Origin of the sequence: Polymorphospora sp. NPDC050346 (assembly GCF_040655695.1) — a bacterium.
Classification (GTDB): domain Bacteria; phylum Actinomycetota; class Actinomycetes; order Mycobacteriales; family Micromonosporaceae; genus Polymorphospora; species Polymorphospora lycopeni.
Genome location: NZ_JBFAKM010000022.1, coordinates 1 through 56,598 on the forward strand (window position 1 = coordinate 1; position 56,598 = coordinate 56,598).

The window sequence follows — 56,598 nt, forward strand, 5'->3', positions numbered from 1 at the left end:
CTCGAAGCACCACAGACCCACGACGTCACCGGACCGCCCGCACACCCATTTTCAGCCCATCAAGGGCGGCCCACCAGGGGCAACTCCCGCTGTCAAACACGAACGGCCCTGTCTCAAATTCGGTGGTGACGGAGAGTTGTGAGGGCTGTTGACACTCGCTTGATGGATGTCGACGTGCTCGTGCGGACGGTGTTCTCGGGTCTTTCTCCGCTGCTCATAGAGGATGTGGCCGACGACGGCGAGCGGATCGTGGTGTGGGCACGGACTCCACAAGGGACCGCGGTCTGTCCGGTGTGCGAGGCGTCGTCGGCGCGGGTGCACGGATTCCACCTGCGGACGGTGGCCGACGTGCCGGTCGACGGACGGAAGGTGGTGGTCCGTGTGCGGGTGCGGCGCCTGGTGTGCCCCACGCGCGGCTGCCGGCGGACGTTCCGCGAGCAGATGCCCGGAGTGCTGGAGCGTTACCAGCGACGCACGGCCCGCCTGTCCAGGCACGTCGCGGCGGTGGTCAAGGAGCTGGCGGGCCGGGCGGGGGCACGTCTGCTGGCGGGATCGCGGTAGGCATGTCCCGTCACGCGGCCCTGCGTGCCCTGCTGCGTATCCCGTTGCCCACCGGGCGGACGCCCCGTGTGATCGGTGTCGACGATTTCGCTCTGCGCCGACGGCACCGCTATGCCACCGTGGTGATCGACGCGCAGACACATGAACGGATCGACGTGCTGCCCGACCGCACCACCGACACCCTGCAAGCGTGCCTGCGCGTCGCCCGCCTCGCCACCGCGATCACCCAACGCTGCAGAACCATCACCGAAGAGATCAACCGAGCCGAAACCGAGATCCGCGACCTCGCTGAGAAACTGGCGCCAGCCCTCATCGCCATCCCCGGCTGTGCCGCCCTGACCGCCGCGAAGACCCTCGGCGAAACCGCCGACATCACCCGATTTCGCTCTGCCGCCGCCTACGCCCGACACAACGGCACCGCACCATTACCGGTCTGGTCATCCAACCGGGCCCGCCACCGACTCAGCCGCACCGGCAACCGCCAGCTCAACGCCGCCCTGCACCGAATCGCGATGCCCCAGACCCGCTGCCACCAGCCCGCCAAAGACCTCATCACCCGCCGCCGAAACTCCGGCGACGGCGGCCTCGAAGCCCTCCGCATACTCAAACGGCGCCTATCCGACGTCGTCTACCGGGCCTACGCACCGACCGTGTGCCCGAGGCTTGACAGAGGAGCTATTTACAGTCCCCCGCCTAGTCGGCGACGACGTCCCAGGCGAGGTTCGACGGCCGGCCGCCGCCGCTGGCCAGGAATTCGTGGGCGGCGGCCCGCGCGCCCGCCGGCGTGACCCGGGTGCGCTCGGGCCAGGCGTCGGTCGGGGTGCCGGCGTAGTCGAAGGTGAAGGCGGGGCCGTCGCCGAGTTCGGGTTCGTGGGCCCAGCCGCTGCTGCCGTCGGCGGCCACGTGGTAGGCGAAGGACCGTTCGGGGTGGCCGACGCAGATCTGCAGCATGGGTGGGAAGTCCGACCCGTCGGAGACGATGAGACTGACGCAGTACGGCAGCCCGTCGCCGGTGGTGGGGGTGATGGAGTCCAGCACCGTGTCGAGGGCGGTGACGCTGTCGACGGTGGCGCTGCCGGCGCCGCGTCCCCAGCTGATCTGGATGGTCATCGTCGAATTCCTTCCCCGGTTCCTCTGTAGACCCGGTGGAGCCAGGTCCGGTCGCTGTTCGTGAGGTAAACGGTAAGCCGGCTGCCGGCGGGCAGGATCTTGGCCAGCGACGAATCTGACGACGGTCATGCGGACCGCCTATGGAGGGCCACGTTTTCTCCTTGATCGCGCCTGGCAGCGATCGCGCGCGCCTGGCAGCGGGTGGGTCAGACGGCGGCCAGCAGCGCGTCGAGCGGCCGGGGCAGGGCGTCCCGGCCGGCCGCCGCATCGACGAGCAGCCGGGCATAGCGCAGCTTGCGGTGCGCGCCGCTGCCCAGGAACCGCCGCATCTGCGCCTCCGGCGGCCGGCCGCGCCAGGCGGGCTGGCTCTGCAACGAGCGGAACGACCCGAGGTCGCCGTGGGCGGCGAAGAGCGCTTCGACGTCCGCGACGCCCACCGCACGGATCAGCTCGTCTTCCAGATCGTCGACGCAGACGTAGAAGCCGAGGTTTTCCATGTCGGTGCGGGTGGCGGCCGGGCCGATCTGGGCGGCGACGCCGCGCCGGAACAGCTCCTCCTCCCGCAGGTCGCACAGACCGGCGACGCGTAGCCGGCCGGCCGGCGGGCCCAGTCTCGTCAGGACGCGGCGGATCGCGTGTGCGCCGCCGATCGGCACGACCACGACCCGCTCCGCTTCGAGGTCGCGGCCACGGCACACGGCGGCCGTCTCCAGCGCGATCTGGTCGCTGATGCCCTCGACGAGCACCACCGCCACGGCGTCGTCGACCTTCGCCAGGGCGCGGGCCGTCGCCAGGACCGGGGCGTCGGGGCCGCTGAGGTATCCGTCGGGCGGCCGGCGGCCGGGATCCCGACGATCGGTGACATCCATGGTGGTAGCAATCATCGGCGATACACGTGCCCGCCGACCAGGGATTTACCGACGTGCGTCGACGTCGGCCGGGTCACTGAGCGCCGACGCGAGTTCGGCGGCGTCCCGGAACGCCGGGGCCGCCCGTTCCGACTCGTCGGCGTCCAGCACGACGTGTTCGACCCGGGCCAGTATCTCGGCCGCGGTGTCGGGATCGCGCAGCACCATCGCGAGTTCGGCGCGGTAGACGAGGACCTCGATCCGGGCGACGGGATCGTCTCCGGGCCGGGTACGGGCCAGCGCGCTGTCGAGGATCCGGACGGCCTGCCGGACATCGCCCCTGGAGTCGGCCTGCACGACGGCGTCCGCCAGGGCCTTGGCCAGCCGCCCTACCGGCCCGGACTCGGCGACGGCGGCCGGCTGGGCAACGCGGATCCAGTTGCCGCCGGGGTCGATGACGCTGAACCCGGTCATCCCGTCGGCGTTCTTCCGCGCCCGCGGCCGGGTCATCCGCGGCGTCCCGGACACCAGGACCTTCCCGTACGCGGCGCGCATGCCTGCGGCGAACGCCCGGTGCAGTCCTTCGATGTCGGACGTGAGGACGAGGCAGGAGCCGTACGACTGCTCCGGGTCGAAGCCCGCCATCTCGAAGAAGTGCAGGTGCAGGTCCTCACGCCGCATCGCCACGTACGGGTGGGGCCGGCGCTGCCGGTATGTCGTGGCGAAGCCAAGGACCTCGTAGAAGCCGACCATGTCATCGATGGAGGCGCAGGGCAGGAGCGGAACGGTCACCTCGTTGGCCATGCCTTCCTTCCTAGGGAATCAGGGATGCCCATCGCACATGGAAATAGCCGTTCGTCTCTGCCCACCAGCCGATCGGGCGAGGCGCCGAAGCGACGCCTGGCCCTGCCCGGATAGGCGGCGGTACGGTTCGGGCGTGTCCGGCACCGCCAACCACCCCTTGATCTTTCTCGACGTGGACGGGCCGCTGATCCCGTTCAGGTCCCGGCCGGTCGGCCGCGGGCGTTCGGCTGCCGGCACCCCCGCGCGGCCGCCGGACGGTCCCGGCAACCCACTGCTGGACCGGCTCGACCCGGATGACGGCCGCCGCCTGCTGGCGCTGGGCGGCCGGTTGGTCTGGGCGACGACCTGGATGGCGGAGGCGAACGAGGTCGTCTCACCCCGGCTCGGGCTGCCGGACCTGCCCGTCATCGAATGGCCGGACGATGACGAGGACCCGGGGCCCGGTCTGCACTGGAAGACGGCGTTGCTCACCCGCTGGGCGGCCGGATGCCCATTCGTCTGGCTCGACGACGAGACGACCGACGCCGACCGGGAGTGGGTCGCCGCCCACCACCCGGGGCGGGCGCTGCTGCACCGTGTCGATCCACACGTCGGCCTGACCGACGCGGACTTCGCGACGGTCCGTCAATGGCTCACGCCGGGTGCTGGCAGCCGGGGATGACACACCGCGCGGGGCGGGGTCAGGTGCGGCGGATGGACGTACGGGGTGGCTGCTCGCGCAGCCGGCCACGGGCGAACGCGTCAACCCTCCCCCACCGCCCCGGCAGGTCGAACAGTTCGATGCGCCCCATCCCCTCCGGCAGCGCCGGTTCGACGACCAGGTGCTCGCCGTACGGCTCCAGGCCCATCATGGTGCGTAGCAGCAGCAACGGGGTCCCGGCCGACCAGGCCTGCGGGCTGCACGCGGTCGGGTACTCGACCGGATACTTCGTCAGGCTGCGGTGATAGCCGGCGAACGCCTCCGGCAACCGGCCCTCGAAGTACTGCGACGCGTCGATCATGGCCAGGGCGATCCGTCCCGCCTCCTCGCGGAAGCCGTAGCGGGCCAGCCCCGCCGCGATCAGGGAGTTGTCGAACGGCCAGACCGTGCCGACGTGATAGCCGACGGGGTTGTAGGCGCCCTGGTCCTCGGCCAGGGTCCGCACTCCCCAGCCGGAGAACATCCGGGGACCGATCAGGTGGGCGGCGAGGTGCGGGGCGCGGTCCGGTTCGACGATGCCGCTCCACAGCAGGTGGCCGATGTTCGACGACAGCGAGTCGACGCGCCGGCCGTCCTGGTCCAGGGCCAGCGCGTAGTACTCGCCGTCCTCGACCCAGAAGTCCCGGTTGAAGCGCCGCCGTAGCGCCCCCGCCTCGGTTTCGAGCTGGTCGGCGTAGCCGGGGTCGTTCCAGAACTCGCGGGCCAGCCGCGCCCCGCGCATCTTCGCGTCGTACGCGTATCCCTGCAGTTCGCAGGTGGCGCGGGGGAAGCCGGGCAGGGTGCCGTCGCGGAAGGTGATGGCGTCCCAGGAGTCCTTCCAGCACTGGTTCTCCAGGCCGTTGACGTTGTTGCGCCGCTTGTAGGAGATGTAGCCGTTGCCCATCAGGTCGCCGTACTCGTCGATCCAGCGCAGCGCCGCGCGGGTGTCGTCCTCGAGTTCGCGGACGAGTTCGGCGTCGCCGGTCCAGCGTTCGTACTCGTCGAGCAGCACCACGAACAGCGGGGTGGCGTCGGCGGTGCCGTAGTACGGCGAGTGTGGCTGCTCCTCGAACGCGGCGGACTCGCCGAACCGGTTCTCGTGCAGGATCTTGCCCGGTTCCTCGTCCCGGAAGTCGTCGAGCTTGGCGCCGCGCAGCAGCGCCAGGATGCGCAGGGTCGTGTTGGCCAGCTCCGGGGTGAACGGTAGGGCCTGGTAGCTGGTGATGATGCTGTCGCGGCCGAACAGCGCCATGAACCACGGCAGGCCGGCGGCCGGCACCGCGACGCCGGGGGTCGTCAGGATCGGGAAGCGCAGCGCCGCCAGGTCGACCATGGTGCGGCCGTACGCCATGTCCAACTGCTCGGAGTCGCACCGCAGGATCGGTGCCCGGCTCAGCCAGCGTTCGACCTCGGCCTCCATGCCGTGCTGGATCTCGCCGGGCATGTGGTGCACGTTCGGGCGTACGTCCTTCGCGCCGCCGGACCGGGCGATGGTCTCCACGTGTACCTCGGCGACCCAGTCGCCGTGCGGCTCGACGTGTGCGGTGAGGGTCAGCCCGCCCTCGTCGAACTGGGCCGGCCGGTCGACGCTGATCACGGTCTCCCGGCGGAAGGTCTGCCGTTCGTAGATCAGTCGCAGCTGGTCCTCGTTGACGATGGTGGTGATGTGTCCCTTCTTGTGTTGGACGTCCTTGATTTCGAAGATGTCGGCGAAGTCGCAGCCGGCGTCGATGCGGATGGTGAGGTCGACCGGCTCCTCCTGGTGGTTGAGCACGGTCAGCCGCTCGTCGAAGCTGCCGCCGATGGTCCGCTGCCGGATGACCGAGATCTTGGCGTCGACGTAGTGCGTCGGCTCGCCGGGCACCAGGAAGAACCGCGCCTCGAAGTAGTGCAGGTCGTCGACGGAGAGCGCGTGCAGGCGCTGTCCGTCGACACTGAGCCGCCACAGCGACAGGAAGCGGGTGTCGAGGGAGAACAGCCCGGTCGGCACCGACGGTGAGGGGTCGACGTCGCCCCGCCGGTCGCTGACGATGAAGTTGTTGCCGTCCAGGATCTTCACGATGTCTTCGTTCATCGGTTCGGCCTTCCGGCGGCGGCCGTCCGCAGCTCCGCGACCGCGGGCGGGCGCAGCTCGCGGACCCTGGGCGGGCGCGGGTCGTGGCTGCCGGGCGGGCCGGGCAGCAGCCGTTGGAAATAGAGGAACAGGGTGAGCTGCCCGGTGAAGACGATTTCGTTGCGGAGTACGGCGCCCGCGGCGTTGATCTGCCCGGTGGTCATCCCCTCGAAGGTTCCCCGGTCGGTGATCACCACGCAGTCCGGCTCGCCGCAGACGTGGCGCGAGACGAACACGATGCCGCGCTTGAACGTGACGTTCCAGGCATCCACCTCTTCGTCGTGGTGCAGGTCGAACCGGATCGTGCCGGTGACGTACGACGGCACCTCCCCGGTTTCCCGCTGGCCGAGTTCCTCGAAGAACGCCTCGGTCGCCCCCAACAGTCCGCCTCCCGTACGCTCCGGCGCCACCGACGGCCGCCCACTGCCTACCCGCCGCAGTGTCGCCGCCGCTGCGGTGGCCCGGCATCACCCCGGCCGGGTGAACCGTCGCCGGCGACGGGCCGTACCGGGGCGGCCCGGCGTCAGGTGAGCCAGCCGGGCCGGACCAGCCCCGCCTCGTACGCGAACACGACCAGCTGCGCCCGGTCCCGCGCACCGAGCTTGATCATCGCCCGGCTGACGTGTGTCTTCGCCGTCGCCGGGCTGACCATCAGGCGGCCGGCGATGCCGTCGTTCGACAGCCCCTCGCCGACCAGGGCGACGACCTCCCGCTCCCGGTCGGTGAGCTGGTCGAGGGCGGGCGACGGGACCGCCGGTCGTCGCTGCCGGCCGGCGAACTCGGCGATCACCCGCCGGGTCACCCGCGGCGAGAGCAGCCCGTCGCCGGCCGCGACCGCCCGTACGCCGCGCAGCAGTTCGACCGGCTCGGTGTCCTTGACCAGGAAGCCGGACGCCCCGACCCGCAGCGCCTCGAAGAGGTACTCGTCCAGCTCGAACGTGGTGAGGATGACGATGCGGGTGGCGCCGAGGCCGGGGTCGGCCACGATCCGGCCGGTCGCCTCCAGCCCGTCGACGCCCGGCATCCGGATGTCCATCAGCACCACGTCGGGCCGGGTCTGCGCGGCGAGCCGGACCGCCTCGGCGCCGTCGGCGGCCTCACCCACGACGGTGATGTCCGGCTCGGCGTCGAGCAGCGCCCGGAATCCGGCCCGGACCAGGGCCTGGTCGTCGGCGAGCAACACCTTGATCACGACATCCACCTACTCACGACTCGTCGCCCGTCGGCAGCCGGGCGTCGACCCGGAACCCGCCCCCGTCCAGCGGCCCGGCGGTCAGCGTGCCGCCCAGGGCCGCCGCCCGGGCCCACATCCCGGCGATGCCGTTGCCGGCCTCGTCGACCGGTGCCGCGGCACCCCGCCCGTCGTCGTCGACCCGTACGGCGAGGGCGTCGTCGTCGTACCCGATGGTCACCAGGGCGGTCGCGGCCGGGCCGGCGTGCCGGCGCACGTTGGTCAGCGCCTCCTGCACGATCCGGTAGCCGGCCCGGTCCACCTCGGCCGGCAGCGGCCGGGCGATGCCCCGGACCCGGGTCCGTACGGGGATGCCGGCGTCGGCGGTCAGTTCGGCGAGCCGGTCGAGGGTCGGCGCCGGTGCCCGGGGCGCCGCCTCCTGCTCCGGCCGCAGCACGCCGAGGACGCCGCGTACCTCGCGAAGGGCCTCGGCGCTGGCGGTCCGGATCGCGGTGAGCGCCTCGCGGGCCTGCTCGGGCCGGCTGTCCATCAGGTGCAGACCGACCCCGGCCTGCACGTTGATCAGTGACAGGTGGTGGCCGAGCACGTCGTGCAGTTCCCGGGCGATCCGCAGCCGTTCCTCGCTGGCCTGCCGGCGTTCCTGCTCGGCCCGGGCGCGGGCCTGCTCGACGCGGGTCCGGGTGATCTCGGCGTAGTGCTGGCCCCGGATGCGGGCCGCCTCGGCGAGCACGAACACCACCAGGATCCACAGTGCGACCACGACCGCCTCGTGCACCTCCGGGCGGGCGCTCGCCGGCAGCCCGAGCCGGTTCGCGCAGAACCATCCGATGCCGAGATAGGCGAGGTAGGCGACCTGCACCAGCACCCAGGCGGCGGTGCGGCGGCCGGCCACCACGGCGGTGAACAGGGCGACGGTCGCGGCGAGGAAGAACGGTGCCCGGGGATAGCCGGCCAGTGGGTAGGCGACCGCCACCGCCAGGTTGACGGCGAGTACGGCGGCCGGGAAGCGGTGCCGGGCGATCAGGGCGGCCGGTCCGGCGACCAGCAGCAGGACCCCGGCGACGTCGAGCGGGCGGGCGGCGGGCGGCTCGGCCTTGGCGGCGACGGCGCCGATGACCTGGATCGCCGCGAGCACGCCGGCGAGGATCACGTGCCGGCGCCAGCGCCCGGGAGCAGGCTTCCACGGCGCCTCCTCCACCAGCCAGGGCAGCCACCCGGCACCGTCGTCCCGCACCTGTCGACGGTATGCCACCGGGGCCGGCACCGGCGTCGGCGCCCCGGCGCGGCGGACGTACGACGCCGGGCGTAGGTCCGCCGCCGGCTACCCCGACGGGCGTACGCGACACGCGCAGCAGCGGTGCCGCCGGGCGCCGTACGGCCGGCGGCGGGGGGTGGCGGCCGCGGGCCCACCCGACCTGAGCTGCCGCTGCCCCGGGCCGGCCGGGCCGCGCCGCCCCGGCACCGCACCCTTTGAATCTACTGTAGACGGACAGGTGTTTGAACGGTGATCTCGCGTTTGACACAGTGGGGCGCTCGCAGACCAACCCTGGGGAGGGTGCACGACCATGATGGGGCCATCGCACGCGCTTTCGGGCGCCACCGTCTGGCTGGCGGGTTCCTGGGCCCTGCACCAGTTCGCCGACTACGAACAGTCACCGCTGGCCATTGCCGTCGGTACCGCGGTCTGCGCCGGTGCGGCACTCTTCCCCGACCTGGACCTGTCCGGCAAGGTCACCCGCAACCAGGGCGGCGCCACCGTGGCCAAGACCTTCGGGGTGGTCTCGCTCTTCATCGCCGAGGTGGTCGAGAAGATCTCACTCGGCGTCTACCACGCCACCAAGCTCAGCAAGGACCCGCACCGCAACAACGGCCACCGGACCCTGACCCACACCATCCCGTTCACCGTGCTGGTCGGCTGGGGAACGACGGCGCTGTGCGCCGCGTACGGCAAGTGGGCCGTCATCGGCATCCTCTTCTTCATGATCGGCCTGGCGCTGCGCGGCCTGTTCGACGAGTGGGCCAAGCGCGCCGGCTGGGTCATCGTCACCCTCGTCTCGGCCGCCGCCGCCTACTTCACCTTCCTCAACCTGCCCGGCGACCGCGGCTATCCGATGATCGGCCTGGCCGTCGGGGTGGGCTGTTTCGTCCACATCCTCGGCGACATGATCACCCGCAGCGGGGTACCGATCCTGTGGCCGATCCCGATCAAGCGGCGGATGTGGCGCATGATCAGCCTGCCTGACAAGATCGCCATCAAGGCCGGCAGCAAGGTCGAGACCGTGGTGCTGCGCGGCGTCTTCACCGTCATCTCCCTGCTCGCCGCCGCCGGCCTGATCGCCCCGGCCGTGCTGCGCAGGTTCGACATCGAGATCTGACGATCGAATAGCCGGGGGCCCGGGCCACGCGCACGCGACCCGGGCCCCCGGCGTCAGTCCCCCTCGCGCTGGGCCGGCACCGTCAACCCCCACGCCTCGACCAGTTCCGGCGAGTCGACCCGCGCCCCGTCGGCGATCCCGTCACAGGAGATCTCGACGATGTCGTCCTTGTGCGCCAGCAGGTAGGCCCGCGCGCCGACGTCCGCGTTGGTCAGCGACGCGATGCCCGGCCAGTGCCGGCGCCCGAACAGCATCGGATAGCTGCGCAGGCCCTCGTACGTGGCACAGACCAGCACGTCCGGGTACGGCAGCGCCGCCACCCGCCGTACCGCGTCGGCGGTGACGCCCGGCATGTCCACCGGCACCACCACGACCGCCTCGACGTCGTCGTCGGCCAGCGCGTCCAGCCCCGCCCGCATCGACGAGCCGACCCCGGTCCCCCACTTGCGGTTCACGACCACCTTGGCGCCGGTCAGCCCGGCGGTCTTGCGTACCCGGTGCGCCGCCGCGCCGAGCACCACGACCACCGGCGCACACCCGCCGTCACGTACGGTCTCCAACATCTGGTCCACCAGCGACTTGTCGCCCTGGTGCAACAACGCCTCCGGGCCGCCGATCCGGCGCCCCCCGCCCGCGGCGATTATCAGTCCTGCGGTGCGATTCAGCTACGTCACCTCCACCATCGGTGACCGACCACCCCGCCCGGGACAGCCGGCCGCGCCCGGGAGGTGTATCTGTTCGATCGGGACCGGCTCCGCCGGTCCGGGGACGGCCGCGGCGCTCCACGCCGGGCGACCACCCCCGTGGAACGCACAACGGACCAACGATCCGCCGCGCCCACGGTGTCGCCGCCCGGGCGTGCCGACTTCCGGGCGTACGCGGCGTCGCTACTTCGCGTCGGCGTAGCACTCCACGACGGACAGGTCGAGCGGGAACCGGACCGGGGTGTCGCCGAAGAGCAGCCGGGTGGCCCGGACCCCGGCCGCCCGGACCAGCGCGGCGACCCGGTCGGCGTCCCCCGCCGGGCAGTGCACCAGCACCTCGTCGTGCTGGAAGAACACCAGCCGGGCCGGGGTCGCGGCCAACTCGCCGCGCAGCGTGGCCAGCATCGTCAGCGCCCACTCGGCGGCCGTCGCCTGGATGACGAAGTTGCGGGTGAACCGGCCCCGGGCCCGGTCCGCCGACCGGGGCCGGACCGGGTCGGCCGGTGCGTCGAACGCGTCGAACCCGTCCTCGTCGCGGATCACCACCGACGCCGGCGGGCAGGTACGCCCCAGCCACGACCGGACCAGCCCGCCGGCCTCCCCGGTCCGGGCCGCCGACTCGACGTGGTCGTAGGCCAGCGGATAACTGCGCCGCAGGACGGCGAGCGCCGGAGCCGCCATGCCGCCGGTCTGGCCGTACATGGCGCCGAGCAGGGCCAGCTTCGCCTTCGCCCGGTCGCCGCCGAACGAGTCGTGGGCCAGGGCCGCGTAGAGGTCGGCGGCCTGCCCGGCGGCGGCCAGCCGGGCGTCGCCGGAGACCGCGGCGAGCACCCTCGGTTCCAACTGGCCGGCGTCGGCGACCACGAGGCGCCAGCCGGGATCGGCGCGCACGGCCCGCCGGACCACCTTCGGGATCTGCAGGGCGCCGCCGCCCCGGGTCGCCCACCGGCCGGAGACGACCCCGCCCGGCACGTATTCGGGCCGGAACCGGCCGTCGCGCACCCAGGTGTCGCACCACGCCCAGCCGTGCGCGGTCCAGATCCGGTACAGCTCCTTGAACTCCAGCAGCAGCGGCACGGCCGGGTGGTCGACGCCGCGCAGCACCCAGGCCCGGGTGTTCGGCAGGTCGATGCCGGCGCGGGCGAAGGCGCGCAGCACCTCGGCCGGCGACTCGGCGTGCAACTGCCGTACGCCGAACGCCTCCGCGATCCGCGCGTTCAGCTCGACCAGCCGGCGGGGTGGCCCACCGACCCGCGACGGTTCGCCGAGCAGTTCGACCAGCAGTTCGTCGTGTACGTCGGCCCGCCACGGCAGGCCGTCGGCGCCCATCTCGGCGGCGATCAGGGCACCGGCCGACTCGGCGGCGACCAGCAGCCGGAACCGGCCGGGCGAGTCGGTGCCGGCGATCCGGCGCCGCTGGTCGGCGTACACGTCGGTCAGGGCCCGGAGCTGGTCGGAGCCGGGCGTGGCCGGCGGTGCGGCGGCGGTCTCGAACAGGGTGCCCTGCAGGTCGCCGGGCGGTGCGGCGGGCCGGGGCGGCGGGTCGGGCGGCACCGGCGCCCCGGTGAGCCGGGCCAGGGCGGCGGGCAGGGCGCGCGGCTCGCCCCAGCGGCCGGCGTGGCCGAGCAGCAGCGCCTCGGTCAGCTCGACGTCGTGGCAGCGGTCGACGCGGATGCCGGCGTGCAGCAGCGGCGGGTAGGCGGTCGCGGTCGACGGCCACAGCCACCGGGGCCGGTGCCGTTTCTCCAGGTCGGCGACTGCGGCGGCGAGGTCGGTGACGGTTTCCGGCGCCCCGTCGGGCCGCCCGGCGTCATCGAGCCGGAGCAGCCGACCGCCGGCCGCGGCCCCGACGCCGGGTCCGGCGTCGGGGCCGTCGGGTACGACCGCCACCAGCATGGCCTCATTGTGCCGGCCACCTGCGACAACTCTCGCCGCCCCGGGCTCTCGCGATCTTGCGGTCATCTCCCCTGTTCGCCGGATTTGTCGGGCGACAAGTGCAAGATCGCGGGGAACTACTTGACGGCGCCGGCGGTGAGGCCGGACTGGATCTGGCGTTGGAAGATGGCGTAGATGATGATCATCGGCAGGATCGCCATGGTCAGCGCGGCGAACAGGCCGCCCCAGTCGGCGTTGAAACCGGCCGAGGTGTTGATGTTGGCGATGCCCTGGGTCAGCACCCACTTGTCCTCGACATCGGTGCCGGGGATGATCGCCAGCGGCAGGATGTACTGGTTCCACTGCCCGATGATGTTGAAGATGGTGATGCTGATCAGGCCCGGCTTCGCCATCGGCATCATCACCCGGAAGAACAGCCGGGTGTGCGAGCAGCCGTCGATCATCGCCGCCTCGGCCACCGAGTTCGGCAACGTCTTGAAGAACGCCGCCAGGAAGAACACCGTGAACGGCAGCGAATACGAGATGTAGACCAGGATCAGGCCGGTGTGGGTGTTGAACAGGCCCAGGTTGCGGACCACGAAGAACAGCGGCACCAGGGCCAGGAACACCGGGAACGCCAACCCCGAGACGAACAGGTAGTAGATCGCCCGGTTGCCGAAGAACTTGTAACGGGCCAGGACGTACGCGGCCATCGAACCGAGCAGCATCGTGCCGAAGGTGCTCACCCCGACCACGAAGACGCTGTTCAGGAAGTACTGGCCGACGTGCGCCTCTTCCCAGGCGCGGGCCCAGTTCTCGAACCGCAGCGCACCCGGCAGCGACCAGGCGTTGCCGAAGATCTCTTCGTTGTTCTTGAACGACGCGAGGAAGGTCCACAGCAGCGGCAGGATCACCAGCGCCGCCCACACCACCAGGAAGATGTGTCCGAACGAGGACAGCAGGCCGACCTCGCGCTTGATGCCCTCCCGGCCGTGCCGCCGCGCCCCCCGGGACGGAGGCGGGGCGGGCTGGACCGGGGCGGGTTTGTCAGTACCGATGGTCATCGTCCGACCTCCCTCACATCTCGACGGATTCGCGCCGGCTGACCCGCAGGCTCAGCGCGGCGAAGGTGAGCGTCAGGAAGAACAGCGCGACGCCCATCGCCGAGGCGTAGCCGTACTTCGAGAAGACGAACGCGTTGCGGTAGATCTCGGCGCCGAGCACCGTGGTCGACCCGTCCGGGCCGCCCTGGTCGACCGAGAGCGTCCAGACGATCGCGAACGCGTCGAACGCCATGATGCCCAGATAGACCCAGGCGACCTGGAGCGTGTCCCACAGCAGCGGGATGGTGACCCGGAAGAACAGGCCGACCCGGGAGGCGCCGTCGAGCATCGCCGCCTCGTAGATGTCCTTCGGGATCGACGCCATCCCGGCAGAGAAGAGTACGACGTAGAAGCCGACGGCCTGCCAGACCAGCACCCCGATGATCGACCACAGGGCGATGTCGGGATTGATCAGGAAGCCGAGCGGTTCCATGCCGAGGCCGCCGAGCAGACCGTTGATCAGACCCGACTCATCGGCGCGGTACACCGCCTGGAACAGCACACCGAGGATGGCCACGGCCAGGACCTGGGGGAGGAAGAACACCACCCGGTAGAACTTCGACCCCCGGACCCCGACCATGACCCCCTGCTTCGCCCCGCCGCCGACGTTCAGCATGAACGCCAGGAACAGGGCGATCGCGATCGTGAGCAGCGGCAGGGCAAGCAGCAGAACGCCGTGGTGCTGCAACGCCTTCCAGAAAACGTCGTCCTGGAACAGACGCTCGAAGTTTTCGAACCCGACGAACTGTCCCGGCGACAGGCCGCGCCAGTTGGTCGCCGCCATGTAGAACGCCTGCGCGTACGGCGCGATGACGAAAACGACGTACAGCGTCACGGGTGCCAGAAGGAACCCTATGACGAACGGGTACTTGCCGTGCCGCATGACCCTGGTACTCCGATCAGCGCGAGAACTTCGTGATGGACGAGTCGGACTTGATGGCGTCCGCCTTCTTCTGCATCCGCTCGACGAACTGCGTGGCGTTCTCCCGCCCGAACATCAGGGCGTTGGTCGCGGTACGCAGCTCGGTGTCCAGCTCCTTGTACCAGTCCGGGAACCGGTAGTTGAAGGCGTCCTGCGCGGACGCGGACAGCGTGGCGCTGGCGCTGGTCAGGCCCGGCGTCAGCGGGATGCCGTCGGACGAGCCCGCGACCGCGGTCAGCGACTTGTTGAGCTCGATGAAGCCCTTGGTGCCGGCCTTCGACAGCATCTGACGCATGTACTCCATGCCGCCGCGCGGGTTCTTGCCCTTGGCGGCGACGAAGTAGCCCTCACCGGGGGCCGCGTACACCGCGGTCCCCGGCAGCTTGTCCGCCGAGGTCGCCGACGGGATCGGCATCACCGCGTAGTTGAAGCCGTCCGGCGTCGACTGGGTCTGCTCGGCCTCCAGCCACGAACCGCTGGGGTAGAACGCCACCTTGCCCTGGTTCTGCTGGAGCTGCACCTCGGTGTGGATCAGACCCTCGTGGCTCTTGTCCATGTACTTGGCGCCGATCTCGGCCCACAGCTCGGCGGCCTGCTTGACCGGCTCGGCCGTCCACGCGCCGTCCTGCAGGTTGTCGATGTTCTTCAGGACGTCCGGTCCACCGATCTTCGCGGCGGTCGACAGGATCACCAGGTACTGGTAGTACGGGGCGTTCTTGCCGGCGTACGAGTACGGCGTGATGCCGGCGGCCTTGATGGTGTCCAGCAGCGCAGTGAACTCCGCCCAGGTCTTCGGCGGCGCCCAGCCCTTCTCCTTGAACAGCTTGTCGGAGTACCACAGGCCGTACACGGTGAAGACGTAGAAGAGCACGAACGGCTTGCCGTTGTAGACGCCCTGCTCGACGGTGCCGGCGATCAGGGTGTCGCGGACCTTCTTGGCCGGGTCGTCGACCGACGGGGCGTCGAACAGTTCGGTCAGGTCCTGCATCTGGCCGTCCTGCACCAGCGCGCCGAAGTCCATGAACTTGGTGCCGGAGTTGTTCACGAAGTCCGGCGGGTTGCCGCCGGCGAACCGCGGCTGGAGCGTGGTCGCGATCTCCTGCGTCGCCGAGTGCTTGATCTCGGCCTCGGGGAACTTCGTCTTGTACAGCGGCTGGTGCACGTCGGTGGCGTACTTCTCGCCGTAGCCACCGTTGAAGATCACGATCTCCAGCGGCGCCTTCGGGTCGACACCGAGCGGGTTCTCGGCGGTCTTCTCGCCCTCCGCCTGCTCCTGGGGCTCGTCGCCACCGCTGCCGACGCAGGCGCTGAGCAGGCCGGCGGCCGGCGTGGCGAGCAGGCCGACCGTGGCGGCCCGGCGCAGAACCGTGCGCCGGGTGAGGTCCGACGTGTTGTCGGGGGTTGCGGACATGTCTCGCTCCTCGGATCGGTTACATCGCGTCGAATTCGAGTTATCGGATGGCACGGGTCAGGCGGTGCGCCGGATACGTCCGGCGTACCGCGACTCGAGCGCGGTGTTGTGTTCGTCCCCGCCGGGGACGTTCGCGGAGAGGTAGATCGGGGGTACCTCACCGGCTACTTGGAACCGTCGTACGATCTCTGCGGTCAGCAGCTGCGCGAGCAGCGCCGCGGTGACCGAGGAGACCGCACAGACCGCGCCGCCGCTGGTCAGCGGCAGCAGTGCGTCGCCGTACGGCGCGCCGTTGTCCAGCACGACGTCGGCGATGTCGGCGAGCCGTTGGCCGGACGGGTGCCGTGGTGCGACCCGCGCGGTGTGCTCGACGGAGGTGACCGCAACCAGGTGGTGGCCGCGGGCCTTGACCAGCGTCGCCAGCTCGACGACCGAGCCGTTGATGCCGGACTGGGACGCCACCACGAACACGTCGCGCGGCTGTGGCGCCGCGAGCGCGTAGATCTGGTGGGCGATTGCGGGGTCGCGTTCGAGCTTGGGGTCGCCGAGCACGTCCCGGGAGGCGTCACCGTGCAACACCAGGTCGCGTAGCGACAGCTGGTTGGTGGGCACCAGCCCGCCGGCCCGGGCGACGAGTTCGGCGGCGAACGCCTCGGAGTGGCCGGCGCCGAACGCCTGGAGCACACCGCCTTCGCGCAGGCTCCCGGCGATCAGGTCGGCGGCCCGGGCGATGCCGGCGGCCTCGGAGTCGAGCAGCCGGTCGAGAACCGGCCGTACGGCGTCCGCGTACCCCTGCATGCTGACCACGTGGCCCCTCTCGCAGCGCTCGTCAAGCCCGGTCACGCCGCACCGTCCTTGGCGGCCTTGTGACCGTCGACGGCCTGGGCGGTGCGCTGGAACGCCGCGTGCGCCACGTCGTGGGTACGCTGTGCCACCGCGATGTAGAGCAGGTCGAGCACCACAAGTTGCGGGTGCCGGGCAGAGAGCGCGTCGGGCCGGAAGGTGGTCGCCTGGGTGGCGGTCACCAGCACGATGTCGGCCAGCTCGGCGAGCGGCGAGCGCGGGAAGCTGGTCAGCGCGACCGTGGTGGCGCCGTGGCTGCCGGCCTCGGCGAGCATCTCGATCGTCTCCCGCGTCTGTCCACTGTGGGAGATCCCGACGGCGACGTCGCCGGCCCGCTGGAGGGCGGCGCTGGCCAGTCCGTTGTGCACGTCGGTCCAGGCCCAGGCCGCCACGCCGATGCGGTGCAGGCTGAACTGCAGTTCCTCGCCGACCAGCGCGCTACCGCTGGCGCCGAAGATGTTGACCCGCTGCGCGCCGGCGATGGCGTCGGCGGCGCGCTCGACCTCGGCCAGGTCGAGCAGCGCGGCGGTGTCGTGCATGGCCCGGGTGTCGGCCGCCATGATCTGGTCGAGCACCCGGTCGAGCGGGTCGCCGGGCTGGATCTCCCGGCCGATGTCGATGCTCCAGCCGGCGGAGCGGGCCCGGCCGGTCTCGGCGGCGATGCCGAGCCGCAGTTCGGCGTACCCCTCGTAGCCCAGCGCGCGGCAGAAGCGGGTGACCGTGGCGGGCGAGGTGCCACTGCGTTCGGCCAGTTCGACGATGGTCGCCCGGGCGGCGGCGTCGGGGTCGCTGAGCACCTGGTCGGCGACCCGCAGCAGGGCGCCGGTGAACTCGGGCAACCGGGCCCGTACGCGCAGCAGGGCACCGTCGTCGGCGACCGACAGCGACGGGGGTGCGGCGGGCCGGCGGCTGCCCGCGGAGGAGTCGACCACGGCGGTCACCGCGGCGACGTCCACCTCGCGTTCAGCCATGCCTTCGCCTTTCGGAAAGGAGTGTTAACTGTTAGTGGTAAAAGTTCTTACTAAAGGCCCCTCTCTGTCAAGGCCATGGGTGAAGTTTTCAAACTGTTACCTCGGCCCGGCACTGATTGCCGGCCCCCGGGGTTGCCCGCGACCGCCGCGCCGCGCAGCATGGACGCCGGCAGATCCGACGACTCCATCGACTTCATCGGCAGAGGCGGCCAGGGTTCATGAGCGAATCCCTCGTGGTGGGGCTCGACATCGGCGGCACCTCCACCCGCGCGCTGGTCGCGACCACCACCGGCACCGTCCTCGGCCGGGGCCGCGCCGGCGGCGGCAACCCCACCACGCACGGCGCCGACGCCGCCGCCGACGAGCTGCGACTCGCCCTCACCGCCGCCCTCGCCCCGGTCGACCCCGGCCGGGTCAGCGCCGCCGCCATGGGTCTCGCCGGCGCCGGCCGACTGCTCGCCGACCCGGTCGCCCGCGCCGCCTTCGACCGGGTCTGGGACCAGGTCGGCCTGCGCTGCGGGTACGACGTCACCGGCGACGCCCTCGCCGCCTACGCCTCCGGCACCCCGCACCCCGACGGCAGCATCGTCATCGCCGGCACCGGGGCCATCGCCGGCGAGATCCGCGACCTCACCCTGCACCGAGTCGCCGACGGCCACGGCTGGCTGCTCGGCGACGCCGGCTCCGGATTCTGGCTCGGCCGGGAAGCCGTACGGCGCACCCTCGCGGCGATCGAAACCGGTCAGCCACGGTCGGGCCTACCCGACCTGGTGATGACCGAACTGCTCGGCGACCCGGCCACCGGCGGCGGCCCCCCCGCCGGACCCGCCCGGCGCACCGTCGACGCCCTCGTCCAGGCCGTCACCGCCCGCCCGCCGATCGCCCTGGCCGCCCTCGCCCCGCTCGTCGTCCGCGCCGCACGCGACGGCGACCCCGTCGCCACCGACGTCATCGCCACGGCCGCCCGCCTGCTGGCCGGCAGCGTCGGCCGGATCCGCGGCGACGGCGACCGCGGCCCCATCGTGCTCGGCGGCGGGCTGCTGACCGGGGACACGCCGCTCTCGGCCGCGCTCAGCGACGCGCTGCGCGAACGGTGGCCGGCCGCTCCCCTGGTGACCGCCGGGGACGGCGCGGCCGGCGCGGCATGGCTGGCCGCCCGGACCCTGCCCGACGTCACCGACCCGGCCGCCCTGCACCACCGCCTGCTCGGAGCTGGCGCTCTGCCGTGATCGTCTGCTGTTCCGCCGTCCCCGCACGGCGTGTCGACCGCCTGATCAGCAGACGATCACGGACTACTTCAGCTGGCCGGCCGTCAGTCCGCTCTGAATCTGACGCTGGAAGGCGATGTAGACGACCAGGACCGGCAGCATCGCGAGGGTGAGCCCGGCGAACAGGCCGCTGTAGTCGCCCTCGTAGCCCTGGTTGATCGCGAGCGCCGCCAGCCCCTGCGCCAGCACCCACTTCGACTCGTCGCCCTGCATCAGCACCTGGGGCAGGATGAACTGGTTCCAGTGACTGAGGAAGTTGAAGATCGCGATGCTGATCAGCCCCGGCCGCGCCATCGGCAGCATCACCCGGAAGAACAGCCGGAAGTGGCCGCAGCCGTCGATCAGCGCGGCCTCGGCGACCGAGGTCGGCAGCGTACGGAAGAACGCGGTCAGGAAGAACACGGTGAACGGCAGCGAGTACGCGGCGTACACCAGGACCAGGCCGGTCCAGGTGCCGAACAGCCCGGCGTTGCGGACGACGAAGAACAACGGCACCAGGGCCAGGAACACCGGGAACATCATCCCGCCGACGAACAGGTAGTAGGCGAGCTGCCGGCCGCGGAACTCGTAGCGGGCGAAGACGTACGCGGCGGTGGCGCCGAAGAACATGGTCAGGGTCAGCGAGCCGGCGACGACGATCGCGCTGTTGAGGAAGTACTGGCCGATGTTCGCCTCGGTCCAGGCCCGGGCCCAGTTCTCCAGGCGCAGCGAGGACGGCAGCCCCCACGGGTCGCCGAGGATCTCTGCGTCGCTCTTGAACGAGCTGACCAGCACCCACAGCAGCGGAAACGCGGTCAGCAGTCCCCACAGCAGCAGGAAGCCGTGCGAGAAGGCGTTGGCGACGCCGGTCTCGCGGCGCGGGGCCGGATCGCTCTTGCGGACCTTCGCCACATCGGAGGTAGACCGATCAAGAACGGTCACCGGGTCGCCTCGCAACGCTCGCTCATGAGTATTCGATCCGATCACGCCGGGCGGCGCGCAGGGCCAGCACCGCCACCGAGAGGGTCAGGAAGAACATGACGACACCGATCGCGGAGGCATACCCGAACTTGGTCTCGCTGCCGAAGGCGGTGTCGTACATCCGCAGGCCGATCACGTCGGACGAGAAGTTCGGTCCGCCGTTGGTCATCAACTGCACCAGGATGAACCCGTCGAGGGCGGCGATGGCCAGATAGATCCAGGCGACCTGGACGGTGTCCCACAGCAACGGAATGGTGACCTTGAACAGGGTCACGAACCGCGACGCCCCGTCGAGCATGACCGCCTCGTAGATGTCGCGCGGGATGGCCTGCATGGCGGCGCCGAACAGCACCACGTAGAAGCCGACGTTGCTCCAGATCAGCACGGCGAGCACGCACCAGAACGCGAAGCGCGGGTCGCCGAGCCAGGTCGGCCCGGTGATGCCGAAGGTCCCGAGGGTGGCGTTCAGCAGGCCGTTGTTGGGGTGGTAGACCTCCCGCCAGATGATCGCGATGATCACCACGGACAACACCTGCGGGAAGAAGTAGACCAGCCGGTAGGCGGCCGTGCCGGTCACCCCGACCACACCGGCCCGGCCGCGCCGGCCACCCATGTTGAGCATGGTGGCGAAGAATAGGCCCAGCCCGATCGTCACCAGCGGCAGCACCAGGAGCAGGACCGCGTTGTTCTTGATCGCGTTCCAGACGTAGCCGTCGCGCAGCAGCGTGGCGAAGTTCTCCAGCCCGACGAAGTCGGCCTCCGCGGAGTAGCCGAGCCAGTTGGTGGTGGAGATCTGGAACGCCTGCAGGTACGGCGACAGCACGAAGATGCCGTAAAGCAGCAGCGGCGGCACCAGGAAGGTGACGATCAGCGGATACTTGCCATGTCTCACGGAGATTCTTCCTGCCCACGGAGGCCGACGCGGGACCGGCGGACGGTCCCGCGTCGGCGTGGCTGCTAGGCCCGCTTGTACTTGGTGATCGAACTGTCGGCGGCGATCTCGTCCGCGCCCTTCTGGCACTGGTCGAGGAACTCCGCCGGGCCGATCCGTCCACTGAAGAACTCGCCGCAGGCGGCGTCGACGAGGTTGCGCTCCAGCTTGCGGTAGTACGAGGGGTAGACCCAGTTGAAGCCGTTGGTCGCGGACGCGTCGAGCGCCTTGACGACGCTGGTCAGCCCGGGCGGCAGCTCGACGCCCTCGGTGCTGCCGGCCACGACGGTCAGGCTGGAGACCTTGCGGGTGAAGTCCTGGGCACCCTTCATCGACAGCATGACCCGCAGGTACTCCAGGCCGCCGGCGACATTCTTGCCCTTGGCCGGCACCACGAACGGCTCGCCGGCGGTGCCGCGGATCGCCTCGTACGGCAGCTTGTCCCCGGCGCCGAGACTCGGCGTCGGGGCGACGGCCATGTCGAAGCCTTCCGGGGTGACCTTCTTCTGCTCGCTCTCCAGCCAGGAGCCGCAGGAGATGAAGGCGGCCTGCCCCTGGCACCAGGCGGTCTGCGACTGCACGTGGTCCAGGCCGGGTGAGCCGGCGAGGATGTAGCCGTCCTTGACGATCTGGTGCCAGGCGTCGGCGGCGGTCCGCATCGCGTCGGACTTCCACGCGTTGGGTTCGAGGTTGTCGATCGCGGTGGCGACCTCGGGTCCGCCGAACTTGATGGCCGTGGAGATCACCGGCCAGCTCATGTAGCGGGGGTGCTTGCCGGCGTACGTCCACGGGGCGATGCCGGCGGCCTTGATCTGCCGGCAGAGCGCGATGTGGTCGTCCCAGGTCTTCGCGTCGGTCCAGCCCCGGTCGGCGAACAGCTTGGCGGAGTGCCAGATGCCGTACACGGTGTAGGTGTAGTTCATGACCAGGAACCGGCCGTCGTAGGAGCCGACCTCGACGGCGCCGGGCAGCAGGGTGTCGCGGACGGTCTTGCCCGGGATGTCGAGGCTGGGCGCGTCGAGCACCTCGCCGAGGTCGGCGAGCGCGTCCTGCGAGACCAGACCGTTGAAGTCGATCTGGCCGGCGCCGGAGTTGTTCACCACGTCCGGCGGGGTGCCGTCGACGAAGCGGGGTTGCAGGGTCTTGCTGATCTCCGGGGTGGCGGAGTGGGTGATCTTCGCCTGGGGGTGCTTCTCGTTGTACATCGCCTGGTGGGCCTTGGCGTACTCCTCGCCGAAGCCGCCGTTGAAGATGACGACCTCGAGCGGGGCGTCCGTCTTGACGCCGAGCGGGTTGTCGGCCGTCTTCTCGGCCCGGTTGGCGTCGCCGCCGTCACCGTCGTCACCGCCGCCGCCGAGTGCGCAGCCGCCGAGCAGGGCGGCGGCGGGGGTGGCGAGTACGCCGGCGGCGGCGACGCGACCCAAAATGTCACGCCTTTTCATGGTCTCTCCTCTATTGACGGAGGGGCGTTGCAGACCTTCGACCGTTGCTGTTGCATCACTGGTGCTTGTCTTCAGTTAACCACCAATTATTGAAGGATTCTTACGACATCAAGGCTCGGACGGCAAGCCCTCGGCCCCGAACCGTTACGATCCTCGACCATCCCGCCCTGGCGTTCCCCCACAGCCGACGGTCCCCGAAGACGGACCGGGCGGGAGGACGCGACCCGTCGCCGGTTGACCGACGTCGATACGCTGCAGGACACCGCTGTCGGACGCCGCGCCCGTCGAGGAGGACGAATGGCCGCCGGACCGTACAAGACGGAAACCACCACCGCTGACTGGCTCAACGAACTGCGCACCCGGGGCGACGATCTCACCCGGGCCCGCGACTGGGCGGGCATCCACGCCTACCGCGGCGAACTGCGGCGCGACGTCGTTTTCTGGACCCACATGTGGGGGCCGTGGTGCGCCGTCGCCGCCCACCGGATCGGCGACCCGGGCGCGTACGCCCTGCTCGACGAGGTGATCGACGGCGGCTTCCGGCAACCGGAGGTGCTCTTCGGCGAGCTCGAAGCCGCGTTCGGCGGCGACCCAGACTGGCCCCGGCTGCGGGAAAGGCTCGCCGCCCCCGCGCCGCCACCGTCGCTGGAACTGCTCACCTGGCCCGTCCTGCCGACGGCCCCGCCGCCGGCACTGTTCCGGTTGCCGCCGGAGCGCGAGCCGGCGCTGCGGGCGCGGATTCCCGCCCCGGCGACCGACGCGTGGGAGACGGCCACCGGCCTGGCCGAGTGGGTCGGCCGGCGGTGGGCGCACGCGAACGGCCACCTGGACGTCGACGACGCGGTGACCTGTCTGGAGCGGGTGGACGCCGGCGAACGGTTCGCCTGCGTCGAATACGCGCTCGTGCTGACCCAGGCGCTCAACGCGGTCGGGATTCCGGCCCGCCGCCTCGACCTGCGGCAGCCGGACCATCACGTCGGCCTGTCCCGGGGGCACATGGCGACCGAGGCGTGGATCGACGGCCTCGACCGGTGGATCGTCCTCGACGGACAGAACCGGTGCCACTGGGTCGACTCCGACGGCACCCCGCAGGGGGCGGCACAGCTTCAGGCGGCGGTCCGGGCGGGCCTGCCGGTACGGGCGGTCCGCCGCGGCGCCGCCCTCTCCGCTGAGGAGACCGACGTCTGGCGGTCGCATTTCGCGGCGGTGGCGACGACCGGCGGCACCTGGGCGGCCGGCGCGTTCGTGCCCGTACACCAGGAACGTGGCCTGGTGTGCACGCCACGGCTGGAGCGCGACCCGGCCGTCCTCTACCCCGACCTGTCCGGTGTCGGGATCGGCCTCGACCTGGTCGACGGGTGGGCCGCGATACGTCCCGTCACGAACCACCCGTTCGCCGACGGGTTCCGGATCGAGACGGACACCGGCACCGGGACGCTGCCGGTCGGCGGGGCGTGGGTGCTGGCCACCGACCCGGGTGAGCACCGGGCGACCGTGGCGGTGCGGACCCGCTACGGCAGCCTGACGCCGCACGAGCTGACCTACCGGGCGCGGTGAGAGCGGCCCGGGCGACAACCCTTCGCCCCGTGGTCACCCGATGGCCACCACCGATCACCTAAATTGATTGCCATTTATTGATTTGGTGATTGGGGCGTACATGATCGACAGTGGCCGGACCATCCGGCGATCGTGGACGGCAGCCGCCCTGGTGCTGGCGCTGGCCGCGGTCACGCTCACCGTGGCCGCGCCGGCCCGGGCCGCGGTCAGCCGGGCCGACCTGGCGCTGCGCTGGGCACCGATCCACTACCAGGACGTCGACGTGACCGGCAGCCACGCGCTGGCCGGCCGGTCCGACTACATCACCCGCGTCGACTTCGACGGCGACCTCGCCGGACGCAACAACTGGGACCGGGCCGCCGCCCCGGACGTGTCGTTCGCCGCCCACGTCTACTACTCGGTGCTGGAGACGGCCAGCCACTGGTACCTCACCTACTTCTTCTTCCACCCCCGCGACTGGACCGACCATCCGTTCTTCGAGACCGAGCACGAGAACGACGGTGAGGGCGTGTTGTTCGTCGTGGAACGCGACGGCTCCACGTACGGCACCCTGCGGGCGGCGGTGACCGTGGCGCACGGCGACTTCTTCTCGTACACGCCGGCCGGCAGCACCTGGACCGGTGGCCGGGAGACCGTGGACGGCACGGTGCGGTTCCAGTCCTCGCCGCACGACCCGCACCAGCACCCGGTGACCGCCCAGGAGGCGAAGGGGCACGGTCTCAAGGCCCACCCGCAGTACGACATCGTCGGCGACGGCATCGTCTACTACCCGTCGACGGTGGCCGAGACACCGGGCCACGCCGACGACCGCGACGTCCGCTACCGGCTCGTCGACATCTTCGCCCCCGGCGGCCTGTGGGCGCAGCGCGCCAACCCGGACCTGTTCGCCCACCTCGGCACCTTCGCCGGCGACGCCTCCGGCGGCTGCGGCACCGGCACCTGGGCCTGCTCGGTCAACTCGGCCAACGCCCCGTGGGGCTGGGACGACGGCGACGACCTCCCGGCCCGCGGCGAGATCGCCACCGATCCGGCGAAACTGTCCACCGAGTACTTCGCCGTTCCCGGCGGCCTGTCCCGCACCTACACCTACAACCCGTACGCCAGCGAGGCGGCGGCCCTGGCCGAGGCGGCCCGGACCGCGCCACCGGTCGTCGACTGACGAGTCTCCAGCGCCGGGGTGGGCGGCCGCTCCCCCGCCCCGGCGCCCCGGGCCCGTTCGCGAGTGCTGCCGCCGCAGGTCGGGCCGGTGTCGTACGGTGTCGACGTCCGGCCAGCCACGCCGGCCGGGTCGACGACGTGGAGGACCGCATGCCCGAGGAGATCACGTTCGACCGGATCGCTCCTGTCGTGCCCGTGCGTGACCTGGATGCCGCGCTCGACCGCTACCGGCGGCTCGGCTTCACCGTGCGGCCGTACGCCGGTGTCGACCGGTACGGGTTCGTCGACCGCGACCGGATATCCCTGCACCTCACCGAGTGGGCCGAACACGACCCGGCCCGGACGGCGGCGGCGGTCTACCTCTACGTCTCCGACGCCGACGCCGTGCACGCCGCCTGGGCCGGGTCAGGTGTCGAGGGCCGGTTGGGTGCGCCGGCCGACACCCCGTACGGGCTGCGGGAGTTCGCTTTCGTCGACCCGGACGGGACGCTGCACCGGGTGGGTTCCCCGATCCCGCCCGGGTAGCGCCTGGTCAGCTCGGGTCGGCGTGTCCCTGCCGCCAGTAGCCCATGAAGGCGACGGAGCCGCGGTCCATCCCCCGGGTCGACACCAGGTGCCGGCGCAGCTGCCGGATGACGCCGGCCTCGCCGGCCAGCCAGACGTAGCTCGGGCCGGCCGGGACGTCCCAGAGGATCTCCTCCGGGTCGCCGTCCCCGGCCTCGACGGCGGCCGGGCGGTTGGCCGGGAACAGTCGTTCGGCAGCCGCCCGGACCGCCGGTTCCAGCCGGCTGCCGTGCGGTGCGCCGGACCGGGGCAGCCAGGTGACGGTCACCCCGGCGGGTGCCGGACAGTCGAGGACGTCCTCCGGCAGCGGCACCTCCATGAGGATCTCGCCCTGGCTGTCGGCCGGCAGCCGCTCGGCGATGGCGCAGATCGCCGGCACCGCGGTCTCGTCACCGGCGAGCAGCATCGGGCGGTTCGCCTGGGCCGGCACGAACTCCCGGCCGCCGTGGTCCCCGTGGTAGGCGTTGTCCGGCCCCATGACGACGATCCGGTCGCCGGGGCGGGCCGTCGCGGCCCAGCGGGCGGCGGGGCCGTGTGGACCTCCGTCGTGCAGGACCAGGTCGACGTCGATCTCGCGGTCCGCGCACCGTACGGCCCGGACGGTGTAGGTGCGGAACGGGTTGCGCTGGTCGGCGGGGAGCGACCGCCAGCGCCGGTACCAGTCCGGTCCCTCGGGCAGCGTCCGGAAGCCGTGTTCGGCGAGCGGGAAGACGAGCTTGATCCGCAGGTCGTAGCCGAGGTCGGCGAACCGGTCGAGGTCGGTGCCGGTGAACGTGGCCCGCAGGAACGACGGGCTGAGGCGCCGCAGCCGGGCGGTCTCGGTGTGGAAGTGCCGCCACGGTGCGACGGATTCCGGGGCGGGGCGGAGGTCGGTCATCGGGGCCTGCCTTGGTCGTGGGTGCGGGATGGCCGGTTGCCGGGGCGGGTCATCCGGTCGCCGCCCGGTCGGTCCGGGAGCGCCAGAGCAGCCAGACGAAGTACGGCGTGCCGATCAGGGCGGTGACCAGGCCGGCCGGGATCTGCGCCGGGGCGATGACGGTCCGGCCGAGGGTGTCGGCGAGGCTGACCAGGACCGCCCCGAGCAGGGCGGCGACGGGCAGCACCCGGGCGTGCCGGCCGCCGACGAGGGCACGCGCGAGGTGCGGGGCGACGAGGCCGACGAACCCGATCACGCCGACCGCGGAGACGGCGGTGGAGGTGAGCAGTGCCGCGCCGGCCAGCGCGACCAGTCGGGTGCGTTCGAGCCGTACGCCGAGCACCCGCGGCGTGTCGTCGTCGAGGGAGAGCAGGTCCAGGTGCCGGCGGGCGAGGACGACGACCGGGGTGAGCACCAGCAGGGCGATCGCGACCGGCAGGAGTTGCGGGGCGGTACGGCCGTACGTCGACCCGGAGAGCCAGGTCAGCGCCTTGGCGGTGTTCCACGGGTCGGAGCGCACGACGATGAACGTGATCATCGCCAGGCCGGCGGCGGACACGCCGACGCCGATCAGGACGAGCCGGTCGGAGCTGAGCCCGCCCCGCCAGGCCAGCCCGTAGACCAGGGCGAAGGTCAGCAGGGCGGCGCCGCCGGCCACCGTCGACATCGCCCAGACGCCGGCCATCGGGACGAAGGTGAGCAGGGAGACCGCGCCGACCCCGGCGCCGGCGGTGATGCCGAGGATTCCCGGCTCGGCCAGCGGGTTGCGGCAGACCGCCTGGACGGTGGTCCCGGCGATGGCGAGGGCGGCGCCGGCGAGCAGTGCCGCACCGACGCGTGGATACCGCTGGTCGAGGACGAACGTGTACGCGACGCCGCTGTTTCCGCGTAGCCAGTTGACGACGTCGCCGGTGAGCAGCCAGGTGTCCCCGGCGAGCATGCCGAGGACGACGGCGCCGACGGCCGCGCCGGCGCAGATGCCCAGTACGACGCCGAGCCGGGTCCGGGAGCGGGCGGCGTTCGGCCGGGCGGCGGGCGGTTGGCGGGTCGGCCCGGAGTCGCGGTGCCGGCGGGCCAGCCAGACCAGGATCACGGCGCCGAAGATGGTGGTGGCCACGCCGGTGGGGATGTCGACGCCGGCCTGACCGCCGAGGGTCGCGCGCAGGACGACGTCGGAGGCCAGGACGAGGAAGGCCCCGGCGAGGCCGGACAGGGGCAGCAGGACCCGGTGCCGCTGGAGCCCGGGCACCCAGCGGGAGAGCAGACGGCTGACCACCGGTGCGCAGAGTCCGACGAAGCCGACCGGGCCGGCCAGGGTCACCGCCGCCGCGGCGAGCCCGACGGCGAGCAGGGTCACCACCAGCCGGGTACGGCGGACGTCGAGGCCGAGCACGCTGGCGGTGTCGTCGCCGAGGGCGAGGATGTCCAGCCGCCCGCCGATCAGCAGGCAGCCGGCGACGCCCAGGGCCACGACCGGGGCGAGTTGCGCCACGGCGCTCAGGTCGCCCTGCACCAGCGAGCCGTTGCCCCAGGCGAAGAGTCCCATGGTCGACTCCTCGAAGAGGAGCATCAGCAGCGTGGTCAGGGCGCTGAGCGCCAGCGCGGTCGCCGATCCGGCCAGGATGAGCCGGGTCGGTCCGGAGGCGCCGCCGGCCGACAGGAGCAGCACCAGGCCGGCGGCGGCCAGGCCGCCGGCGAAGGCGGCGAGCCCGGCCGGCAGGGCGGGCAGGTTGATGCCGACGGCGGCCACGGCGACCACGGCGAGGTGGGCACCGGCGTTGACGGCGAGGGTGTCGGGCGAGGCCAGCGGGTTGCGGGCGAGCGACTGGAGGACGGCGCCGGCGAAGCCGAGGGCGACACCGACGGTCAGTCCGGCGAGGAGCCGGGGCAGTCGGGAGCCGACCAGCACCTCGGCCGCGCCGGGGTCGCCGCCGCCCACGACCAGCCGCAGCAGGTCGACGGCGTTGATCGAGGACGTGCCCTGGGTGAGGTGGACCAGGGCGATCGCCACGGTCAGGACCGCCGCCACCGTGAACGCGACCGTGAGGCGGCCGACGGCCGGCGCGGGTGACGCCGGTGGCGTCACCCGCGGCAGGGTGTCGACCTGGCTCAAGATGTGTAGGCCGCGACGAGCTGCTCGGCGTACTGGATCCCGGACAGCGGGCCGCCGAAGGTCCAGATGCCGTCCGGCATCCGGTGCAGCTTCTTCTGCTGCACGAAACCGAGGGACTGCCAGATCGGGTTGCCGGACAGGCCGCCGACGAAGACGTCGTCGCCGTCGGAGGCGTTGTAGAAGAAGCGTACGTCCGCGTCCTTGATGGCGGTCAGCCCTTCGACGTCGGTCTGGTCCAGGGCCCACATCGGGTCGCCGGCGCCTGGCCACGCGTTCTTCAGCCCGAGCGCGATGCCGATCTGGGAGACGAAGGCGCCCTGGCCGAACATCCGGATCGAGACGCTGCCGCCCTGCTGGTAGCCGTCGGCGATGGCGAACTGCTGGCCGGCGGCGCCGGCGGCGGCGATCTTCTGCTTTCCGTCGGCGATCGCGGCGTCGAAGTCGGCGAGCACCTTCGTCGCCTGCTCGGTGCGGCCGACCGCGGTCGCGATGGTCTGGAACTCGTCGCGCATCCGGCCCAGGTTGTCGTCGGTGTCGCTGCCGGCGGTGACCAGCACCGGCACGTACTTCTCGAGCTGGGCGACGAGTTCGGCGCCGCGGTTGGAACGGGCGAGGACGAGGTCGGGTTGCAGGGCGACGATGGAGTCCACGCTCGGTTCGGCGCGGGTGCCGACGTCCGTCACGGACGCGTCGAGCTTGGCCGCGGTCACCCAGGTGCCGTAGCCCTTGACGTCGGCGACGCCGACCGGCATGACGCCGAGGCTGACCAGTTGCTCGACCTCCGCCCATTCGAGGGCGACGATCCGGGTGGCGGGGGCGTCGAGGGTGATCTCCTTGTCCCGGCTGTCGGTGAAGGTGACGGGCCCGGTGCCGGCGGCGCCGGACTCGGTCGCGGTCGGGGTCGGCTCGGTGGTGCCGCAGGCGCCGAGCAGGAGTACGCCGGACAGGGCGGTGACGAGGAGGGTGCGTCGGTTCATGCTTCTCTCTTTGACGACAGGCAGGGTGGACCGGCCCGCCGGGTTCCGGCGGGCGGCTGGGTGGTGGTCGGGGGCGGGTCAGGCCGCGGCGGTGCTCCGGTGGGTGTGCCGACCGATCGGCCGGGTGTTGAGGTGGCCGGTGACGGGGTCGGTGGTCACCTCGATCGGGATGCCGTAGGTCCCGGTGAGGATCTCCTCGGTGAGGACGTCGGCCGGTGGTCCGGCGGCCCGGACCCGGCCGCCGTGCAGCAGCACGATCCGGTCGGCGATCGCGGCGGCCTGGTTGAGGTCGTGCAGGACGAGGCCGACGGCGACGCCGTGGGTGTCGGCGAGGTCGCGGACCAGGTCGAGGATCTCCACCTGGTAGCGCAGGTCGAGGAAGGTGGTCGGTTCGTCGAGCAGGATGATCCGGGTGTCCTGGGCGAGGCAGGTGGCGAGCCAGACCCGTTGCAGTTCACCGCCGGACAGTTCGTCGACGCCCCGGCCGGCCATGGTGTCCACGCCGGTGACCTGCATGGCCCAGGCGATGACGCGCGGCCCGTCGGGGTCGGTGGAGCGCCAGCCGCCCTTGTATGGATGGCGGCCGTAGCCGACGACGTCGCGGACGGTGACTCCACTGGGGACCGGGCGGCTCTGGGTGAGCAGGGTCACCCGCTGGGCGAACTGCCGGGCGGTGAGATCGGCCGCCGAGGATCCGTCCGCGAGGGTGATGCTGCCCGCGGTCACCCGGTGCAGCCGGGCCAGCGCGCGCAGCAGCGTGGACTTGCCGCTGCCGTTCGGCCCGAGCAGCACGGTGACGGCGCCCTCGGTGAGGTCGACCCCCGCGTCGTGCAGGACGGGGTGTCCCTGGTAGCCCAGCGAGAGGTTGGCCGCCCGCAGCCCGTCGCGTTGCCGCGGCCGGGCGCTTCCCGGCTGAAGCACATCCACCATGCCACTCAGGTTAGCCTAACCTTTGATCTTGTCAAACAGGTCCCGGCGCCCTGACCGGCACGAACGCACCGCCGGTCAGCGCCGGGCGTCCCGCGGCGGCCGGCGCAGCACCAGGATCCGGTCACCCCGGGTACGCACCGAGGCCGTACCGTCGCGGCGCCGACGGACCCGCAGGTCGAACGTCGCCCCGCCGACCCGTACCCCCTCGATCTCCAGGTCGGGCAGCCACGCCGGCAGGTGCGGATCGACCAGCAGGGTCCGCAGCGGACCGACCGGCCGGGCCACCAGCAGCGCCTGCACGATCGCCACCACCGTGCTCGCCGACCACGCCTGCGGCGAGCACGAGTCCGGATAGACCCCCGGGTACGGCGTCTCGGACCGCGACAGCCCGCTCAGCACCTCCGGCAGCCGGTGCCCCTCGAACATCCCGGCCGCCGCGAAAAGGCCCTCCGCCACCGCGTGCAGGTGCGGCCAGCAGCCGTACCGGGCCAGCCCCAGCGCCACCGTGCCCGCCTCGACCGGCCAGACGCTGCCCCGGTGGTAGCTGAACGGGTTGTAGGCCGGATGGTCCGCCGACAGCGTCCGGACCCCGAAGCCGCTGAACATGTCCGGACGCATCAGCCGGTCGGCCACCACCCGGGCGACCCGACGCGACACGATCCCGGCCGCCAGCAGGTGCCCGTCGTTCGAGTTGGCCGACACCACCGGCCGGCCGCCCGGCCCCAACGCCATCGCGTGGAACCCGTGCTCCGGCAGCCAGAACGCCCGGTGGAACCGCCGGCGCAGCGCCGCCGCCCGGCCGATCAGCCGGACCGCGTACGCCCGCTCGCCGGTCGCGGCGAACGCCAGTGCCCCGTGCCGCAGGGCGGCGTACCAGTACGCCTGGAGTTCACTGGTCGCGATCGGGTTGCCCACCACCTCGCCCCGCTCGTCGACGATCGCGGTGTCGGAGTCCTTCCAGCCCTGGTTGCGCACCCCGGCCGCCGACCGGCACCGGTACTCCAGGAACCCGTCACCGTCGAGGTCGCCGTACCGGTCCAGCCACGCCACGATCCGCCGGGCCGCCGGCATCAGCTCGCGTACGGTGTCGAGGTCACCGGTCCAGGCCAGGTACTGGCCGAGGCCGAACAGGAAGTCCGGACCGGTGGCGTAGTCGCCGTGGTAGCGCGCGAAGGCGTCCAGCCCGAGCACCGACACCGGCCCCCGCCGGGCCTGGTGCAGCGGCTTGCCCGGCTCCTCGTCCCGCCAGTCGTCGAACCGCCGGCCGAGGTAGCCGGCGTTGAGGCGCAGGCTGTCGCGCAGCATCGTCGGCCCGGCCAGCAGCGCCTGCCAGGAGGTCGCGAGCGTGTCCCGGCCGAAGATCTGCTGGTACGCCGGCAGTCCGGCGAACGGTGCCGTCGGGCCGGCCGGCTCGCCGAGCGGCAGCGCGGCGAGATCCCGTACGGCGGTCGCCCAGGCCATGGCGACACCCTGATTCGTCGACCGCAGCCCGGACAGTTCCCCCCGCAACTCCGCCCGTGCCTCCGCCGCCGCCGTGTCCCGCTCCCCCGTCCCCGCCCCCCGCTCCCCCGTCCCCGCGATCTTGCGGTTGTCTCCTCCATTCGCCGGATTCGCCGGGCGAGAAGTGCAAGATCGCGGCTCGGCGGGCGGGTCGGTGAACAGCGGGGGTGGGGCGTACCGGCGCACGCCGTCGAAGACCGGCTCGACCAGCACCTCCACCGACGCCTCACCACGCGGCGGCACGTCCAGGTCGACGGTGAACGCGCCGTCGGCGTACCCGAACCCGTCGGTGCCGTGCACCCCGATCGCCACCGCCCGGTCGAGCCCCGGCCGCCCGTACGTCAACAGCAGCTCGCGACCGTCCCACGACCGGGCCACCGGCGCCTCCTGCCGGCGCCGCCCCGACTCCGCCTCGACGGTGTCGGCGAAGTCCGCGTCGACCTCCACCCCGAGCCGCAGCGACAGCGGGGCCGCGGCGTAGCTGAGCACCCGCAGCCGGGTCCGCAGCCCGGCGCCGACGAACCTCTCCACCACCAGGTACGCCGCGACCGACGGCAACACCTCCGCCTCGGCCAACGCCGCGTACGACATTTGCGCGTGCGCGGCGACGTCGGCCGTGCTGAACACGGTCGGCGTCCGCCCGTCGACGGTGATCCGTTCCCGGCTCAGCACCCGGGTGTTGTCGGCGAAGAAGCCCTGCGGATCGGTGCCGCCGACCCGCCCCCGTACGTCGGTGACCAGCGTGCTCCAGCCGCTGGCCACGTAGAGCAGTTCGGGACGTACCCGCACGTCACGCACCGGCGGTGAGGCCACGGGGGTCCATACCCGTACCGCCGGCCTTCACGCCCGGCGGCTAGACCTCGGCCGGCCAGACCCGCAGGAGATAGCGCTCGACGCCGATGAGCCGCCGCCACACGGCGTCGGACTCGGTCGCGGTGAGGCGGAAGGTCTCCCTCCGTATCCGGGAGATCTCCGTTCGCGCCGCGTCGCGGCCGTCGTGGCCGAAGACCACGTGGTAGTCCCCGGTACCGGCACCGGCGTCGATCTCCGCCAGCGGGGCCGGCATGAAACCGTCGCCGTCAGTCACGCAGAACCCGCCGGACCGCAGCGTCAGGGTCCGGCGCTCCTGCCACTGCCACGGCGCCTCGAACACCTCCGGAACCGTGTCCCACACCTCGACCCGGATCAGGGGCCGGCTGCACTGGTCGGCGCAGCGGATGAGCAGGATCCCGCCGCTGCTGCCGAACAGCTTCGCGCCGGCGCGCGTGCCCGGTGGCCCGGCCGAGTCGGCGAAGGCCCCGCCAATCGCGGCCGAGACGGCCTCGTAGTCCAGATCCTCGACGAGGACGATGCCGTCGCCGGAGCTGAGCGTCGCCTCGTGCACCGACACCATCCGTCGCCTCCCCGCCCGGCGGTCCCGGGCCGGCCGGCGCGAAACCGGTGCGTACGCTAGCGCCGCCCTCCGACAGCCGTACGGTGTCGGACCGCGCCGGCCGGCTTGCCGCGTTCGCGGTCGCGGTGGCCGGGCCGACGCATAGCGTCGGAACCATGCCCCGACCGCTGGCCGGCCTGCGTCAGCTCGCCGCGCGCACCCCGGCGAGCCGGGACCGCTACGTCGACTCGCTGCGGGCCCTCGCGATCACGTTGGTGGTCCTCGGGCACTGGCTGGTCACCGTCATCGCGTACACCCCGGACGGGCGGCTCACCGGCCACTCCGCACTGCCCGACCTGCGCTGGGCCTGGCCGCTGACCTGGCTGGTCCAGGTGCTGCCGGTGTTCTTCCTCGTCGGCGGGTATGCCAACGCCGCCTCGCTGACCGCGCACCGCGACCGCGGCGGCAGCACCGTCACCTGGCTGCTCGACCGGGGACGCCGGCTGCTGCTGCCGACCTCCGTGCTGCTCGTGACGCTCGCCCTGGCCGCGCTCGTTGCCCGGATCGCCGGCGCCGACCCGAAGCTGGTACGCGACGCGGTCTGGTACGCGGCGATCCCGCTGTGGTTCCTGTCGCCGTACCTGCTGGTGGTGCTGCTGACCCGGCCCATGTACGCCCTGCACCGCCGGTACGGCGTCGCGGTGCCGCTGGTGCTCGCCGGCCTCGTCGCGCTCGGGGACGTCGCCCGGCTGGCTGGGCACGGCGGGCTGGCGGTGGGTAGTTTCCTCTTCGGGTGGCTCGCCATCCATCAGGTCGGCTTCGCCTGGCGGGACATATGTGCGGGCCGGCCCGGCTGGCCGGCGCGGCCCCGGGTGCTGGTGCCGTTGCTGGTCGGCGGGTTCACCGCCACGGTCCTGCTGACCTGGCTCGGGCCGTATCCGGTCAGCATGATCAACATTCCGGGTGAGCGACTGCACAACATGTCACCGCCGAGCCTCGCCCTGCTCACCCTGGCCACCACCCAGATCGCCCTGATCCTGCTCCTCCGCCCCGGCTCCCGGCTTCCCGCGATCTTGCACTTGTCTCCCCCTTCTGCCCGCAATGGGAGGCGACAACCGCAAGATCGTGGGGAAGGGCGGGGTGGCGGGGCTACGGCGGGGTGGACGCTCGTCGTGGCGATCAACGCGTTCGTGCTCACGGTCTTCCTCTGGCACGTCAGCGCCGTACTCCTGCTCGCCGGGCTGCTCGACGCCCTCGGCGTGCTGCCCACCCCGCCGGTCGGCACGCTCGACTGGTGGCTCTGGCGGGTGCCCTGGCTACTCATGCTGATCGTGCTGCTCGCCGGCCTGGTCACGGTCTTCGGCCGAGTCGAGACCCGCGCCGCCCACCGGCTTCGGGACGCCGTACCCGACCAGCGGGGCGGCCGGGCCACGACCCGCTCGGCGCTGACCGTGGCCGGCTTCGCGGCGGCCACCGCGGGCCTGGTCGGCATCAACGCCGCACCACGGGCGGGCGAGCAGCTGCTCGGGATGCCCGGCTGGGCACTGGCCTCGTTCCTCGTCGGCGTCGCCGCCCTCGAACTCGCCCGCGCCACCACCGCCCGCGCCCGCCCACCCCAACCCGACGGCCAGGTCAGAAGATGAGCGGGCGGCCGGTGGGCGCCAGGCGCAGTACCCGGGGCGCTGCTGTCTGCGCCCGCTCGATGCCCGGCAGGATGTCGTCCCGTACGACGGGGTGATCCCGCACATCGGCGAGGTGCTGCCGGTAGGCCCTCTCGTCGGGATACGAGTTGAGGACCACGGCGACGTTCTCCCCGGTGCGGACCGGCAGCCTGGGGAACGTGTTGTGGGCCGTCTCGGTGGCCAGGACGGCGAGCGGCGCGGGTCCCGTCTCGTGCAACACGGGGAGAAGACCGTCCCGGACCAGCGCGACGCCCTCGTGTCGCCCGGGAGGGAAGGACCACAGGGTCGCGGACACGAATCGCTCCGGCGCCGGGGCGCCGGCCCGGGGCCGCCCGGACGGGGAGGTGACGAAGCCGCTTCCGGCCGACAGGGGACGCAGGAGGAGGACGTCGTCGGAGTCGATCATGGTGGCGTTGGCCTGGGGACCGTGCTCGGCCCAGACCGGACCTTCGTAGAAGGCCGCCAGTGCGCGGTGACGCGCCGCCATGTCCCAGAACCCCCGCAGCCAGACGAAGCGATCCGGATCATCGAGATCCCGGAACTGGCCGAGCACGGCCATCCCCGCCTCTTCCTGGGTCTCCACGAACTCCCGGTCGAACAGCTCGATGAGCTCGTCGCGCCGGCCGGACCGCAGCGTGTACTGGCGAAGCTCGATCACTTGGATGCGGTCGGCAGGGTTGGTAGGGGACACGACGGGCTCCTGTTCGGCTCTCATTTCCGGGTACGGGTTACCGGCTCGTTCGGTCCGAGCCGGGAACGCACCGACGGTAGGGCGGCCGTGTGCCAGGTGCTGTCAGGGTTTCCCGGGAAAATGCGTCCGTGTCTGCCGGTCGACTGCTGTCGGTGCTGCTGTTGCTGCAATCCCGTGGCCGCATGTCGGCACGCACGCTCGCCGACGAACTAGGGGTGTCGGTACGGACCGCCTACCGCGACCTGGCGCGGTTGCAGGCCGCCGGGGTCCCGGTCTACGCGGAGCCGGGCCCCGGGGGCGGCTATCAACTGCTCGACGGTTACCGCACCCGCCTCACCGGAATGAGCGAGAGCGAGGCGCGGGCGCTGCTCTTCGCCGGACTGCCGGGCCCCGCCGCCGACCTGGGGCTCGCGGCGGAGACGATGACAGCCCGGCTCAAGTTGCTGGCCGCGCTGCCGGCAGGGCTCCGCGAGGAGGCGACGCGGACCGCGGCGGTGTTCCACCTCGACGCGCCCGGCTGGTATCGGGAACCCGAACAGACGCCGTACCTGCCCCTGTTCGCCGACGCGATCCTCACCGGGCGCGCGGTGGACGTGCACTACCGCCGTTGGCGGGCGCCGCAGGAGGTGAACCGCCACCTTCGCCCCTACGGCCTGGTGCTCAAGTCCGGTGTCTGGTATCTCGTGGCCGCCGCCAACGACCGCGTCTCGACCTACCGGGTCGCCCAGGTCCTCGACGCGACGCCGAGCGACGAACGGTTCGACCGGCCGCGGGACTTCGACCTGGCCGCGTACTGGACCTCCTACCTCGACGATTTCCAGGCCCGCCGCTACACCGGCACCGCCACCATCCGCCTGTCCCCGCAGGGGCGTCGGCGGCTGCCCGACAACGTCCCGCCGGAGGTGGTCCGGGCAGTCGATGCCACCGCGACCGCCGTCGGCGACGACGGATGGATCGAGGCTGTCATCCCGACCGAGAGCACCGGGCACGCCTGCGGTGAGTTGCTGCGGCTCGGCATCGACGTCGAGGTCGTCGCGCCGGCCGAACTGCGCCAGGCAATGGCCGCCACGGTAGGCGTACTCGCCAGAACCTACGGGCCGGCCTGAGCGACACCCGGACGAGGCCGCCCGGTTCTGCGGGCACCGGCGGCATGCCGACGCTTGCGAGGATCACGGACATGATCCGCCTGCCCCAGCCGGCCGACCTGACGTCGCTGGTTCTCCGCACCGACTTCGCCGACGACACCGCATGGCACGCCCTGCAAGAACAGATCGGCCTTCTCGACCGGCATCCCCACGCGACCTTCGTCAGCGACGCTGCCTACGCCCGAATCTCGGTCCAGGCGATCGTCGACCTCGATGCCGCCGCCCGCGACGACGACAAGCTGACCTATCTGTTCCTCGCCGACACCATCACGATGACCGACGACGAGAATCCCCTGCTCGCCGTCGACACGTACGACGAACCCGGCCGCACGTTCCGGCTGCCGGTCCGCTGGTACGCCGACGTCTCGGCCAACCTGTCCATCGGGAACGTGGACTTCGCCGATCTCGCCGACGCCACGGACGAAGCCGGCACGTACCGGGTCCTCGACCGGGAGTGAACCCCCCTGCCGTCGACCAAGGAGAAGCCGTGCCCGGATCGCGGCGATTCGTCGCGCGACTTCTCCTTGATCAACGCGCGTCAGGGGCGCGTCAGGGACGTGCGGGACTCAGGTCTGGGTGGGGAAGCCCAGGTTGATGCCGCCGTGGCTGGGGTCGAGCCAGCGACTCGTCACGACCTTGCCCCGGGTGAAGAAGTGCACGCCCTCGCGGCCGTGCGCGTGCGTGTCACCGAACAGCGACGACTTCCAGCCGCCGAACGAGTAGTAGGCCATCGGCACCGGGATCGGCACGTTCACGCCGACCATGCCGACCTCGACCTCGTGCTGGTAGCGGCGGGCCGCCCCGCCGTCGTTGGTGAAGATCGCCGTGCCGTTGCCGTACTCGCACCCGTTGACCAGCGCCAGCGCCTCGTCGTACGAGGCGACCCGGACCACCGACAGCACCGGCCCGAAGATCTCGTCGGTGTAGATCGACATGTCCGGGGTGACATGGTCGAACAGGGTCGGTCCGAGCCAGTAGCCGCCGGCCGCACCGTCGGCCACCACGTCCCGCCCGTCGACCACCGCCTTCGCGCCGGCGGCCGCGCCGGCCTCGACGTACGACGTCACCCGGGCCAGATGCGCGGCGGTGACCAGCGGTCCCATGTCGCAGCCGCGGCGGCCGTCACCGGTACGCAGGCCGCCGATCCGGGCCGCGATCCGCTCCACCAGGGCGTCGGCGACCGGCTCGACGGCGACGACGACGGAGATCGCCATGCACCGCTCCCCCGCCGACCCGAACCCGGCGTTGACGGCGGCGTCGGCGGCCAGGTCGAGGTCGGCGTCGGGCAGCACCACCATGTGGTTCTTCGCCCCGCCGAGCGCCTGCACCCGCTTGCCGGCGGCGGTGCCGCGCTCGTAGACGTAGCGGGCGACCGGGGTGGAGCCGACGAACGACACCGACTTCACGTCCCGGTGGTCGAGCAGCGCGTCGACCGCCTCCTTGTCACCGTGTACGACGTTGAAGACGCCGTCGGGCAGGCCGGCCTCGCTGAACCAGGCGGCGAGCAGGCCGGCGCTGGACGGGTCCTTCTCCGACGGCTTGAGCACGACGGTGTTGCCGCAGGCGACCGCGATCGGCACGAACCACAGCGGCACCATCGCCGGGAAGTTGAACGGGGAGATCACCGCGACGACGCCGAGCGGCTGCCGCAGCGTGTAGGAGTCGACGCCGGTCGACACGTTCTCGCTGTGGCCGCCGGCGAGCAGCGACGGGATGCCGCAGGCGTACTCGATGATCTCCAGGCCGCGCTGGACCTCGCCGGCCGCGTCGGACAGCACCTTGCCGTGTTCTGCGGTGATGGTGGCGGCGAGTTCGTCCCGGCGCGCGTTGACGATCTCCCGGAAGGCGAACAGGACCGAGGTACGCCGGGCCAGCGACGCGTCACGCCACTCCCGGCCGGCCCGTACGGCGGCGGCGACGGCGATGTCGACGTCGGCTGTGCCGGCCAGGTCGACGTGACCGCTGACCGTGCCGGTCGCCGGATCGAAGACCTCACCGGTACGCCCCGGCTCCCCGGTCCACGGCTTCCCGTCCACAAAGTGGGTAATACGCTCGCTCATGCCGCCCCCTCGCTCCGCTCGGTCCCGGCACGAGACCCACTGAGCCCGATGATTCGCTCGCTACGCTCGCTCATGCCCCATCCACCTTCGTGATCGCGTCGACCAGGATCGCCAGGCCCTCGCGGGCCTCGTCCTCGGTCAGGGTCAACGGCGGCCCCATCCGCAGCACGTTGCCGTACAGGCCGCCCTTGCCGACCAGCAGCCCGCCGCGCCGGCACTCCTCGAACACCGCGACGGTCGCCGCCGTGTTCGGTTCGCGGCTGCCCGGCTGGACGAACTCGACCGCCAGCATCAGCCCCTTGCCGCGTACGTCGCCGACGATGCCCCGGTCGGCGACCGCCGCCCGCAGCCCGTCGCCGAGGATCGCGCCGACCCGGGCGGCGTTGGCCTGCAGGTCGTGGTCGAGCAGGTAGTCGATGACGGCGTTGCCGGCCGCGGTGGAGACCGGGTTGCCGCCGTACGTGGAGAAGCTGGTCGCGTGCACCTCGTTGAGGACCTCGGCGCGGCCGACGACACCGGCGAGCGCGAACCCGTTGCCGATGCCCTTGGCGAAGGTCAGCAGGTCGGGTACCACGTCGTGGGCCTGGTAGCCCCAGAAGTGCTCGCCGGTGCGGCCCCAGCCGGTCTGTACCTCGTCGGAGATGAGCAGGATGCCGGTCTCGTCGAGCACCTTCTTCCAGGCGCCGAGCAGGCCGTCGGGGGCGTGCACGAAGCCGCCGACGCCCTGGATCGGTTCGGCGATCAGCGCGGCGACGTCGCCGGAGGTCTGGGTGGCCAGCACCTCGCGCAGGTCGTCGACGGCCGCCTCGACGTGCTGCTCGGGGTCGAGTCGGGACAGCAGCCCGCGCAGCCGGTCACCGGAGTGCAGCCAGCTCACCTGGAGCGGGTTCAGCGCCGACGCCGACCAGCTGCGGTGTCCGGTGATGCCCATCGCCGCGTACGACCGGCCGTGGTAGCTGTTGCGTACGGCGAGGATCTGGTGCGACCGGCGGTGGTTGGTGGCGACGAGCAGGGCCGCCTCGTTGGCCTCGGTGCCGGAGTTGGTGAAGAACACCCGCGGGTCGGGGATGCCCGACAGCCGGGCGACCTTCTCGGCGAGTTCGACCTGCTGGCGGATGAGGTAGAGGGTGGAGGTGTGCACCACGCCGGTGCGCAGCTGGCGTTCGACCGCCTCGCGGATCTCCGGTATGTCGTACCCGATCATCGTGGTCAGCACGCCGCCGAAGAAGTCCAGGTAGGTGCGCCCCTGGGCGTCGGTGACCCGGCATCCGGCGCCGGATACGATCTCGATCGGCTCCTGGTAGTAGAGCGGCATCCAGGAGGGCAGCACGGCCCGGTGCCGGGCCAGCAGGTCTTCAGTGGTCATGGCAGCAAACCCCTCACCCGGGTACGCGGATCATTGCACGCTGCCACCGATGACCACCGGTGGCAACCGTCAGGATGTAGCTCACCGGCACGCGCCGATTGACACTCCGTCAACCGGCGGAACGCTCCGGACGGCCCGCCGTTTACCGATACGATCCGCCGGTGACCGTGCCCGCCGTACCGCTGCCGACCGGTGCGCCCGGTGCCACGGCCGCCGACGTCGCCGCCGGCATCGCCGGCTGGCTCGGGTCGCCGGCACTGTCCGACCTGGTCACCGCGTTCGGCGGCCGGCCGCCGACGGCGGATCTGGGCACCATCCTGGCCTGGCTCGACGACTTCTCGGCCGCACACTGGGACTTCCGCGCCGGCCGGGAGCGGCCGGAGGCCCGCGAACCGGCGCTGCCGGCCGAGACGGCCGGCCGGGTGCTGGCGTCCGCGCGGGCCCTGGGCCTGGTCACACCCCGGCCGCCGGCCAGGTCCGGGTACGCCCACCTGGTCGTCCTCGGCGGCCTGGCACACGCCTGCGTCTCCCGCGTCCGGCGCGCCGCCCGGCTGCTGCGTCCCGCGGTCGGATCAGCGACGGCCGGCGCGGGGATCACCGCCGCGACCGTGGCCGTGCTGGGCAGCTTCCGGCCGCTGACCGCCGACGAGACGGCATCGCTGGCGGCGGCCGGCGTCACCGGCTGCCGGTCCGAGGTGGACGCCCTGGACGCGACGGTCCGCCGCGAGTTCGACGTGGACGTTCCGGTCGCCACGCACGGCGAGAACAGCGACGACCCGCACCGCTCCTGGTCGGAGCGGATCTACCGGCCGGCCGGCGGCCCGCAGGTCCGGGTGCTGGCCGCCCCTTCCGGCGACCCCGCCGTACGTCGCGCGCACACCGCCGACACGCAGCGGTTCTGGGCCAGCCGGATCCGGCTGTCCCCCGGCGACCCGGTACTGCTGGTCACCGCGCCGATCTACGTGCCGTTCCAGCACTGCGACGCGCTGCGCACCCTGGGCCTGCCGTACGGCTGTGGCATCGAGACCGTCGGCCATCCGCCGTCCGACCTGGACGACCGGATGCCGGTTCCGGTGCTGACGCCGGGCCGCTACCTGCAGGAGATCCGCTCCGCCGTCCGCTCGATGCGCGCTCTGCACGCGACCCTGTCCTAGCCGGTGTGGAGCAGTGCCTCGATCGCGGTGACCCGCTCGGCCGGGATGCCCCACGGTTCGGGTACGCCGACCCGGGCGTCGAGGTCCCACAGCACGCACCGCTCACCGGGCCGGGCCACCATCGACCAGGCGACGACGGTGCGGCCCAACTGGTCGTGCATCGATCCCGCGTCGGCGACCGTGCCCGGCAGGCCGCCGCCCTCCGGGTGGTGGTGCAGGTAGCGGCCGTACGCGGCCGCGCAGAACGCCGTGTACCGGGCGGTGCACAGGATGAGGCCGTGCCAGGCCTCGTCGACGGCGTACGAGGGCATGCCGATGATCCGGTTGTCGCGCATCGCCGCGCCGCAGCAGCGCAGCCACTGCCGCAGCCCGGTCTCGACGAGTTCGCGGGGCCGGTAGGGGCATGTCCTGAAGACGGCGTCGGGTAGCTCCAGAGCGTCGACGGCCCGGGTCATCCGGTCGATGCGGATCCTGCGGCGCAGCGCGATCACCCTTACCTCCCAACCACCTACGAGCTTCAATGTAACGGTGGTCAAGAAAGCACTGCAGATCTGGTTCGGGATCTTCGTTCTCAGTGGCATCCTCGGCGGCGTGGACGCCATGGAGTGGGTGTTGGCCCTGGGTCTCATCGGCGGTGGGGCCTGGCTGATCATGTCCTCCGAGGACGGTGACTCGGGCAGCGGCAACAACGACAAGTGGGGTGCCGGTGGCGCTGGCGCGGGCGGCGAGGGCTCCTCGGGCTGCGGCGGTGGATGTGGCGGCGGTTGCGGAGGCGGCGACTGAGGTCGCCGGCATCCGGGGCGGCAGGCTCCGCCCGGTCGGCCGCCGAGCGGCGGTCCGACCGGTTGCTAGTCACCGGGCAGGACGTACCACCAGCCGTTGCCGAGCCGAATGCCGCCGGCCAGGTACGCGCGGGCACCGTACAGGTTCACTTCCAGGTCGGGTCGCGGCTCGCCGGCGAGGTAGGCGTAGCCGCCCGCGTCGTCGGGGAGGCCCAGCCACTGCGGCAGGAACACCACCGGCTCGCCGTCCTGGTCACCGGCCACCGAGGCCCGCCCGTCGGTCGACAGGTCGCGCAGGTGCCACGGCAGCGGCTCACCGTAGTAGTCGTCGGAGGTACCGATCGAACCGGCCCGCACCCCGGCGGCGACCGCGTCGAAGGAGTACCGGTGCACGGCGTAGTACGTCTTCGGGTCGTACACCGCCCAGTTGGTGAGGTGCACGCACAGCGTGCTGAGCGCGGCCGCCACCACCGCCGCCACCCATGACGCCCATGCCGACCGGAGCGCCGTCGCGAGCCTCGCCAGCAGCCACCCGGTGAGCACGAGGGCGGCGAGCCACACCGCCATCTCGACCGCCGGCCCGATGTGCATCAGCAGCGACACGTTCGGCACGTTCCGGCGCTCGACCCAGATCACGCTGCCCCAGGCCAGCGGCGCGGCGGCCAGGCCCACCAGGACACGCGCCGTACGCGCCGACCGGCCATCGTGATCCACTCGGCCATGGTCGCCGAGACCGTCAACCGGGCCGGTCAGGCGGTGTCGGCGATTGCCTTCACGAAGACCTCGGAGCGGTGCTCGAAGTTGCGGAACCGGCCGTAGCTCGGGGCGGCCGGCGACAGCAGCACCGCCCCGCCGGCCGGGGTGACCCGGCGGGCCAGGGCGACCGCCGCGACGAGGTCCTCGGCCACCTCGGCGCGTACGCCGGGCAGGTCGCGCAGCGTCTCGACGATCCGCTCGCCGCTGTCCGGGATGCCGATCACGGTCAGCTCGCGGTCGGCGAGGTGCTCCCGCAGCGGGGTGTAGTCCAGGCCCCGGTCGGTGCCGCCGACGATCACGGTCAACGACCGGCCGTCGTACGCGTCGATGGCGTGCATCGCCGAGTAAGGGCTGGTCGACAGGGTGTCGTCGACGAACGTCACCCCGGACGGGTCGGCGATCTCGGCCAGCCGGTGCGGCAGCCGGGCGAACGAGCGGGCCGCCCGGGCGAGCGTGTCGGCCTCGGCGATCACGTCGACGCCGAGCGCCTCGACGACGGCCAGTGCCACGCACAGGTTGCGGCCGTTGTGCCGGCCGACCAGCGGCAGGGCCGCGCGCGGGAAGAGCGGGCGGTCGCCGGCGTGGACGTACTCGGTGCCGTCCGGCCCGACGGCCAGGTGGAACCGGTCGGCGCCGTCGACGACCGGTCCGCCGGGGCGGTCGGTGACCACCGGCTCGCCCAGCGGTCCGGGCCCGCCGACCACGGTCGGTTCGCCGGCCGGCCCGGCCACGCCGACCAGGCCACCGGTCGGCAGCGGTCCGGGGGCGACGTCGGAGCGGCCGGCGGTCAGGACCGGTCGTCCGGCGACGGCCGGCAGGGCGGCGAGTTCGGCGAGCAGGCGCTTGTCGGCACCGTTGACCACGATCGTCGCCGGGTCGTGGGCGAGCAGGTTGAGCTTGTCGCGGTAGTACTCGCGCTCGCCGCCGTGCGCGTCGAGATGCTCGGGGAACAGCGAGGTCACCACCGCCACCCGGGGCGAGTCGGCCAGGTCGCTGCACTGGTAGCTGGACAGTTCCAGCACGTAGAGGTCGACCTCGGGCAAATCGAGCAGGGGTACGCCGATGTTGCCGCCGAAGACGTTCGGCCGGCCGACGGCGGTGAGCAGGTGGCTGATCAGGCTCGACGTGGTGCTCTTGCCCTTGCTGCCGGTGACCCCGACGGTCCGGTCGGCGTGGTCGGCCATCCACAGGGCGGTGCCGCCGGTGATCGGGATGCCCCGCTCGCGCAGCGCGACGACCCAGGGGTGGGTCTGCGGTACGCCGGGCGAGCGGACCACGACGTCGGCGGCGGCCAACTGCTCGAACGCCTCGTCGCCGCCGTGCAGCGGGGCGATCCGGGCCAGTTCGCCGTCCCAGGGCAGGGACAGGAAGTTGGCGCTGTCGTCGACGGCGACCAGTCGGGCGGGTGCGTGTGCGGCGATCGCGGTGACCGCCGCCCGGCCCTCCCGGCCGGTCCCCCAGACGGCCACCGAACGTCCGCGCAGGTCGGCCAGGCGCACCGGCATTCTCCTTCGGTCAGGGTCGGGCCTGCCTAGTATGGCGTGTGCGCAACGAACAGCTCCGGGGGATGCGTTCCTTCACCTTCCCGTCGTACTCCTTCGATCCGGACAGCGGGGTGGCGTCGTTCGACTACGCCCTCGACGGTCCCGACGGCGGGATCCGGTTCACCGAGACGGTGACGTTCCCGCTGCCGGAGCGGCCGCCGGCGGCGGCGACGATGCTGACCTTCCACCGGGTGCTGGAGCTGCTGCACCTGGTCGCCGGGGTGAGCTACTACAAGGCGGCCGCACCGCCGTCGCTCGCGGCGCCGGCCCCGCTGGGCACGGCCGCGACCGCGCTGGTCCAGGCCGTCTACACGAAGGGCCTGGCCGAGTACGCCTACCGCAACGAGCTGCCGCACGTGCTGGACCTGGTGCTCGACGTACCGTTGGGGCAACTGCCGGCGCCGACGGTGGTCGACACGTCCGACCGGCGGCCGCTGTCCGCCGTCGGCGGCGGCAAGGACTCCATCGTCAGCCTGGAGGCGCTGCGGCAGGGCGGCTTCGACCCGGTGCCGTTCTCGGTCAACCCCAACCCGGTGATCGAGTCGGTGAACGCGGCGGCCGGGCTGCCGGCGCTGGCCGCCCGCCGCCGGCTCGACCCGCTGCTGTTCGAGCTGAACAAGGCCGGCGCCCGCAACGGCCACATCCCGGTCACCGCGATCAACTCGCTGATCGCGGTCGGCACGGCGGTGCTGCACGGGCTGGGCCCGGTGGTGATGTCGAACGAGCGGTCGGCGTCCGACCCCAACCTGATCTGGAACGGTCACGAGATCAACCACCAGTGGTCGAAGGGGGTCGAGGCCGAGGGCCTGCTGCGGGCGGCGCTGTCGGAGCACGCCGGGCTGACCGAGCCGTACTTCTCGCTGCTGCGGTCGCTGTCCGAGCTGCACATCGCCCGGCTGTTCGCCCGGTTCGACCGCTACGACGCGGTGGTGACCAGCTGCAACGCGGCGTTCAAGCTGCACGACCCGAGCGCCCGGTGGTGCGGCGACTGCCCGAAGTGCCGGTTCGTGTTCCTGGCGATGGCGCCGTTCATGTCGCGGGCCCGGATCGAGGGTATCTTCGGCGCCGACCTGCTCGCCGACCCGGCGCAGGTGCCGGGCTACCTGGAACTGCTCGGCATCGACGCGCACAAGCCGTTCGAGTGCGTCGGCGAGGTCGAGGAGTCGCTGGTGGCGCTGGGGCTGCTGGCCGAGCAGGAGCAGTGGCGCGGGGCGCCGGTCGTCCGGTCGCTGATGGCGGCGGTGCCGGCGGAGGCGTGGCCGGCGGCGTCGCGTACCGACGTGTTCACCCCGGCCGGGCCGAACCACGTGCCGCCGCCGTACGCCAAGGCGTTGACCGCGCTGTTCTAGCCGGCGGTCGCGGCCCGACGGTCAGGGGCGGCGCGGGCCGATGCCGTTCTCCGGTGTCGGGTCCACGCCGAGGCCGGACTGCACGCCGAGGAACCGGTACGTGACGCACTTCAGCGCCCACAGCAGCCAGCCGCGGTCGCCGGTCTGGATCGGGCGGCCGTCGGCGTGGCCGACCGCGCCGATGAGCAGCCAGGAGCTGGCGACCGAGAAGACGGTGCGTACCTCGCCGTGCGCGTCGGCCGGGGCGAGGCCGTCCGGCAGGGCCTTGCGCACGGCCCGGGCGTCGTCGTTGCTCGGGTAGAGCACGGCCCGGAAGTTGACCAGGGCGTCGCTGTCGTCGGTGGTGAGGGTGGCGTGCAGCGTACGGATGCAGGGTGCCCGTTCCAGCGGCCCGTCGTCGGGCAGGACGCCGGCACAGCCGCGCCGGTCGGCGGAGCTCTGCCGGGTCAGGGTGTTGCCGCCGATGGTGAAGCTCGCCTCGGGGAAGACGTCGGCGGCGGTCAGGTAGGTGGGCGTGGCACGGACCCAGGCGACGCCGAGGGTGGTCACCAGCGCCAGCGCGGCCACGGTCGCGGTGGCCGCCCGGACGGGGCTACGCAGCCGCTGCGCCATCATCAGGGCGGCGACGGCCAGCACCCCGGCGGCGACCAGTCCGATCAGTCCCCACCGCAGGCCGGTGGCCATCTGGTCGGCGCCGGCGCCGACGCCGCGCATGATCGAGGCAAACGAGGTGCCGCGTCCGGGCACGAAGACCAGGGCCACGAGGCCGGCCAGGATGCCCGCGACGATGAACGCGGCCTGGCCGATCCGGCCCGCCCGGCGGCCGACCAGCAGGCCGGTGATCAGGATCATGAGCGGGAGTGCGACGACCAGCCAGCCGGCGGTGACCATGCCGACGCCGGAGCAGGCGGTGATCCGACAGGCGGCGCCGGCCACCGTGGCGCGGATGGGTACGGCGAACACACCGGCGAGGATCGGGCCGCCGATGAGCGCGAGGAGGGCCAGCAGGCCCGGCAGAACCGAGACGTCCCGACGCCGGCGGGGTCGGGTGTCCTTGGCCAGGTCCACCCGACCCGCCGTACGCCGTCGCGGGCGTGTCCCGCGGTGCTCGATCGGGCCCTCGTCTCGTCGCTGTGCTGCCATGGCCAGGCAGTTTAGAGAATTTGATCAAGCCGGCCGGAGGTCAGCGGTCAGCGGCGGCCGACGGCGGCCGAGACGATGCCGACCCCGATCGCGGCGAGGGCGATCTGGATGAACAGTTCGATCCAGTCGATGCCACGGGTCTCGGCCACCCCCATCACGGTGGCCAGCAGGGTGCCCAGCAGGGCCGCGACGATCCCGACGGCGATGGTGAGCAGGAACGAGATGCGTTGCCGGCCGGGCAGGACGAGCCTGCCGAGCGCACCGATGACGGCGCCGATGATCAGTGCGGTGATGATGCCGGTGATCTCCACGGTGGTTCCTCCCGTGCCTGACTCGGCGCCGACCCGTGGTGCGGGCCGGCGCGCGTCCCTGTATCGGCGACGCCGTCCTGTTTCCTTCCCGATCAAGAGCGTTCCGAATCCGGGTTCGGGCTCACACTGGCCCTATAACCCCAATGGGGGTATAACAGGGTTACAGGTGGCCACGAAAAGGAGCCGACCATGCCGAAGATCAACGTGTACCTGCCCGACGAACTCGCCGAGGCGGTCCGCGAGGCGGGCGTGCCCGTCTCTGCCGTCTGCCAGCGCGCTCTCGAACAGGCCGTCCGCCGGGTGACCGCCATCCGCGAGACCAGCCTCGGCGACGTCGACGGCGACGACCTCGCCGCCCGGCTGCCGCACTTCACCGCCCGGGCCCGCGACGCGCTGCGACTCGGCATCGACCGGGCCCGCATCGACGGCTCACCCATCGTCGGCAGTGGACATCTGCTGCACGGCCTGCTGACCGAGGGCGCCAACCTCGCCCTGCAGGTGCTGCCCGCCGTGGAGATCGAGCCGGCCCGGATCGCGCGCGACCTCGCCCGCGAAACCCTGGCCGAAAGCGACCCGGTAACCCCCGCCGGATCGCGGCGGTTCAGCGTGCCGGCGGCGGGCGCGCTGGAACTGGCGGTCACCGAGGCGACCGCGTACGGCCACAACTACGTCGGCTGTGAGCACCTGCTGCTGGGGTTGATCGCCGAACCCGACGGTGTCGCCGGAAAGGTCCTGCGCTCACTCGGCGCCGAACTGCGGCTGACCCGCCGCGCGGTCGCCGCCGCCCTGGCGGGATACGTCCACCTGCGCGCCCAGACCACCCAGCCGGTTCAGGACGGCGGCCCGCCCGCCCTGCCGACGCAGCAGGGCGGACCCGCCGCCGGGCCGGAGATGGCGGCGGCCCTCGGCGCGGCGATCCGGCGGGAACTGCAACCCCTCGTCGAACGCATCGAACGGCTCGAGGAGCGGGCCGGGCCGACCGGCTGATCCGCCCGGCTCAGGTGTCCCGTACGGCGTCCAACGCCAGCAGCGCCACGTGCAGCGACAGGCAGGCGTCGACCGAGTCGAGGTCGGCGTCGAGGATCCGGGCGATCCGGGCCAGCCGCTCGTAGAACGCCGGCCGGGACAGGTGCGCCGCCGTCGCCGCCGCCGACTTGTTGCGCCCGTTCTCCAGGTACGCCCGCAGCGTGCCGAGCAACTGTTCGCGCGGATGCTTCGCGTCGTACGCCAGCAGTGCCCCCAGCTCCCGCTCGACGAACGTCTGCAGGCGCGGCTCCTCACGCAGCAGGTGCAGCAGGCCGGCCAGGCCGACGTGCGGCAGCCGGAACACCGACACGTCCCGCCGGTCGTGGCGGGCGGCGTCGGCGACCTGCCGCGCCTCGATCAGCGACCGGCGGGCCTCGCGCAGGGTGCCGACCCCCGAGCCGGCCGCGACGATCAGCCCGCCCGGCCGGGGGACGCCGTTCGCCGGTGTCGCCGCCCCCACGGCGGCCGGTCCGTGGTCGCCCGGACCGCCGGTACGGGGCCGGCCGGGCGGTCCGGCGTCGAGGCGTACCCGGCGCAGCGCGGCGGCGAACGCGGACAGCGCCCGCTCCTCGTCGTCGGCGCCGCGCAGCGCCAGCAGCGCCCCCACCGCCTGGTCGTCGAGGGCGCTGGTCAGACCGGTCAGCCGGGCGTCCCGCAGCGCCTGCCCGACGGCCTCGGCCAGGTCCCGCAGCCGGGCCTGGGCGGCCTCCGTACCGGCCTCGGCGCCGCCGTCGTCGGCCCTGAACCGGACCACCACCCCGACCAGGTGGTGGCGTTCCAGCGCGACACCGAGCGCGCGGGCCCGTAGGGCGACCTCGTCGACCGGCCGGGAGTGGTCGAGCAGGGCGGTGAGCAGCGTGCGGTGGATCTGACGCTCGAGCCCCTCGGCGTCCCGGCGGATCAGCCGCCCCAGGGCGAGGGTCGACGCGGCCCGCTCGACCAGGATCGTCAGCCGGGTCGGCGGCGGGTCGCTGCCGGACAGCTCGTTGGACCAGCGCAGCAGCAGCCGGCCCCAGTCCTGCCCGCGGGCGCCGACCGTGGTCACGAGCCAGCCGGAGTCGGAGTCGTACGCGGTCCGGCCGGTCGGCTGGATCCGGCGCGAGTGCTGCTCCCAGCCGTCGAGCAGCATCTCGGCGGACTCCCCCGCGGTGTCGTACGCGAGCACCTGCCGGGACAGGTTCTCCAGCACCACCGGGCAGCCGGCCAGGGCGGCGGCCTGGTGTACGACGTCCGCCGGCTCGGCGCCCTCCACCGACAGCTCGGTGAACCTCTGGTGGATCTCCTCGGTCGCCCGCAACTCGGTGAGCTGGGCGTCGACGATCAGCGCGTGGACCGCCTCGGTGATCCGTACGAACGGGGTGGCCCGCCGCAGCTCGACCAGCGGCAGCCCGCGCCGCTCGGCGGCGGCGACCATCACCTTCGGTAAGGTCCCGGTGAAGCGCCGGCCGAGTTCGACGACCAGGCCGGAGACGCCGACGTCGGCCAGGTCGGCGACGAAGGCACGCAGCCCGGCGTCGTCGGCGGGCAACCCGATCCCGGTCATCAGGACGAGTTCACCCCCACCGAGCAGGGTCGCGATGTCGGGCACCTCGGCGACGTGCACCCAGCGCACCGCCCGGTCCAGGCTGGCCGCCCCGGCGAGCATCCGGGGCACCCCGTGCCGCACCGGCGCGAGCGCCAGCACGTGACGGACCGTAGGGAACACCCGCTAACGGTAGCCGCCCATGATTCCGGTGATCAGGGAGTGAGTCCGGGGTGTCGCCGGCGTGTCGGGGGCCCGGTCCCTGATCACGCGGATCTTGGAGGTTGCCGGCCGGTCGCCTCGCCGACCCGAGGGCCTCCGTCGGTGACCGCGCCGTGCGACGCGGTCACCGACGAAGCTGCCAGGGGCCCTGCTGGTTCGGCGGGTGGCTAGACTTCAGGCTGGCAGTTCACGTGCTCTGCTGTAGCGGGCGCGGCCTCGGGAGGGTGTTCCAGCACCCTCTCGAGGGTCCGTCCACCTGGACGGCGCCTACTCGCAGAAGACACGCACCTTGGCATCGGGCTGATCGACCTCCACCGTCATCTCTTCGAGGTGATCCACCAGAGCCTCGAGCTGTTCGGGCTTGAGCTGCGTCAGGTCGATCGGCACGCCCGACTTGCCCAGTTCGGTGTTGGCCTTACCCAGTGCCGGCGGCGGGATCAGGGCCGTCAGCCGGACCCCGGCCCGCAGGAGTTGCAGCGGCACCCGTACGTTGACCCGCCCCGGCACGCCGTTCTCGTCAAGGGCGTCCACCATCACCCGCAGATACCTGGCCTTGCCCTTCGGCCGGGCGTCGAGGCTCGATGCCGGCGGCGGCTCGTCCCGTTCGAGCGCGGCGATGAGCCGTTCGGCCTCCTCCGCGGTGATCTTGCCCTCGGCCAGCATGTCGAGGATGTCCCTACGCTGTTCGTTCATCTCCACGCTCCTATCTGATAGCCACGAGCACGGCCGTACGGTCGTGCTCGATGTCGAACCGGGTGCCGGGCAGGGCGGACACGACGCGCCAACCGGTGCCGAACGCCCGCACCACGCTGACGCGGTAGACGAGGCAGGCCACGGCCGCCACCAGCAGGGTCAGGACCACGACCGGCAGGAACACCAGCACCACGGGAAGCACCGGGCCCCAGACCCGGACGGGACGACCGGCCGGGCGCTCGACCCGTACGGTCAGCAACTGCGGCATCATGTCCGGCTCTCCAGTTCGGACAGTGCCTGCTGCGCGGTGATCTCGCCGCGACGCAACCGATCGATGACGTCGGCCCGGGACGGCGCCGGGTCGGTCTCGACGAAGTCGAGCATCTGCGTGATCCGGTTCAGCCGCGATTTGATCGTCGGGTAGCTCACCCCGAAGATCCGCTCCATCTCCTTGATGGAGCCGTGGCACCGCACGAACGCCGTGACGAAGACCTGGTCCTCGACGCTGAGCTGAGCCAGTTGCGGTAGCTCGAACTCGCCCTCGATCGCGACACCGTTGCCGGCCAGGCGCACCCGCTCGACGACGAACGGCTGCCCCCGGGTCAGGTTCGTAAGCTCCTGCCAGTCCATCGCCTGCTCTCTCATACCTGAAACCTTAGCCCTGCCAAACATTAACTTTCAAGAAGTTGATCTTAATTTTCTTAAGCCTGCCGCTAGACCCTTCGCGGGCCGGCCGGTCAGCGCCCGGTACCCTTGGTCCGCCGGCCGGTCCCAGTGCCGCGCCTGGAGGATCATCGATGCCGGATCGCCGCTACCCCTCCGACTCCTGGCTGACGCCGCGGGCCCGGGTGGGTCCGTCGCCCATCGAGGGACACGGCCTGTTCGCCACCCGCGCCATCGACCGGGACGAGCCGGTCATGGCATTCGGTGGTGCGGTGCTGGACAACGAGGCACTGGCCGCCGTCCCCCCGCCCTACAGCAGCGTCGCCGTCGCGGAGGACACCAACCTGCTGCTCGATCCGGCGCACCCGGTGCGCTACGGCAACCACTCCTGCGACCCGAATCTCTGACACCTGGACGCGGTGACGGTCGTCGCTCGCCGCCCCATCCCCGCCGGCGAGGAACTGACGATCGACTACGCCACGCTCACCGGCACGGAGACCTGGTCGATGACCTGCCGGTGCGGCAGCCCGTTGTGCCGGCAGACGGTCACCGGACGCGACTGGCGGCTGCCGGAGCTGCAGGACGCCTACCGGGGGCACTGGATGTCGTGGCTCGCCGAGCGGATCGCGACAACGTGACCCGGACCCGTGGCCGGCGCCGCCATACACTTCCTGGCGACCGGTGAGTGTGCAGAACGGACGGTGTCCTGCGTGTCCGACTCCGAACCGACGACGGGGCCCGCGGTGACCGAAGCCGGCGGCTCCATCCGGAGTGGACAGTGACCTTCCACGTGCTCGGAACACTCGAGATCCGGGACCGGGACGGCACGACGGTCGCCCTGCCCCGCCAGAAACAACGCGTCCTGCTCGCCTACCTGCTGGTGCACGCCGGGCGGGTGGTGAGTTCCGACGAGATCGAGTACGCGCTGTGGGTCGAGCGACCGCCGGCCTCGGCGCGGACCAACCTGTACTCGTACATGTCGGGTCTGCGGGCCGTGCTGGACCGGGCGACGGCCACCGGGCAGCCGCGTCCGCGGCTGGTGTCCCGCGGCTACCGCCTGGACGTGTCGCCGCAGGAGTGCGACGCCGACGTGTTCGAGCAGCTCGTGGCCGGTGGCCGGACGGCGCTGGCCGCCGGCGACTGGGCGGTCGCCGCCGGGCAGCTCGCCCGGGGACTGGCGTTGTGGCGCGGTGACGTGCTCGCCGGCCTGGAGCCGTACGAGTGGTCGCTGGCGTACACCACCCGGCTCGAACAGGCCCGGCTGGCCGCGATCGAGGACTGGGTCGAGGCCTGGTCCATGTTGAGCCTCTTCCGCCACGACGGCGTCGCGGCGCTCGGGATCCGGTTGGAGGCGCGAATGCTCCTGTCGTTCGCGGAGCGCCCCGGCTGAGTTCGATCATCGGACGCCGCACAGGGTGGCAGTGCGGGCTACACGCCCGGCCATACGGCGCCGCGTAGGTCACCGCAGTGCGGTGCCGATCGCGCGGTACGACGGGGCGAGATCACGTGGGTGCTATGCCGGTTCGGGATTGCCGCCGGCGGGTGCGGGACCGGCATGGTGTTGACGCACCACGCGCTGTCCCCCCAGGTCACTCGAGCCCTAGGAGCGTCCGCATGCACCGACGTCCCGTACCCCTGGCCGCCGCCGTCCTCGCCGCGACCCTGCTGTTCGCCTCGGTGCCGCCCGCCGCGGCGGCGGCACAGGACCGGCAGTGGCGAGAGGTCTTCTCGCCCGACGGCACGATCACCCGGATGTACCTGCCCACGGAACGCGGCACGGCCATGACGCCGCAGCAGTCCGCCGCCGCCGCGGCGGCGGAGGTGATCGCCCTGCAGAACACGGGACCGTCCAGCACCCGGTTCGACATGGTCATCGTGGGCGACGGCTACACGGCGTCGCAGATGGGCCTGCTGCGGCAGCACGCCCAGACCAAATGGAACGAGATCGCCGCGACAGAGCCCTGGAACAAGTACCGCGGATCGATCAACGTATGGCTGGTCAACGTGATCTCCAACCAGTCGGGGGTGGACAACGACCCCACCCAGGGCGTCAGCCGGGACACCGCGCTGGACATGTACTTCTGGTGCGGCGGCATCGCCCGACTGCTGTGCCTGAACGAGACCAAGGCCAAGCAGTACGCGGCACAGGCCCCCGGCGTCGACGCGATCGTGGCGATCGGCAACAGCACCACGTACGGCGGCGCCGGTTACCCGAGCCTGTCCACGGTGTCCGGCGGCAACGCGTCCTCCGGCCGGATCGCCATCCACGAGCTGGGGCACTCGGTCGGCGGGCTGGCCGACGAGTACTTCACGGCCGGCACCACGTACACCGGATCCGAGCCCCGGCAGCCGAACGTCACCACCAACCCCAGCGGTACGAAGTGGGCCTCCTATCTCGGCCAGGCCACCCCGGACGGTGGCGTGATCGGCGCGTACCAGGGCGGGCACCAGTACGCGTACGGCATCTACCGGCCGTCGCAGGACTCGCTGATGCGTAGCCTGGCCAAGCCGTTCAACTCGGTCGGCCTGGCGGTGATGGACCGCGCCATCGCGGCGCGGATCAGTGGCGGCCCCGGCTGCACCGGCTACGGGAGTTCACGTACCGGCTCGCTGTCCAGCGGCGGCACGGCATACCAGCCGGACGGCACCTACTTCCACACCGCCGCCTCCGGCCAGCACCGCGCCTGCCTGGACGGTCCCGCCGGCACCGAGTTCGACCTGCACCTGCAGAAGTGGAACGGCAGCGCGTGGGCCACGGTCGCCTCCGGCGCCACCACCGGCGCCGACGAGACACTGACGTACAACGGCACGGCCGGGTACTACCTGTACCAGGTCCGGTCGGTCAGCGGCGCCGGGTCCTACACGCTGGGCTACGACGCTCCCTGACCGCCGCCGTCCGGTCCCAGGCTCGCCCGGGACCGGACGCCCCGGGAGGTACGGCGACGCGGCGTGCGCGCTGCCCGGACCGGTATTCCGGGCGACGGCTCGCCCAGCCCCGGTACGCCTCCCGCGCCAGCCGGACCAGGTGGTCGAACATGTCCGCCAGCGGAGCCGGGTACGACACGGTGCGCCCGTCGTACCCGACCCGGTTTCCCTCGCCGCGTCACCGCCCGGACGCGAACCCCGGTCGATCCGCCCGTCCGGGTCACGGCGCGGTGACGGACTCCACGTCGTTGTAGAAGAGCGACGTCGTGTAGCCGTAGTACGGCGAGTACATACGGCCCGGGTGAGCCACGCTTATGAAGCCGTTGTTCCCGTTGACCTTGCCGTCGTGGCCGTTCCAGTCCATGAGCCAGGGGCCGCCGGAGGAGCCTCCGTTCATGGCGTTCCTCATGTAGATGATGCTGCTCCCGTCGTCCACGGTGTTGTCGTAGGCGGTCCACAGGCGCTGACCGTCGTACGGCGGGCTCGCCGGGTAGCCGAAGGCACGCACCGTCTGCAGCGGATGACTGAAGGCGATCCCCTGCGCACCCAGGTAGTCCTGGATCTTGTAACCGACCCAGTTCCTGTGGACGATGGCGGCGCCGATGTCGTGGGCCAGGTTGTGGTTGTCGATGAAGTACTCGTGCATCACGTAGCCCCTGAAGGCATTCCAGTACCCGAACGGCGAGTGGTTGATCCAGGGAATGTAGTTCGGCACGAACTGCCAGTTGGTGAACCACTTGCCACGCTCGGTCAGGCAGTGGGCGGCGGTCCAGACGAGGGACCGCCCCGAACTGTTGACCACCGCCCCCGAGCAGACGTAGTCCGACCCGTTGATGGTGAAGAAGACCTTACCGACGGTTTGGGCGGTCGCCTGACCGACCGAGAAGTTGGCCTCCCACGTCTGCCCGAGTCCGCTCGAGATGGTCGCCGATCCGGCCGCCGGGGTCCGGGTCAGCGGCGCCTTGTCCGGTGCGGCCGGTTCGATCGACACCGGCTTGCCCGCTGCCTGGCGGGGTGCCGTGACGGCCGCCTCCTTGGCTCGATCGGAGATCCGCTCCTCCGCCGGGCGGGCCGCGCGCATCCGTTCCGGGGTCCAGTACGCGGCCAGGGCCCGCGCCCGCGCCTCCGCGCCGCCACCGGCGAGTACGGCCGTACGGGCCACCTCCGGGCTCAACTCCAGAGCGCCGCTGACCGCGGGGGTGGCGGACAACGCGGGCTCGGCCATGCTCGGCGACACCGCGGCGACGGTCATCGCCAGGGACAACGTCGTGGCGACGACGAATCCGCACAGCAGTTTTCGGGGCATTCTTCCTCCAGACGTCAGAACCGCGTGAAGAAGTTAGCCCGACTGATCGATCAGAGCCGCCGCAAGCTTTCAAGAAGGCACCAGAAGGCGATCGAGATCAAATTTGCTAATTCAACGAACTATCCGACACATCTGCTTGATGCAATAAAACGGATAGGGCGATCAGCTTGATCCGCGTGATCAGGGGCCGGGAACCCCGACCCGCCGGCGACACCCCGGAATTACTCGATGATCACGCGGATCAAGGGCGAGTCAGGTGGGGAGGGGGTCGTCGCGGCCCAGTTCCCAGAAGGCGACGGCGGCCGCGGCCGCGACGTTCAGTGAGTCGACGCCGCGCCGCATCGGGATACCGACGCGCACGTCACTGGCCGCCAGCGCCTGCCGGGACAGCCCCGGCCCCTCGGCACCGAGCAGCAGCGCCGCCCGGCCCCGCTGCTCGGCGGTCAGCCGCTGGATCGGCACCGCGTCGGCCGCCGGGGTCATCGCCAGCACCGTGAAGCCGGCCGCGCGCACCTGCTCCAGACCGTCCGGCCAGGGCGTGAGCGTCGCGTACGGCACCGCGAACACCTCGCCCATGCTGACCCGTACGCTGCGCCGGTAGAGCGGGTCGGCGCACGACGGCGACAGCAGCACCCCGTCGACACCCAGCGCCGCCGCCCCGCGGAAGACGGCGCCGAGGTTCGTGTGGTTGTTGACGTCCTCGAGGATCGCGACCCGGCGGGCCACGGCGAGCAGTTCGGCCGCCGTCGGCAGCTCGCGCCGGTGGAACGACGCCAGCATCCCCCGGTGTACGTGGAACCCGGTCGCCCGTTCCAGCACGTCCTGGCTGGCGGCGTAGACCGGCGCGTCCCCGGTGTCGCCGAGCTGCTCGACCCGCTTCGCGTCGACCAGGTACGACCGGGGCCGGTAGCCGGCCCGCAGCGCCCGGCGCAGGACCAGCTCGCCCTCGGCGATGAACAGGCCGTGCGGCGGCTCCCAGCGGGTACGCAACTCGACGTCGGTCAGCGCACGGTAGTCGCCGATCCGCTCGTCGTCAGGGTCGGTGATCAGCTCGACGGG

Annotated in this window: 53 protein-coding genes and 4 pseudogenes (1 of these 57 only partly in view); 19 read left to right on the plus strand and 38 right to left on the minus strand. The window is 72.0% G+C overall.

The genetic code is table 11. The features are described from left to right. Positions 1-162 precede the first annotated feature (162 nt). Positions 163-761: pseudogene (locus tag AB0I42_RS22020) on the plus strand (transposase family protein); the annotation flags it as partial. Between the two features lie 54 nt (positions 762-815). Beyond that, on the plus strand, positions 816-1,349 hold the full coding sequence (locus AB0I42_RS22025; protein ID WP_357539676.1) for an IS110 family transposase: 534 nt from the start codon (positions 816-818) through the stop codon (positions 1,347-1,349). On the opposite strand, the gene AB0I42_RS22030 is transcribed toward AB0I42_RS22025, so the two are convergent. The 3 genes from AB0I42_RS22030 to AB0I42_RS22040 form a co-directional block, all read right to left on the minus strand. Further along, positions 1,255-1,671: an Imm1 family immunity protein gene (locus AB0I42_RS22030; RefSeq protein WP_357539452.1), complete on the minus strand. Its 417-nt coding sequence runs from the start codon at positions 1,669-1,671 to the stop codon at positions 1,255-1,257. The genes AB0I42_RS22025 and AB0I42_RS22030 overlap by 95 nt on opposite strands. A gap of 206 nt (positions 1,672-1,877) precedes the next feature. Then, positions 1,878-2,540: a TOPRIM nucleotidyl transferase/hydrolase domain-containing protein gene (locus AB0I42_RS22035; protein WP_357539454.1), complete on the minus strand. Its 663-nt coding sequence runs from the start codon at positions 2,538-2,540 to the stop codon at positions 1,878-1,880. Positions 2,541-2,585: 45 nt separating this feature from the next. Then, positions 2,586-3,323, minus strand: coding sequence for a VOC family protein (locus AB0I42_RS22040; protein WP_357539456.1), 738 nt, complete (start codon positions 3,321-3,323; stop codon positions 2,586-2,588). A gap of 133 nt (positions 3,324-3,456) precedes the next feature. Between AB0I42_RS22040 and AB0I42_RS22045 the strand changes: the two genes are divergently transcribed. Beyond that, positions 3,457-3,984 (plus strand): HAD domain-containing protein, encoded by a 528-nt coding sequence (locus AB0I42_RS22045; RefSeq protein WP_357539458.1) that lies wholly within the window; start codon positions 3,457-3,459, stop codon positions 3,982-3,984. Between the two features lie 19 nt (positions 3,985-4,003). Here AB0I42_RS22045 and AB0I42_RS22050 read toward each other — a convergent pair whose 3' ends face one another. From AB0I42_RS22050 to AB0I42_RS22065, 4 genes are all read right to left on the minus strand, one after another. After that, positions 4,004-6,076 carry a glycogen debranching N-terminal domain-containing protein gene (locus AB0I42_RS22050; RefSeq protein WP_357539459.1) on the minus strand — a complete coding sequence of 691 codons (2,073 nt, stop codon included), beginning with the start codon at positions 6,074-6,076 and terminating at the stop codon, positions 4,004-4,006. Continuing rightward, positions 6,073-6,495 (minus strand): SCP2 sterol-binding domain-containing protein, encoded by a 423-nt coding sequence (locus tag AB0I42_RS22055; RefSeq protein WP_357539461.1) that lies wholly within the window; start codon positions 6,493-6,495, stop codon positions 6,073-6,075. The genes AB0I42_RS22050 and AB0I42_RS22055 overlap by 4 nt, the downstream gene beginning before the upstream one ends. A gap of 143 nt (positions 6,496-6,638) precedes the next feature. Then, complete coding sequence (locus AB0I42_RS22060) at positions 6,639-7,307, minus strand: response regulator transcription factor (RefSeq protein WP_357539463.1); 669 nt, start codon at positions 7,305-7,307, stop codon at positions 6,639-6,641. A gap of 13 nt (positions 7,308-7,320) precedes the next feature. Then, positions 7,321-8,541 (minus strand): sensor histidine kinase, encoded by a 1,221-nt coding sequence (locus AB0I42_RS22065; protein WP_357539465.1) that lies wholly within the window; start codon positions 8,539-8,541, stop codon positions 7,321-7,323. A gap of 331 nt (positions 8,542-8,872) precedes the next feature. On the opposite strand from AB0I42_RS22065, the gene AB0I42_RS22070 reads away from it, so the two are divergent. Beyond that, on the plus strand, positions 8,873-9,682 hold the full coding sequence (locus AB0I42_RS22070) for a metal-dependent hydrolase (protein WP_357539467.1): 810 nt from the start codon (positions 8,873-8,875) through the stop codon (positions 9,680-9,682). A gap of 53 nt (positions 9,683-9,735) precedes the next feature. Here AB0I42_RS22070 and AB0I42_RS22075 read toward each other — a convergent pair whose 3' ends face one another. The 7 genes from AB0I42_RS22075 to AB0I42_RS22105 all read right to left on the minus strand — a co-directional run bounded on the left by AB0I42_RS22075 (position 9,736) and on the right by AB0I42_RS22105 (position 17,511). Then, a complete protein-coding gene (locus tag AB0I42_RS22075; protein WP_357539678.1) occupies positions 9,736-10,329 on the minus strand; it encodes an NTP transferase domain-containing protein in 594 nt (197 codons plus the stop codon). A gap of 240 nt (positions 10,330-10,569) precedes the next feature. After that, positions 10,570-12,282 (minus strand): bifunctional 3'-5' exonuclease/DNA polymerase, encoded by a 1,713-nt coding sequence (locus AB0I42_RS22080; RefSeq protein ID WP_357539469.1) that lies wholly within the window; start codon positions 12,280-12,282, stop codon positions 10,570-10,572. Positions 12,283-12,398: 116 nt separating this feature from the next. Then, a complete protein-coding gene (locus tag AB0I42_RS22085) occupies positions 12,399-13,325 on the minus strand; it encodes a carbohydrate ABC transporter permease (protein WP_357539471.1) in 927 nt (308 codons plus the stop codon). Between the two features lie 13 nt (positions 13,326-13,338). Continuing rightward, positions 13,339-14,247 carry a sugar ABC transporter permease gene (locus AB0I42_RS22090; RefSeq protein WP_357539473.1) on the minus strand — a complete coding sequence of 303 codons (909 nt, stop codon included), beginning with the start codon at positions 14,245-14,247 and terminating at the stop codon, positions 13,339-13,341. A gap of 16 nt (positions 14,248-14,263) precedes the next feature. Beyond that, complete coding sequence (ngcE, locus tag AB0I42_RS22095) at positions 14,264-15,697, minus strand: N-acetylglucosamine/diacetylchitobiose ABC transporter substrate-binding protein (protein ID WP_357539476.1); 1,434 nt, start codon at positions 15,695-15,697, stop codon at positions 14,264-14,266. Positions 15,698-15,754: 57 nt separating this feature from the next. Continuing rightward, positions 15,755-16,504 carry an SIS domain-containing protein gene (locus tag AB0I42_RS22100; protein ID WP_357539680.1) on the minus strand — a complete coding sequence of 250 codons (750 nt, stop codon included), beginning with the start codon at positions 16,502-16,504 and terminating at the stop codon, positions 15,755-15,757. A 32-nt stretch (positions 16,505-16,536) separates the two neighbouring features. Then, positions 16,537-17,511, minus strand: coding sequence for a MurR/RpiR family transcriptional regulator (locus AB0I42_RS22105; RefSeq protein ID WP_357539478.1), 975 nt, complete (start codon positions 17,509-17,511; stop codon positions 16,537-16,539). A 218-nt stretch (positions 17,512-17,729) separates the two neighbouring features. Between AB0I42_RS22105 and AB0I42_RS22110 the strand changes: the two genes are divergently transcribed. Next, entirely contained in the window at positions 17,730-18,740 is a 1,011-nt protein-coding gene (locus AB0I42_RS22110) for a BadF/BadG/BcrA/BcrD ATPase family protein (protein ID WP_357539480.1), read from the plus strand. 63 nt (positions 18,741-18,803) lie between these two features. Here the strand turns inward: AB0I42_RS22110 and AB0I42_RS22115 are convergent, their stop codons facing one another. The 3 genes from AB0I42_RS22115 to ngcE (AB0I42_RS22125) form a co-directional block, all read right to left on the minus strand. Next, positions 18,804-19,670: a carbohydrate ABC transporter permease gene (locus AB0I42_RS22115; RefSeq protein WP_357539682.1), complete on the minus strand. Its 867-nt coding sequence runs from the start codon at positions 19,668-19,670 to the stop codon at positions 18,804-18,806. 52 nt (positions 19,671-19,722) lie between these two features. Continuing rightward, the gene (locus AB0I42_RS22120) at positions 19,723-20,631 is read right to left on the minus strand and encodes a sugar ABC transporter permease (RefSeq protein WP_357539482.1); all 909 of its coding nucleotides are present in this window, start codon (positions 20,629-20,631) and stop codon (positions 19,723-19,725) included. 65 nt (positions 20,632-20,696) lie between these two features. Then, positions 20,697-22,112 (minus strand): N-acetylglucosamine/diacetylchitobiose ABC transporter substrate-binding protein, encoded by a 1,416-nt coding sequence (gene ngcE / locus AB0I42_RS22125; RefSeq protein ID WP_357539484.1) that lies wholly within the window; start codon positions 22,110-22,112, stop codon positions 20,697-20,699. A gap of 297 nt (positions 22,113-22,409) precedes the next feature. Here ngcE (AB0I42_RS22125) and AB0I42_RS22130 point away from each other — a divergent pair, with 297 nt between their 5' ends. The 3 genes from AB0I42_RS22130 (at position 22,410) to AB0I42_RS22140 (ending at position 25,352) form a co-directional block, all read left to right on the plus strand. Next, on the plus strand, positions 22,410-23,669 hold the full coding sequence (locus tag AB0I42_RS22130) for a transglutaminase domain-containing protein (protein ID WP_357539486.1): 1,260 nt from the start codon (positions 22,410-22,412) through the stop codon (positions 23,667-23,669). 100 nt (positions 23,670-23,769) lie between these two features. Next, positions 23,770-24,828, plus strand: a complete 1,059-nt coding sequence (locus AB0I42_RS22135) for a hypothetical protein (protein ID WP_357539488.1) — start codon at positions 23,770-23,772, stop codon at positions 24,826-24,828. Positions 24,829-24,977: 149 nt separating this feature from the next. Further along, on the plus strand, positions 24,978-25,352 hold the full coding sequence (locus AB0I42_RS22140) for a VOC family protein (protein ID WP_357539490.1): 375 nt from the start codon (positions 24,978-24,980) through the stop codon (positions 25,350-25,352). Between the two features lie 7 nt (positions 25,353-25,359). Here AB0I42_RS22140 and AB0I42_RS22145 read toward each other — a convergent pair whose 3' ends face one another. From AB0I42_RS22145 to AB0I42_RS22170, 6 genes are all read right to left on the minus strand, one after another. After that, positions 25,360-26,268, minus strand: coding sequence for a siderophore-interacting protein (locus tag AB0I42_RS22145; RefSeq protein WP_357539492.1), 909 nt, complete (start codon positions 26,266-26,268; stop codon positions 25,360-25,362). A 49-nt stretch (positions 26,269-26,317) separates the two neighbouring features. After that, positions 26,318-28,420, minus strand: coding sequence for an iron ABC transporter permease (locus tag AB0I42_RS22150; protein WP_357539494.1), 2,103 nt, complete (start codon positions 28,418-28,420; stop codon positions 26,318-26,320). Continuing rightward, on the minus strand, positions 28,417-29,397 hold the full coding sequence (locus tag AB0I42_RS22155; RefSeq protein ID WP_357539496.1) for an iron-siderophore ABC transporter substrate-binding protein: 981 nt from the start codon (positions 29,395-29,397) through the stop codon (positions 28,417-28,419). Before AB0I42_RS22155 ends, AB0I42_RS22150 begins: the two co-directional genes overlap by 4 nt. 78 nt (positions 29,398-29,475) lie before the next feature. Beyond that, positions 29,476-30,327 (minus strand): ABC transporter ATP-binding protein, encoded by an 852-nt coding sequence (locus AB0I42_RS22160; RefSeq protein WP_357539498.1) that lies wholly within the window; start codon positions 30,325-30,327, stop codon positions 29,476-29,478. Positions 30,328-30,402: 75 nt separating this feature from the next. Continuing rightward, positions 30,403-32,625, minus strand: a complete 2,223-nt coding sequence (locus AB0I42_RS22165; protein ID WP_357539500.1) for a glycogen debranching N-terminal domain-containing protein — start codon at positions 32,623-32,625, stop codon at positions 30,403-30,405. A 55-nt stretch (positions 32,626-32,680) separates the two neighbouring features. Beyond that, positions 32,681-33,220: a hypothetical protein gene (locus AB0I42_RS22170; protein ID WP_357539502.1), complete on the minus strand. Its 540-nt coding sequence runs from the start codon at positions 33,218-33,220 to the stop codon at positions 32,681-32,683. 167 nt (positions 33,221-33,387) lie between these two features. On the opposite strand from AB0I42_RS22170, the gene AB0I42_RS22175 reads away from it, so the two are divergent. Beyond that, entirely contained in the window at positions 33,388-34,842 is a 1,455-nt protein-coding gene (locus tag AB0I42_RS22175; RefSeq protein WP_357539684.1) for an acyltransferase family protein, read from the plus strand. Here AB0I42_RS22175 and AB0I42_RS22180 read toward each other — a convergent pair. Further along, complete coding sequence (locus AB0I42_RS22180) at positions 34,832-35,572, minus strand: NIPSNAP family protein (protein WP_357539504.1); 741 nt, start codon at positions 35,570-35,572, stop codon at positions 34,832-34,834. The genes AB0I42_RS22175 and AB0I42_RS22180 overlap by 11 nt on opposite strands. Positions 35,573-35,700: 128 nt before the next feature. Here AB0I42_RS22180 and AB0I42_RS22185 point away from each other — a divergent pair, with 128 nt between their 5' ends. Beyond that, positions 35,701-36,678: a YafY family protein gene (locus AB0I42_RS22185; protein WP_357539506.1), complete on the plus strand. Its 978-nt coding sequence runs from the start codon at positions 35,701-35,703 to the stop codon at positions 36,676-36,678. Positions 36,679-36,749: 71 nt separating this feature from the next. After that, entirely contained in the window at positions 36,750-37,175 is a 426-nt protein-coding gene (locus tag AB0I42_RS22190) for a hypothetical protein (protein ID WP_357539508.1), read from the plus strand. A gap of 108 nt (positions 37,176-37,283) precedes the next feature. Here the strand turns inward: AB0I42_RS22190 and AB0I42_RS22195 are convergent, their stop codons facing one another. Together AB0I42_RS22195 and AB0I42_RS22200 are read right to left on the minus strand one after the other, a co-directional pair. Continuing rightward, positions 37,284-38,777 carry a CoA-acylating methylmalonate-semialdehyde dehydrogenase gene (locus tag AB0I42_RS22195; RefSeq protein ID WP_357539510.1) on the minus strand — a complete coding sequence of 498 codons (1,494 nt, stop codon included), beginning with the start codon at positions 38,775-38,777 and terminating at the stop codon, positions 37,284-37,286. A gap of 70 nt (positions 38,778-38,847) precedes the next feature. After that, positions 38,848-40,143: an aspartate aminotransferase family protein gene (locus AB0I42_RS22200; RefSeq protein WP_357539512.1), complete on the minus strand. Its 1,296-nt coding sequence runs from the start codon at positions 40,141-40,143 to the stop codon at positions 38,848-38,850. A gap of 161 nt (positions 40,144-40,304) precedes the next feature. Between AB0I42_RS22200 and AB0I42_RS22205 the strand changes: the two genes are divergently transcribed. Further along, complete coding sequence (locus AB0I42_RS22205; RefSeq protein ID WP_357539514.1) at positions 40,305-41,297, plus strand: hypothetical protein; 993 nt, start codon at positions 40,305-40,307, stop codon at positions 41,295-41,297. On the opposite strand, the gene AB0I42_RS22210 is transcribed toward AB0I42_RS22205, so the two are convergent. Then, a complete protein-coding gene (locus AB0I42_RS22210; RefSeq protein WP_357539516.1) occupies positions 41,294-41,788 on the minus strand; it encodes a hypothetical protein in 495 nt (164 codons plus the stop codon). The two genes, AB0I42_RS22205 and AB0I42_RS22210, sit on opposite strands and share 4 nt — an antisense overlap. Here AB0I42_RS22210 and AB0I42_RS22215 point away from each other — a divergent pair. Continuing rightward, on the plus strand, positions 41,760-42,080 hold the full coding sequence (locus tag AB0I42_RS22215; protein ID WP_357539518.1) for a hypothetical protein: 321 nt from the start codon (positions 41,760-41,762) through the stop codon (positions 42,078-42,080). The two genes, AB0I42_RS22210 and AB0I42_RS22215, sit on opposite strands and share 29 nt — an antisense overlap. A gap of 65 nt (positions 42,081-42,145) precedes the next feature. Here AB0I42_RS22215 and AB0I42_RS22220 read toward each other — a convergent pair whose 3' ends face one another. The 3 genes and pseudogenes from AB0I42_RS22220 to AB0I42_RS22230 form a co-directional block, all read right to left on the minus strand. After that, the gene (locus tag AB0I42_RS22220) at positions 42,146-42,793 is read right to left on the minus strand and encodes a hypothetical protein (RefSeq protein ID WP_357539520.1); all 648 of its coding nucleotides are present in this window, start codon (positions 42,791-42,793) and stop codon (positions 42,146-42,148) included. Positions 42,794-42,828: 35 nt separating this feature from the next. Continuing rightward, positions 42,829-43,455 (minus strand): annotated as a pseudogene (locus AB0I42_RS22225) (UDP-N-acetylmuramoyl-L-alanine--D-glutamate ligase); the annotation flags it as partial. Between the two features lie 168 nt (positions 43,456-43,623). Beyond that, positions 43,624-44,340: pseudogene (locus AB0I42_RS22230) on the minus strand (Mur ligase family protein); the annotation flags it as partial. 38 nt (positions 44,341-44,378) lie between these two features. Here AB0I42_RS22230 and AB0I42_RS22235 point away from each other — a divergent pair. After that, positions 44,379-45,728: a hypothetical protein gene (locus AB0I42_RS22235; RefSeq protein WP_357539522.1), complete on the plus strand. Its 1,350-nt coding sequence runs from the start codon at positions 44,379-44,381 to the stop codon at positions 45,726-45,728. Between the two features lie 21 nt (positions 45,729-45,749). Here AB0I42_RS22235 and AB0I42_RS22240 read toward each other — a convergent pair whose 3' ends face one another. Continuing rightward, complete coding sequence (locus AB0I42_RS22240) at positions 45,750-46,871, minus strand: hypothetical protein (protein ID WP_357539524.1); 1,122 nt, start codon at positions 46,869-46,871, stop codon at positions 45,750-45,752. A 47-nt stretch (positions 46,872-46,918) separates the two neighbouring features. Beyond that, positions 46,919-47,182, minus strand: coding sequence for a GlsB/YeaQ/YmgE family stress response membrane protein (locus tag AB0I42_RS22245; RefSeq protein ID WP_357539526.1), 264 nt, complete (start codon positions 47,180-47,182; stop codon positions 46,919-46,921). 189 nt (positions 47,183-47,371) lie between these two features. On the opposite strand from AB0I42_RS22245, the gene AB0I42_RS22250 reads away from it, so the two are divergent. After that, complete coding sequence (locus tag AB0I42_RS22250; protein WP_357539528.1) at positions 47,372-48,169, plus strand: Clp protease N-terminal domain-containing protein; 798 nt, start codon at positions 47,372-47,374, stop codon at positions 48,167-48,169. Positions 48,170-48,179: 10 nt separating this feature from the next. Here AB0I42_RS22250 and AB0I42_RS22255 read toward each other — a convergent pair whose 3' ends face one another. From AB0I42_RS22255 to AB0I42_RS22270, 4 genes are all read right to left on the minus strand, one after another. Next, a complete protein-coding gene (locus tag AB0I42_RS22255; protein WP_357539530.1) occupies positions 48,180-49,913 on the minus strand; it encodes a PucR family transcriptional regulator ligand-binding domain-containing protein in 1,734 nt (577 codons plus the stop codon). Between the two features lie 306 nt (positions 49,914-50,219). Next, positions 50,220-50,645, minus strand: coding sequence for a hypothetical protein (locus AB0I42_RS22260; RefSeq protein WP_357539532.1), 426 nt, complete (start codon positions 50,643-50,645; stop codon positions 50,220-50,222). Positions 50,646-50,655: 10 nt separating this feature from the next. Beyond that, entirely contained in the window at positions 50,656-50,916 is a 261-nt protein-coding gene (locus AB0I42_RS22265) for a hypothetical protein (protein WP_357539534.1), read from the minus strand. Then, the gene (locus AB0I42_RS22270; RefSeq protein WP_357539536.1) at positions 50,913-51,290 is read right to left on the minus strand and encodes a DUF2089 domain-containing protein; all 378 of its coding nucleotides are present in this window, start codon (positions 51,288-51,290) and stop codon (positions 50,913-50,915) included. Before AB0I42_RS22270 ends, AB0I42_RS22265 begins: the two co-directional genes overlap by 4 nt. 152 nt (positions 51,291-51,442) lie before the next feature. On the opposite strand from AB0I42_RS22270, the gene AB0I42_RS22275 reads away from it, so the two are divergent. From AB0I42_RS22275 to AB0I42_RS22290, 4 genes and pseudogenes are all read left to right on the plus strand, one after another. After that, positions 51,443-51,715, plus strand: coding sequence for an SET domain-containing protein (locus AB0I42_RS22275; RefSeq protein ID WP_357539539.1), 273 nt, complete (start codon positions 51,443-51,445; stop codon positions 51,713-51,715). A 12-nt stretch (positions 51,716-51,727) separates the two neighbouring features. Beyond that, positions 51,728-51,946, plus strand: coding sequence for a hypothetical protein (locus AB0I42_RS22280; RefSeq protein WP_357539541.1), 219 nt, complete (start codon positions 51,728-51,730; stop codon positions 51,944-51,946). A 152-nt stretch (positions 51,947-52,098) separates the two neighbouring features. Next, complete coding sequence (locus AB0I42_RS22285; RefSeq protein ID WP_357539543.1) at positions 52,099-52,698, plus strand: BTAD domain-containing putative transcriptional regulator; 600 nt, start codon at positions 52,099-52,101, stop codon at positions 52,696-52,698. 224 nt (positions 52,699-52,922) lie between these two features. Beyond that, positions 52,923-53,894, plus strand: a pseudogene (locus tag AB0I42_RS22290) (M64 family metallopeptidase); the annotation flags it as partial. A gap of 559 nt (positions 53,895-54,453) precedes the next feature. On the opposite strand, the gene AB0I42_RS22295 reads toward AB0I42_RS22290, so the two are convergent. Together AB0I42_RS22295 and AB0I42_RS22300 are read right to left on the minus strand one after the other, a co-directional pair. Continuing rightward, on the minus strand, positions 54,454-55,539 hold the full coding sequence (locus AB0I42_RS22295; protein WP_357539545.1) for a hypothetical protein: 1,086 nt from the start codon (positions 55,537-55,539) through the stop codon (positions 54,454-54,456). 252 nt (positions 55,540-55,791) lie between these two features. Further along, positions 55,792-56,598, minus strand: partial view of an RNA methyltransferase gene (locus tag AB0I42_RS22300; protein ID WP_357539686.1) — the 3' portion only. The gene runs 75 nt beyond the window's last position; 807 of the gene's 882 nt are visible here — the last part of the coding sequence; its start codon lies off the right edge, out of view; its stop codon occupies positions 55,792-55,794.

Coding starts and splice junctions, on each gene's coding strand:
- AB0I42_RS22030 (WP_357539452.1), bottom strand. CDS start 1,671: ATGACCATCCAGATCAGCTGGGGACGCGGCGCCGGCAGCGCCACCGTC.
- AB0I42_RS22035 (WP_357539454.1), bottom strand. CDS start 2,540: ATGGATGTCACCGATCGTCGGGATCCCGGCCGCCGGCCGCCCGACGGA.
- AB0I42_RS22040 (WP_357539456.1), bottom strand. CDS start 3,323: ATGGCCAACGAGGTGACCGTTCCGCTCCTGCCCTGCGCCTCCATCGAT.
- AB0I42_RS22050 (WP_357539459.1), bottom strand. CDS start 6,076: ATGAACGAAGACATCGTGAAGATCCTGGACGGCAACAACTTCATCGTC.
- AB0I42_RS22070 (WP_357539467.1), top strand. CDS start 8,873: ATGATGGGGCCATCGCACGCGCTTTCGGGCGCCACCGTCTGGCTGGCG.
- AB0I42_RS22080 (WP_357539469.1), bottom strand. CDS start 12,282: ATGCTGGTGGCGGTCGTACCCGACGGCCCCGACGCCGGACCCGGCGTC.
- AB0I42_RS22085 (WP_357539471.1), bottom strand. CDS start 13,325: ATGACCATCGGTACTGACAAACCCGCCCCGGTCCAGCCCGCCCCGCCT.
- AB0I42_RS22090 (WP_357539473.1), bottom strand. CDS start 14,247: ATGCGGCACGGCAAGTACCCGTTCGTCATAGGGTTCCTTCTGGCACCC.
- ngcE (WP_357539476.1), bottom strand. CDS start 15,697: ATGTCCGCAACCCCCGACAACACGTCGGACCTCACCCGGCGCACGGTT.
- AB0I42_RS22105 (WP_357539478.1), bottom strand. CDS start 17,511: ATGGCTGAACGCGAGGTGGACGTCGCCGCGGTGACCGCCGTGGTCGAC.
- AB0I42_RS22110 (WP_357539480.1), top strand. CDS start 17,730: ATGAGCGAATCCCTCGTGGTGGGGCTCGACATCGGCGGCACCTCCACC.
- ngcE (WP_357539484.1), bottom strand. CDS start 22,112: ATGAAAAGGCGTGACATTTTGGGTCGCGTCGCCGCCGCCGGCGTACTC.
- AB0I42_RS22130 (WP_357539486.1), top strand. CDS start 22,410: ATGGCCGCCGGACCGTACAAGACGGAAACCACCACCGCTGACTGGCTC.
- AB0I42_RS22135 (WP_357539488.1), top strand. CDS start 23,770: ATGATCGACAGTGGCCGGACCATCCGGCGATCGTGGACGGCAGCCGCC.
- AB0I42_RS22140 (WP_357539490.1), top strand. CDS start 24,978: ATGCCCGAGGAGATCACGTTCGACCGGATCGCTCCTGTCGTGCCCGTG.
- AB0I42_RS22145 (WP_357539492.1), bottom strand. CDS start 26,268: ATGACCGACCTCCGCCCCGCCCCGGAATCCGTCGCACCGTGGCGGCAC.
- AB0I42_RS22155 (WP_357539496.1), bottom strand. CDS start 29,397: ATGAACCGACGCACCCTCCTCGTCACCGCCCTGTCCGGCGTACTCCTG.
- AB0I42_RS22160 (WP_357539498.1), bottom strand. CDS start 30,327: ATGGTGGATGTGCTTCAGCCGGGAAGCGCCCGGCCGCGGCAACGCGAC.
- AB0I42_RS22170 (WP_357539502.1), bottom strand. CDS start 33,220: ATGGTGTCGGTGCACGAGGCGACGCTCAGCTCCGGCGACGGCATCGTC.
- AB0I42_RS22190 (WP_357539508.1), top strand. CDS start 36,750: ATGATCCGCCTGCCCCAGCCGGCCGACCTGACGTCGCTGGTTCTCCGC.
- AB0I42_RS22195 (WP_357539510.1), bottom strand. CDS start 38,777: ATGAGCGAGCGTATTACCCACTTTGTGGACGGGAAGCCGTGGACCGGG.
- AB0I42_RS22200 (WP_357539512.1), bottom strand. CDS start 40,143: ATGACCACTGAAGACCTGCTGGCCCGGCACCGGGCCGTGCTGCCCTCC.
- AB0I42_RS22215 (WP_357539518.1), top strand. CDS start 41,760: ATGCGGATCCTGCGGCGCAGCGCGATCACCCTTACCTCCCAACCACCT.
- AB0I42_RS22240 (WP_357539524.1), bottom strand. CDS start 46,871: ATGGCAGCACAGCGACGAGACGAGGGCCCGATCGAGCACCGCGGGACA.
- AB0I42_RS22250 (WP_357539528.1), top strand. CDS start 47,372: ATGCCGAAGATCAACGTGTACCTGCCCGACGAACTCGCCGAGGCGGTC.
- AB0I42_RS22260 (WP_357539532.1), bottom strand. CDS start 50,645: ATGAACGAACAGCGTAGGGACATCCTCGACATGCTGGCCGAGGGCAAG.
- AB0I42_RS22265 (WP_357539534.1), bottom strand. CDS start 50,916: ATGATGCCGCAGTTGCTGACCGTACGGGTCGAGCGCCCGGCCGGTCGT.
- AB0I42_RS22270 (WP_357539536.1), bottom strand. CDS start 51,290: ATGAGAGAGCAGGCGATGGACTGGCAGGAGCTTACGAACCTGACCCGG.
- AB0I42_RS22275 (WP_357539539.1), top strand. CDS start 51,443: ATGCCGGATCGCCGCTACCCCTCCGACTCCTGGCTGACGCCGCGGGCC.
- AB0I42_RS22295 (WP_357539545.1), bottom strand. CDS start 55,539: ATGCCCCGAAAACTGCTGTGCGGATTCGTCGTCGCCACGACGTTGTCC.